Source organism: Nocardioides psychrotolerans, from assembly GCF_900113685.1.
GTDB lineage: Bacteria > Actinomycetota > Actinomycetes > Propionibacteriales > Nocardioidaceae > Nocardioides > Nocardioides psychrotolerans.
Genome location: NZ_FOQG01000004.1, coordinates 1 through 56,832, shown reverse-complemented (window position 1 = coordinate 56,832; position 56,832 = coordinate 1). Strand labels below are relative to the sequence as shown.

Sequence of the window (56,832 nt, the reverse complement as noted above, 5' to 3'; positions counted from 1 at the left end):
TCTGCCTCGACGGTGTCCTCGAAGCTCGGTGGGACAGCAGCCAGCGACACCCACACGTAGCCCATCCAGGAGCGGACGTGCACGGCGCGCAGGCCGTAGTCGACGCGGTCGATGTCGGGCATCTTCGTGAGGTTGGGCGCCGCGATCAGCCTGCCGTCGAAGTCGTAGGTCCAGGCGTGGTAGGGGCACTGGAACGAACGCGCCTTCTCACCGGAGTCCTCGAGACAGATGCGCGCACCCCGGTGCCGGCAGACGTTGTAGAAGGCGCGGAGCTCACCGCGGCGCGAACGGGTGAGCAGGATCGACTCTCGCCCCACCTGCACGGTGCGGAACGCACCCGGCCCGGGCAGGTCGCTCTCGTGCGCCGCGCAGAACCACATGTCCTCGAAGATCCGCTCGCACTCGCGGTCGAAGACCGCCGGATCGACGTAGGCCGCCCCCGGCAGAGTCGGGATCAGGCTGGACTCCCCCGCCGGGGCGGTGGTGGCGTCGGGCGTGGTGGTCACGGGGTCTCCTGGGTCGGCGTCATACGGCAACGGGAAGGGCGACGAGCGAGCGCCGCAGGCGGCCGAAGAGCCGGGGCTGGTTCATGCCGAGCACGGCGGTGGCCTTGCCGCCGCGCCGATAGACCGCGAGCACGTCGCAGGTCTCCGGGCTGCCCGCCTCGATCGTGACGGTCTCGTCGCCGAAGCGGTGGCCGGCGAACTGGATGTGGACGCCATACTGCTCGCTCCAGAAGTACGGCGCGGGCAGCGGCGCCGCCACGCCTGCACCTGCGCCTGCGAGCAGCGCGTCCACCGCCCGGCGGGGCCGCTCGTGGGAGTCGGTCCAGTGCTCGACCCGGTGCTGCGCGCCGCACACGGCGTCGTGCCAGGCGGAGCAGTCGCCGACCCCGTAGACACCGGGCGCACCGGTGAAGCCCACAGCGTCGCAGCCGAGCCCGCCCGTGGGCCCCGCGAGGTCCAGACCGGAGCCCGCCAGCCAGTCGACCGAGGCGACCGAGCCGATCCCGACCACCACGACGTCGGCCGGCAGGTGCCGTCCGTCGGCCAGCTCGACCCCCTCGACCCTCGTGCGGCCGGTGAGTCGCGCGACGGGAGTGCCGCACAGGAGCGGGACGCCGTGGGCCGCGTGCAGGCGCGCGACCATCGCGCCGACCTCCGAGCCCAGCGGTCCCGCCAGGGGGCCGGCGGCCGCCTCCACCAGGGTCACGTCGAGCCCGAGCGTCCGGGCGGTCGCGGCGATCTCGGCGCCCACGAACCCGGCGCCGACGAGCACCAGACGGGCACCGGGCAGCAGCTCGGCGCGCAGGGCGACGGCGTCGTCGAGCGTGCGCAGCGTGTGGACGCCGCGCTGCTCGCCGCCGAGGCCCGGCGGCAGGGTCCGCGCGCGGGAGCCGGTGGCGATCACGACCGCATCGCCAGTGAGCGTGTCTCCGTCCGCCAGGGTCACGGTGCGGGTGCCGGGATCCAGCGCGACGGCGCGGACCCCCAGCCGCCAGTCGAGGCCGAGGTCCCCATCGTGGTCCTCGAGGGAGAGGTCCTCGACGCTGGTGGTGCCGGCGAGGAAGCCCTTGGACAGCGGCGGGCGGTCGTAGGGCCGATGCCGTTCGTCGCCGATCATCACGACGTCGCCGTCGAAACCGGCGCCGCGCAGGGCCCGGGCGGCCGCGTGGCCCGCCAGCGAGGCGCCGACCACCAGGAGCCTGCGAGGGGCGGCCATCACCCGGCCTCCAACGTCACACCCGGCGGGAGGTGCGGCACCTCGCCGGACAGCTCGACCCAGATCCCGCCGTCACGCACCGTGGCAACGTGCACCCGGACGGGTCGCTTGGCCGGCGGCTGGTCGACCAGGCCGGTGCGCAGGTCGAATCGCGACGCGTGCAGTGGGCACTCCACCCAGCAGCCCTCGAGCCAGCCGTCGGCCAGCGAGGCGTCCTGGTGGGTGCACGTGTCGTCGATGGCGTAGACGTCGTCATCCTCGGTCCGGAACACCGCGATCGGCGGCGTCACCGACGTGATCCGCACCCCCTCGCCCACCGGGACGTCGTCGAGGGCACACACGAACTGCATGAGGACTCCAGGGTGCTGGTGGTGATGACCCGAGCCTGCGGCCGAAGGCCGGGCCTGTCAACCCATGATGCACCACAACAGGGGGTCGAGTTCAGGAATTCGCCTGATGGGAGCAGAGGTGGGCAAACCACCTCCCACCTGCACAAACGTTGTTCCCCAAACTGGGCAACAGTTCCATAATATGGAACCTCTGTTCTATAATGCGATTCAACAGTCCCTTCCTCCCAGGAGGCATTCATCGCCGGCACCCAGTCCGTCGACCGCGTGACCGCGCTGGTCGCGTTGGTGGTGCGCGCGCAGCGCCCCCTGACCTACTCCGACCTGGTCGCCGCCACGGGGCTCCCCCGCTCGACCGTGTCGCGGCTGCTGGGCGCGCTCGAGCTCGGCGGCCTGGTCGAACGGGAGAGCGGTGGCGCCTACCGGGGCGGCCGGCTGTTCGCCGACTACGCCGCACGTTTCGACCGGGTCGAGGCGCTGGTCCGCGTCGCCCACACCCACCTGGAGGACCTCGCCACCCAGACCGGGGAGACCGTCAACCTGGCGGTGGCCCGAGGCTCGGACGTCGTCCACGTGGACCAGGTCGATGCCCGGTTCGTGATCGGCTCGGTCAACTGGGTGGACATGGAGGTGCCCAACCACTGCTCCGCGCTCGGCAAGGTGATGCTCGCGTGGGGCGTCGTACGCCCTCCGTCAGGGAGGCTGGAGCGGCGGACGCCGTTCACCGTCGCGACCCACGCTGCCCTGGAGCGAGACCTCGAGGAGACCCTCGAGCGCGGCTACGCCCTCACGCGCGGCGAGCTCGAGGAGGGCCTGGACGGCATCGCGGTGCCCGTCCACAGCGGCGACGGCACGGTCGTCGCGGCGCTCGGGGTCTCCGGGCCGACCTTCCGGATCGGCGACCGGCGCCCGGGGATCGCCGAGAGCCTGCAAACGCACGCCGCGGCCGTCGCCGGCGACCTGGCGAAGCACGCTCGCTCGACCTGAGCGGCAGGCCGGTCGCTGCCCACGGTCAGGGCATCAGCGGCGACCACACCGACTTCGCTTCAGCCCGGCGCTCACGCTTCGCCGCCGCCTGCTTCTGCGTGATGGTGCCGGAGGTGCTCATCTCGACCAGGACCACCCCTGAGTCGGTCCGTCGTACGACCTCGAACCCCGCGTCCTCGAAGACGCGCAGCATGTCGTGGTTCTCCGGGAGCACGTCGGCCTCGAAACGTGCGATGCCCACGCGGCAAGCCGTCGCGGCCAGGTGCTCCAGGAGCAGCGTGCCGAGACCGCGTCCGTGGAAGTCGTCGGCCACCAGGAACGCCACCTCGCTGATGTCGGCGCCCAGCGGCTCGGCCGTGGCCAGGGCCACGAGTCGCCCCTCCACCTCAGCCACCATCGCCAGCGTCCGCGGGTCCCGCAGGACATGGTCCACGTAGTGGTGCGCCGCCACCCGGGCCACGCTGAAGAAGCGCAGCCGCAGGGCCTCGTCGGACACGCTCTCGTGGAGCACGTGCAACGCCGGGCCATCGGTCGGCGACAGCCGCCGTACGACGCCGCGGCTGCCGTCGGAGAGCAACACGTCCACGGGCGCACAGGCAGCGGAGGGCAGAGCTCTGTCAACAGGCACGCTCCGATGGTGGCGGCCCTCCCCTCCGCGCGGCAGGGTCGTTGGTCCCATCGGTCCCGGGCGAGGACACCTCCCAGGCCGTCCGCGCCGTGTTCGTGATCGACCCCGTCGCGAAGCAGACGCTGCCCAGATCAGCTCCGTTTCGCGACCGTCAGCAGGACCGCCGAGTCCTCGACCGCCTCCAGGGAGTGACGGGAGTCGGGGATGGTCATGAGATCGCCGGGCGACCCGTTCCACCTGGTCTCACCCGCGATCAGCGTGACGCGTCCGTGCAGGACCTGGAGGGTCGCTTCGCCCGGGTTCTCGTGCTCGTCCAAGGTCGAGCCCGCACGGAGGGCGATCAACGTCTGGCGAAGGACGTGCTCGTGCCCGCCGTAGATGGTGTGGGCGCTGCGACCGCTGGACGCGGTCGATGCCGTCTCCAGGTGGTGACGCACCAGCGCCGTCAGTGACTCTTTCTGCATCTGCTCTCCTCGTTGCGGGTGGTCGATCGGTGATCGGGCTCAGGACGGGCGCACTGGTGGCGTCGCGTCGTGCAGGAAGCTCGGCGACTCGGCATGGGCGTCGTCCACGATCGCCCAACCGCTCGCCCCCAGGGTCACCACGGAGACCGGGAAGATCCCGAGGTCCTCGCGCTCGACATGGACCTCGAGGTCATCGAGCAGGGCCGTGACCCGCGTGGCGAAGTCAGCGGAGTCGATGTCGAGGGCACCGATGGTCTCGGCGAGGTCCCGGTGCTCGCCCTCCAGCTCGTCGATCTCCTCGACGAACTCCCCGGCCTCTCGCATCGCCCGGAAGATGCCGTCCTCCTCGCGTCGGACGTGTCGGTCGAGATGGGCGATGAGATCCGTGAGCCGTGACATCGCCGCTGCGTGATCGCCGGCGCCCAGGTCGCGTCGGACGTAGTGGCCCGCGTCGACCAGTGCGCTGTGCTCGTCCATGAGCTCACCGATCGGCACGACCTGCCGGCAGCCGCAGTACTCACACATCTCAGCCGACCCGGTCCCAGCCGCGGCGAGGGCGGTGGCTGCCGAGCCTGGTGTCGTCTCGACTGCGGTAGACGATGTAGGGCCGGGTCAGGTAGCCGAGCGGGGCACTGAAGACGTGCACCAGCCGGGTGAAGGGCCACAGCGCGAACAAGGCGAAGGCGACCAGGGCGTGGAGCTGGAAGCCCAGCGGCGCCTCGCCCATCAGGTCGGCATCGGGCTGGAACGCAAGGAAGGAGCGGTACCAGACCGAGACCCCCTCCCGGTAGTTGTACTCCCCGCCGAGGGTGAGGATCGAGCCGGCAATGGTGTTCCACATGCCCAGGACGATCGCGGCGGCCAGGAAGGCGTACATCACCTTGTCCATGACCGTCGTCGCGGAGAAGACCGGTCCCACGGTTCGCCGCCGGTAGATCAGGATCACCATCCCGACCACGGTCATGACGCCGGCCAACAGGCCACCGCCGACCGCCGCCACGTGATACATCTGCTCGCTGATGCCCACCGCGTCGGTCCACGACTGGGGGATCAACAACCCGAAGATGTGGCCCCCGATGACACCGAGCATCCCGAAGTGGAACAGCGGGCTACCGATGCGCAGGAGGCGGTTCTCGTAGAGCTGGGACGAGCGGGTGGTCCACCCGAACTTGTCGTAGCGGTAGCGCCACAGGTGCCCGACCACGAAGACGGTGATGCAGACGTAGGGAAACACCACGAAGAGGAGCAGGTTCATGCGCGGACCCCCGGGAACGACGGCATGGGCAGCAGGGTCGGCTCGGGCGCCGTCCCGGTGGCTGACCCCGGACTGAACTGAGGTGCGGCGAACGGCGCGAGGCCGACCTCCTCCTCGGGAGGACCCTCGGCTGCCAGGCGGCGTACGGCGTCGCGCTCCTCACCGCGCAGCGGCGGTAACGTTGCGGTGACCGCGTCGATCAGGCTCGCCCACGGCGAGTGCATGTCCCGGAGCGAGAGCCGCAGCAGCTCGAGCCCGGCGCGGTGGTCGAGCATCAGGTCCCGGCCGAGGTCGCGGTCGATCGTGGCGGCGAATTCGAGCACGACGCACAGGTGGTCTGGCAGTTCTGCGTCGTCCAGCTCGAAGCCGGCGCCGAGGTAGGTCTGCTTGAAGCGCAGCAACGCCATCCCCCGCTTGCGCGTGTCGCCGTGGGCGAAGTACGTCAGGAAGAGGTTGCAGCGCCGCCTGTTGTCGAACGTCTCGACGTAGTCGGCCTGCAGCTCGGTCAACGGCGTCGACCCGAGGTGCTCGAGGAAGGCGCGGAGCGAGTCCCCGATCGCGGTCGGCAGTCCCAGCGAGGCCGACCTGACGAGCTCGGCGCGCGCCAAGACCTCCTCGTCGGGGTAGTCGAGGAGCAGCGACACCGACTGCCACACGACGGTCAGCTGTTCTGGTGGCAGTGCCGCCTTCGCACGCCGGCCGCTGCTGCGCCTCAAGGTGTGCTCGCTTCGCTCGCTCACGAGTCCGGCCCCTTCGGCGGGAACATTCCGGGCGGGGAGCCCTTGCCGTCCCAGTTCAGCAGGTTCACCCGTGCACCCTTGTTCTCAGGGCCTGCGAGCGAGTCGGAGGTCTGCCGGTCCTGGAGCATCTGGAAGTTCTCGACGGCGATCGGCGTGGGTGTGCCGGACCCCTCGCCGAAGAGGTCCTGCTGACCGCCGCCGTAGTCGGAGACCGAGCACTCGGTGGACAGCTCCTCCAGCGAGTGCGCCTGCTCGGCGTGCGCCGGTGGGATGACGTAGCGCTCGTCGTACTTCGCGATCGCGAGGAGGCGATACATGTCGTACATCTCCTCCTCGGTCATCCCGACCGCGGCCGGGATCGAGGCGTCGGGATCGCGGCCCATGTTGATGTCGCGCATGTAGCAGCGCATCGCGGCCAGCTTCTTGAGCACGGCGTCCACGGGCTCGACCTCGCCTGCGGTGAAGAGCTCGGCGAGATACTCGACCGGGATCCGCAGGGCGTCGATGGCGGCGAAGAGGTTGCCCTTGTCCTCGGCATCCTCTCCCGTGTCACGCACGACATCGATGACCGGCGAGAGCGGCGGGATGTACCAGACCATCGGCATCGTGCGGTACTCCGGGTGCAGCGGCAGCGCCACCTTGTAGGTGTTGATCAACGCATAGATCGGGGAGCGTTGCGCGGCGTCGATCCAGTCGCGGGCGATCCCGGCCTTCTCGGCCTCACGCATCACCTCGGGGTCGAACGGGTCGAGGAAGACCTCGCGCTGGGCCTCGTAGAGACCGTGGTCGTCCTCCGTCGAGGCGGCCTCGAGCACCTTGTCGGCGTCGTAGAGCATCAGGCCGATGTAGCGCAGCCGCCCGACGCACGTCTCGGCGCAGACGGTGGGCAGGCCCACCTCGATGCGCGGGAAGCAGAACGTGCACTTCTCGGCTTTGCCGGTGCGGTGGTTGAAGTAGATCTTCTTGTAGGGACAGCCGGAGACGCACTTGCGCCAGCCACGGCACTTGTCCTGGTCGACCAGGACGATGCCGTCCTCCTCGCGCTTGTAGATCGCACCGCTGGGACACGACGCCGCGCATGAGGGGTTCAGGCAGTGCTCGCAGATCCGTGGCAGGTAGAACATGAAGGTCTGCTCGAACTCGAACTTCACCTTCTCGGCGATCTTCGCGAGCATCGGGTCGCGGTGCGCGGTCTCCGTCGAGCCGCCGAGGTCGTCGTCCCAGTTGGCCGACCATTCGATCTTCATGTTCTTGCCGCTGATCAGCGACTTCGGCCGCGCGACCGGCGTGTGCTCCTGGGCGGGTGCGTCGGTCAGCGTGGAGTAGTCGTAGGTCCACGGCTCGTAGTACTCGCCGATCGAGGGCAGCTTGGGGTTGGAGAAGATGGTCATCAGGTTCTTGAACCGGCCACCACCCTTGAGCTTCATCCGGCCGCGCTTGTTGAGCTCCCAGCCGCCCTTCCACTTCTCCTGGTCCTCATAGGTCCGCGGGTAGCCGAGGCCGGGCCGAGTCTCGACGTTGTTGAACCAGATGTACTCCGTGCCCGAGCGGTTGGTCCATGCCTGCTTGCAGGTCACCGAGCAGGTGTGGCACCCGATGCACTTGTCGAGGTTCATCACCATCGCCATCTGCGCCATGACCCTCATCAGTACGTCACGTCCTGGCTTCGCTTGCGGATGATGGTGACCTCGTCACGTTGATTGCCGGTGGGGCCGAGATAGTTGAAGGCGAAGGTCAGCTGGGCATACCCGCCGATGAGGTGGGAGGGCTTCACCAGCAGCCGCGTCAGCGAGTTGTGGATGCCTCCGCGCTTGCCCGACGTCTCCGCGAGCGGTACGTCGATGAGCCGGTCCTGGGCGTGGTACATGTACACCGTCCCCTCGGGCATCCGGTGCGAGACGATCGCCCGAGCCACCACGACTCCGTTGCGGTTGACCGCCTCGATCCAGTCGTTGTCCTTGATCCCGACCTTGACTGCATCGCGGTCGCTCATCCAGATGTTCTGGCCGCCGCGCGACAGCGAGAGCATGAACAGGTTGTCCTGGTATTCCGAGTGGATCGACCACTTGTTGTGCGGCGTCAGGTAGCGCACGGTCAGCCCCTCGACCTGTCCGTTCGAGCCGTCGGAGAGGTTGCCGAGGGCAGGCTCCGCGAACAGGGCGGCCATGTTGAGCGGAGGTCTGTAGACCGGGAGGCCCTCGCCGAGCTCGGTCATCCAGTCGTGGTCGAGGTAGAAGTGCATCCGCCCCGTCAGCGTGTGCCACGGCTTCTTGCGCTCCACGTTGATGGTGAAGGGCGAGTAGCGCCGACCCCCGGTCTCGGAGCCCGACCACTCCGGTGACGTGATCACCGGAACCGGTGGCCCCTGGGTGTCGGCGAAGGTGATCTGCTTGCCCTCGTGCTCCGCGGCCAGATCGGCCAGTCGCACCCCGGTCCGCTTCTCCAACGTCTTGAAGCCTTGGGTGGCGAGGTGGCCGTTGGTGGTGCCCGACATCGCGAGGATCGCCTCGCAGACGTTGATGTCCTTCTTGAGCGACGGCCGACCATCGGCGACGCCGCCTCGCACGGCGCCGTTCTTCGCTCGCAGGTAGTCGACCTGCTTGCTGAGCTCGAACGTGACGCCCTTGGTGGTCGCGCCGAGCGTGTCGACCAGCGGGCCGAGGGCGTTCATCTTCTCGGCCACGGCGCCGTAGTCGCGTTCGACCTCGACCAGCTTGGGCATCGTCACGCCCGGGATCGGCTCGCACTCACCCTTCTTCCAGTCGCGGACGACGCCGTGCGGGTTCGCCATCGCGTCGGGAGTGTCGTGCGTGAGCGGGACGGCGACGACGTCCTTGCGCACACCCAGGTGCGTGGCCGCGAGCTCGCTGAACTTCTCGGCGATCGTCTGCCAGGCGTCCCAGTCGGTGCGGGTCTGCCAGGGCGGGGCGATCGCCGGGTTGAAGGAGTGCACGAACGGGTGCATGTCGGTGGTGTTGAGGTCGTGCTTCTCATACCAGGTCGCTGCCGGAAGGACGACGTCGGAGAAGATCGTGGTGCTCGTCTGTCGGAAGTCGATCGTCATCAGCAGGTCGAGCTTGCCCTCGGGCGCCTCGTCTCGCCACGTCACGTCGACCGGGCGCTGGTCTTCCGGCGTCTCGGTCGCCCGCACCGACGAGTCGGTGCCGAGCAGGTGCTTGAGGAAGTACTCGTTGCCCTTGCCGGACGAGCCGAGCAGGTTGGCCCGCCAGATCGACAGGATGCGCGGGTAGTTCTGCGGCGCGTCGGGATCCTCGCCGGCGAAGTCGAGCTCGCCCGACTTCAGCTGCTCGACGACGTACTCCCCCACCGGCTTGCCAGCGGCAGCCGCGTCGTCGCTGAGGTCGAGCGGGTTGCGGTCGAAGGTCGGGTAGGACGGCATCCAGCCCATCCGGGCGCTCTGCGCGATCACGTCGGCGGTGGACTTGCCGGCCAGCTGACCGCTGCCGGTCGTGGCGGACAGGGTGTCGGCGCCGAACTGGTCGTAGCGGAACTGGTTGGTGTGCAGGTACCAGTACGCCGTCTGGATCATGTTGCGTGGCGGCCGGTTCCAGTCCAGCGCGTTGGCGATCTGGGTGTAGCCGGTGATCGGCCGCACCTTCTCCTGTCCCACGTAGTGCGCCCAGCCGCCGCCGTTGACGCCCTGGCAGCCGGTGAGGTTGGTCAGGGTGAGGAACGCGCGATAGATCGTGTCGGAGTGGAACCAGTGGTTGGTGCCGGCGCCCATCACGATCATCGAGCGGCCCTTGGACTCCTCGGCGTTCGCGGCGAACTCGCGCCCGATGCGGGCCGCGGTCGAGGCCGGGACCCCGGTGATCGCCTCCTGCCACGCAGGGGTGTACGGCGACTCCGCGTCGTCGTAGCCGCGGGCCCACTCCCCCGGCAACCCGTCCCGGCCGACGCCGTACTGCGCGAGGAGCAGGTCGAACACCGTGGTGACGAGGTGACCGTCGATACGGCGTACGGGGACCCCACGCGGCAGGTCGGCTGCTGCGCCGTCAGGGGTGTCGAAGCGGGGGAACCGGACGAGCACGGTCTCCACGGGAGAGCCGCTACCGTCCCCTTCGAGCAATGACAGCTGGGGGTCGACGTCTCCGAGCTCGAGGTTCCACTTCCCCACACCGGCGTCGCCGAAGCGGTGGCCGAGGGAGCCATTGGGCACGACGGGCTCCCCGGTGCGCGCGTCGATGAGGACGGTCTTGAAGGCGGCGTTCTCCTCGTCCGCATCGGTCGCAGCGAGGTCGGAAGCGGTCAGGAACTTCCCCGCAGTGAGCTGTCCGTCGGCAGCCTCGTCGAGCTTCACCAGGTAGGGCAGGTCGGTGTAGGTCTTCACGTACTCGGTGAAGTAGGGAGTGTCCCGGTCCACGAAGAACTCCTGGAGGACGACGTGCCCCATCGCCATCGCCAGCGCGGCGTCCGTGCCCGGCTTGGCAGGGAGCCACTCATCGGCGAACTTCACGTTGTCGGCGTAGTCGGGCGCGACCGCGACCACCTTCTGGCCGCGGTAGCGCGCCTCGGTCATCCAGTGCGCGTCGGGCGTGCGGGTCACCGGGAGGTTGGAGCCCCACATGATGAGGTAGCCCGCGTTCCACCAGTCGCCCGACTCCGGGACATCGGTCTGGTCGCCGAAGACCTGCGGCGAGGCGACCGGCAGGTCGGCGTACCAGTCGTAGAAGCTCAACATCGAGCCACCGATCAGGTTCACGAACCGCGCACCCGACGCGTGCGACACCATCGACATAGCCGGGATCGGCGAGAAGCCCGCGACCCGGTCGGGGCCGTACCTCTTGATCGTGTGCACGTGCGCCGCCGCGACGATCTCTGCGGCCTCCTCCCACGTGGCCCGCACCAGGCCGCCCTTGCCGCGCGCGGACTTGTAGGCCTTGGCACGCTGCGGGTTCTCGACGATGTGCTCCCACGCCTTGACGGGATCCCCACCGTGCTGGGCCTTCGCCTCGCGGAACATCGTGAGCAGGACACCGCGCACGTAGGGGTAGCGGACCCGGGTCGGCGAGTAGGTGTACCAGGAGAACGCCGCACCACGCGGGCAGCCTCGGGGCTCGTACTCCGGAGAATCGGGTCCCACGGACGGGTAGTCGGTCTGCTGGGTCTCCCAGGTGATGATCCCGTCCTTGACATAGACCTTCCAGGAGCATGACCCGGTGCAGTTGACGCCGTGGGTGGAGCGGACGACCTTGTCGTGGCTCCAGCGATCGCGATAGAAGTCGTCGGCCTCGCGCCCGCCCTTCTTCGACAGGGTCCGCAGGTCGTCGGAGACCGTGCCCTTGGTGAAGAACCGGCGGCTGCGGACGAGCGCATCGCTGATCGGCCCGTCCATGCCGACGTCCTGCGTCTGTTTCGGTTCTGGCTGGACGTCGGTGCTCACGTGGTTCCCTCACTGTCGCCGCAGAGTTTGTGCGCGGGCCTTTACCCATGCAAGCACACGACGCATGCCCTGTCAGCACCGCCCGACGACCAAGCTTTGCCGGGCGCGTCGGCCGGAGAAATGGCGATAGTTGGTCCCGCCCTCCCGGTGACCAAGGTCCCTTCTGAGGCCCCCCTGGGTGGCCCATCCTGTTTGAGGTCACCATTTCTCTGGGGTGGCCCCAAGTCACCGACCGGAGCCTCCATGCCTGCCACTGACCTTGCCGGACAACCGCGCCCCGCGCCGGCGGATCCCGCGTCATCCGCCGTCCCGCCCGGCGCGCGTCGCGTCCTCGCACTCTCCACCGTCGCCTTCACCCTGATGTTCGCGGCCTGGCTGATGTTCGGCGTCCTGGGCCTCCCGATTCGCGACGAGTTCGGCCTGACCGACGTCGAGCTCTCCTGGCTCTCCGCCGTCGCCATCCTCAACGGCGCGCTGTGGCGGCTCCCGGCGGGCATTGCCGCCGACCGGTTCGGTGGCCGGGTGGTCTTCACGGTGCTGCTGCTGGCCACGGCGCTCTTCTCCTACCTCATCTCGCTAGCCGGCAGCTACGGCATGCTCCTGCTGCTGGCCTTCGCCGTGGGTTTCGCGGGCAACGCGTTCACCGCCGGCATCGCCTGGAACTCCGCCTGGTTCCCGCGCCACCACCAGGGCTTCGCGCTCGGCGTCTTCGGCGCCGGCAACGTGGGCGCCTCGGTCACGAAGTTCATCGGGCCCGTGCTGATCACCACCACGGCAGGGGGCACCTACCTGGGCTTCGTCGAAGGTGGGTGGCGACTGATCCCGGTCATCTACGCCGTGCTGCTGATCGTCGTGGCGGTGCTCCTCTGGACCATGACGCCCCGCCAGGACCGCAAGCCGGGCGCGGGTCGGCCGTTGCGTGAACAGCTGGTCCCGCTGCGCCAGGTGCGGGTGTGGCGGTTCAGCGCCTACTACGTCGCCGTCTTCGGGGCGTACGTCGCACTCTCGGCCTGGCTGCCCAAGTACTACGTCGACAACTTCGACGTGTCCCTCAGCACGGCCGCGCTCCTGACGGCAACCTTCATCTTCCCGGCCAGCCTGTTGCGGCCCGTTGGCGGCTGGTTCTCCGACCGCCTCGGTGCCCGCCGGGTGATGTACTGGACGTTCGCCATCATGCTGGTGACGACCTTCATCCTGATGATGCCGAACGGGCACGTGGTGGTGGAGGTCTCGGAGAAGCACACCTCCTCCGGGACCGCCGACGTGCTCCCCTACACGATCGGCCTCTGGCCGTTCGCCATCCTGGTCTTTCTGCTCGGGTGCTCCATGGGCATCGGCAAGGCCGCGGTCTACAAGCACATCCCCGAGTACTTCCCCACCGAGGTCGGCTCCGTCGGCGGGCTGGTGGGCATGCTCGGCGCCCTGGGCGGGTTCTTCCTCCCGCCGCTGTTCGCCTACACGACCGCGTGGACCGGGCTGCCGTCGGCGACGTTCTTCGTCCTGTTCCTGCTGACCCTTGCGTGCGCCGTGTGGATGCACCTCACGGTCGTGCAGATGCTGCACGAGCAGTCGCCGGAGCTGGCCGACCACTTCGAACAACCCACCACCAGAGAGGCCCACGTCTGATGTCAACGTCGTCTACCACCGCCAAGGCGGACAACCGGACCGGGAACGAGTGGCTCCAGGACTGGGACCCGGAGAACGACGAGACCTGGGACCAGGCGCTTGCCTGGCGGACTCTGTCCGTCACGACGTTCACGCTGACCCTGGCCTTCGCGTCCTGGTTCATCGCCAGCGCCCTGGCGCCCAAGCTCACCAACCTGGGCTTCGACCTCACCCAGAACCAGCTCTACTGGCTGGTCGCCCTGCCCGGGCTCTCCGCCGGTCTCCTGCGGCTGGTCTGGATGGTGCTGCCGCCGATCCTCGGCACCCGCAGGCTGGTGTCGCTGACCACCCTGTTGCTTCTCTTCCCACTGGTTGGCTGGGCCGTCGCCGTGCAGGACCCGGACACCTCCTACACCTGGCTGCTGGCCCTGTCGTTCATGTCCGGGATCGGCGGTGGCGCGTTCTCCGGCTTCATGCCGAGCACGTCGTACTTCTTCCCCCGCCGCATGCAGGGGACGGCGCTGGGCGTACAGGCCGGCGTGGGCAACTTCGGTGTGTCCCTGGTCCAGTTCGTGACCCCGTGGATCATCGGCTTCTCGATGATCGGGTTCCTCGGCGCCTCCCAGACCGAGGCGTTCCCGGGGAAGGCGCCCAGGGACGTGTGGTACCAGAACGCCACCTACGTCTACGTTCCGTTCGTCATCATCGGCGCGATCCTTGCCTGGACCATGCTCAAGAGCATCCCGATCAAGGTCAACGTGCGCCAGCAGTTCGACATCTTCAAGAACCAGGACACCTGGTGGATGACGCTGCTCTACATCATGACCTTCGGCACCTTCGCCGGGCTGTCCGGTCAGTTCGGCCTGCTCATCAAGAACATCTACGGCGGCGGCAACGCCGAGATCGCCCGCCTCATGACCGACGGGACGACGCAGGTGCTCGTGGAGGGCTACTCCATCCCCGACCCGGTCAAGTTCGCCTTCCTGGGCCCGCTCATCGGCGCCGGTGCCCGAGTGCTGTTCAGCCCGCTGACCGACAAGATGGGCGGGGCCCGGTGGACCCTGTTCGCCGGCGTCGGCATCCTGGCGTCCGTCCTCTACACGAGCCTGCAGCTGTCCCCCGACGCGGGAGCCGGCGCCAGCGCCCTCGAGGCCGACTTCGACAAGTTCCTCTACGGGATGCTCGCGATCTTCCTGTTCGCCGGCATCGGCAACGCGTCCACGTTCAAGCAGATGCCGATGATCTTCGAGCGGCGACAAGCCGGTGGCGTGATCGGCTGGACGGCAGCACTCGCCGCCTTCGGGCCGTTCTTCTTCGGCGTAGGGCTGACCTTGATGGAGCCGGAGACGTTCTTCTACATCGGGGTCGCGTTCGCCGCGATGTGCGTCGCGATCACGTGGGTCCGCTACGCCCGGCCAGGCGCACCCAAGCCTTCCTGAGCCGGCCGCACCCGCCTGGTGCCGACCCCGGCGAGGTAGCGGTCGACGACGGTGATGAGCTGCTCCTCGGCCGCGAGGCGTGCACGTGTCCGCGGCGCGTAGTCGCTGGTGGGGAGGACTCATCGTTGGCCCTTGACGGACTGCGAGCGGGTTGCGGTCCATCGTGGTGGATGCCGACGTCAGCAGCATGCGCGGCGGCAGCGTCGAGATCGGTCTCATCAAGCACGACGGACGACTTCCCGGCACGCTCGGGTTCGGACCAGATCTGCACGCCGAAGGTGTCGCCGAGGCGCCACTCGATCAGGCCGGGCATGGGCCGGGCGTCGGGCTCGCGAGCGAACAGCCGGGTGTACCACTCTTCTGCACGGTTGAGATCGGTGACGGTGCAGTTGGCGTACACACTGCGGATCACGGCGGCGTCCTTCCTGGGTGATGGTCAATGGCAAGCACCATGAGCGAACCACGACCATCAACCCGCTGGATCGGACCCCTGTCCACGCACGACGCTCGCGCCCATTCGCGGGCCAATCCCTGGTGCACACCCGCAACGAATTCGGTGCTGCTGCGGTGGCCTGGCGGTCGCAGCACAGCCGTCGGCATCCACCCGCCGCAGTTCGTCGACGACAGCAGCGTCGGTCTCGACCGGGACGTGCAGCCGTGCCTGGTCGAACACCCCGACAAGCGTGTCGTGTGCGAGTGCGAGATCCGCGATGCCGGGATCGCCTTCAACCTCCCGGAGCGGGCCGAGCTGATGGGACGTCTCGAGGCCCGTCCAGGTCGGCCGGACCCTGTGAGACTCGAGTGACGGTCAAGTCCAGCGTGCGGCGACCTCGCTCCACAGTGCTTGGAAGGACCGTGCGGCCGGGCTGCTCGGGGCCCAGTCGACGATCGGCGCGCGCCTCACGCCCATCTGCTCCACGGCCGACGCGACTGGCACCGTGGTCGCGGAGACGTCGCTGTGCTGCATGGGCAGCTCGGCGGCCAGCTCGCGATGCATACGGCGGCGCCGGTCCACCATGGAGAGGAACGCCAGCAGCTCCGGCGCCGGCCCGCGGGTCGCGTCGATGAACAAGCGCAGCTGGTCGAGGGTGCGCACCGATAACGGTGCGGGAAGCACCGGCGCGAGCACCAGGTCCGCGGCCCGCACGATGCTCTCCGAAACCAGCGACACGCTCGGAGCGCAGTCCAGGACGACGACGTCGTACTCCTCGGCCAGATCGTCCAGCAGCCGCCCGAGACGCTGGGTCGGCTTCTTCTGGGCGTCGAGGAGCAGGTCGAGGTTGCGATAGGAGAAGTCGGCCGGCAGCACGTCGAGGTGCTCATAGTCGCTGGCCTTGACCGCGTCCCTCAACTCGCGGCGGCCCGTGACCAGCGCCTCGCCGCCGCCCTTGACCCTAGGTCGGATCCGGAGGAGGAACGTCGCCCCGCCCTGCGGGTCGAGGTCCCACAGCAACACCCGGCGCCCCTCGTTCGCGGCGAGCCAGGCTAGGTTGACCGCGGCGGTGGTCTTCCCGACCCCGCCCTTGATGCTGTACGACGCCAGGATCTTCATCGGGCCGCCACCATCTCGGCGTAGAGCCGCTCGTTGTCCCTGCGGTCGAAACGCTCCCAGCGGTCGGCGAACTCACGTCGTGCGGCGTCCTGCCGGGTCTCCAGCTGCTGCTCGAGCCGGCCCAAGCCCATCAGGGTGGCGGCGGCCGTCCTGTTGCGGGCGAGCTCGGCGGCGTGCTCGGCGACCGTGAACCGCTGTGCCTCGCTGTCCTGGAATTCCCCGAGGTTGTCCTGGAGCCGCTTCAGCTCGCGCACCAGCTCGCGGTGCACCTTCGTCTTGTAGAGACTGGAGAACAGCTCCAGCAGATAGCGCAACTCCTTGCACCGTTTGCGCAGGTCGTGCAGCGCCTCGGGCGAAGAGTCGACGGTGATCGCGCGGCCACGCTTGTGCACCCGCTTCCAGGACCGGGACAGTAGTCGATCAGCGACGTCGGCCACCGCCAGCGAGGTAGCCGGGCCGGGGCGCGGCATCGTCAGGTCGCGCTCCCAGCCCTCGAGCAGGTCGGCGAACCGCGGCGAGCGCAGCGCCCGGTTCAGCGCCGCGTGCGCCGTTCGAGCCTCTCGCCTCAGCTGGTCACGGAACGGGTCGAGCACCTCCGGGGCCGGGAGCTGGCCTGCCATCTGGTCGAATCCAAGCAGATGAACGTCGAGGTCGCGGCTCAGCGAGGTGCGGTCGCCGAGCCATCTCAACTCCGCGGCGTACCGGGCGCGGACGTTGTCGTCGAGCACATCTCCGGCGAGCTTCACCAGAGCGCGGCTGCGCCGCACAGTGACGCGAAAGTCGTGGAGGAACTCGCTGTCGAGCTCGCGTCTCGTGCCGTCGAGGTTGTCGCGCAGGATCGCCAGGAGCTGGGCAAAGGTGCTGGCAAACGCCTCGCCGGCCGGCTGCTCCGGGTCGAAGTGAAGGTCGGGCTTCGAGCGGTAGCCGCGAGGGTCGAGTCCTCGGGCGGCGAATACCGCCCCGTAGAACGATTCCGCCGGTGACAACCCGGGGATCGCCGCCAGCCGCTTCTCGACCCGGCGGGCGGCCTTGTCGTAGCCGCGCAACGGCTCGAGGCGCGCCCGCAGGCCGAGAGGGGTCCCGTCCTTCACCGTCGCCGGGCCTTCCAGCACCACCCGGGCCACGGTCTTCTGCTCCCCGTCCAACACCAGGAGCACCTGCGCTGGCCGGGTGACGGAGGCACGCGGCAGCAGCGCGCGGAGGCCGATCAGGTCGCGCACCCGGTGACCGATTGCGCCCTCCTGCAGTGTGTCGGCGGTGACGGTCGCCCGGGCGGCGGCCTGCCGGGCGATCCTGTCTCCGTCGAGACCACGCAGCACCAGCCACGAACCCCCGGCGAGGACCTGGTGCTCCAACAGCAGGCCGGCCCCGAACAGCCGCCAGTCATGAGTGTCGAGCCAGACCGTGCGCTCGCGAAGACTGCGCTCCGCACGCGCGTGCAACGCCTCGCTGAGCACCTCGACGTGGTCGGGCCCGGCCACGTCGTCGATCACGAACTCGATCGCCACCGGCATCTCCATCACCACAGGAACGCATCCCCAACTCAGGGCGATCGCAAGATTACCGCCACCAGGGGTGTGGCCGAGCCGTGCATGCGCTTGTGGCGCCCATGGCTGTCGAGCAACGATGTCGCTTCAGGCCTGTCGGTCAGTGCATGTGCAGGTGACCGCCTGCGCTTCGGGTGGCTGGCATGCACAGGGCGGCCAGCGCGGCGAAGCCTACGGCAACGACGACCGCGGCGACGAAGCCCCGCTCGAACGCAGCCGCAGCCCCGGCTGCGGTGCTCAGCGGACCGGCCGCGGCGGCCACGGCGGACAGCACGGCGACGCCGAGGGCGGCTCCGACCTCGTGGCCGGTCATCAGAAATCCTGCAGCCATGCCTGCGTGCTCGTCCGGGATGCCGCCCATCGCGGCGCCCGAGACCGCGACGAACACCATGCCGGTCCCGATGCCGATGATGAGCAGGCCTGGCAGCAGGTCAACGGCATAGCTGGCAGCTTCATCGGCACGTGAGAGCAGCAACGCGCCGACTGCGGCCACGACGAGGCCGGACGAGGCGACACCCCGAGCCGCGAGGTGGTTGCTGATGATGCCGGCGACGTGGGTGCCCACGACCAGGGCGAGCGCCAGCGGCAGGACCGCGAGCCCTGCTGTGAGGGCCGCGTAGCCCAGCGTGGTCTGGAAGAAGATCGACGTGAGGAAGACGGTGCCCACCACGAGGCCGGTGACGCCGAGCATCACGGCCGTGGAGGAGACCAGCGAGGAGATCTTCCAGGTGTGCGGGTGGACCAGCGGCTGGGCGACCCGGCACTCGATCGCCATGAAGGCCGCGAGCAGAACAGCTGAGACGCCGAGGGTGAGGAGGGTGCGCGTCGAGGTCCAGCCATGGGTCTCGGTGCCGGACAGGGCATACATGAGGGTGGCCAGGCCGGTGACGACGGTGGCGGCTCCGGCGACGTCGAAGCGGCCCAGGCTGACGCGTTCGGCCTTCATCTTGGGCAGGATCCGCATGGCGGTGACGAGGGTGATGATCCCGATGGGGACGTTGACCCAGAAGATGGCCTGCCATCCAGCCCACGTGGTCAGGGCTCCGCCGATGGTGACACCGGCGGCGATGCCGAGGCCACCGATGGCACCCCACAGGGCCAGGCCGCGTGCACGCTGCGCGCCGGCGTAGGTGGTCATGATGATCGCGAGCGCGGCCGGTGTCATCAGTGCCGCGCCGGCGCCTTGCGTCGCCCGGCCGGCGATGAGCTCGCCACCGCTGGAGGCGAAGCCGCTCAGGAGCGAGGCGCCGGTGAACACGGTCATGCCGAGCATGAAGATGCGTCGTTTCGGCAGGAGGTCGGCGATGCGGCCGCCGAGCAGTAGGCCGCCCCCGGAGAAGAGTAGGTAGGCGGTGACCATCCAGGCCAGGTCGGTGCTGGCCAGATGCAGCTCGGTGCCGATGGTGGGCAGGGCGGTGTTGACGACCGAGATGTCGAGAACGACGAGGACCTGGGCGGCCAGGGCCATGGCCAGGACAGACCAGGAGCGACGAGGCGTCTCGGTCGCGTGTTCGTGGGTTGCGGTGAGGTGCGGTGGGTGTGACATGGGAACTCCCAGGGTGGGGTCGGAAATGGTGGTGAGGGCGGGACGCCGGGGTTCGACGACGTGGGTGTGGCGCGGGGTGGGTCAGGAGCTGAAGGGTGCGAAGCGGATCGCGGCGGTGAAGGCGCCGTAGCGGTGGAGGACGTTGGTGCGGCCCTGCGGCACGCGGGCGGCTTCCTGGGCGAACGCGGTGGCGAAGACCCGCTTGAAGTTCTCGCGCGGGTAGGCGTTGACGGCGTCGGTCAGGGTGTCGGCGGGGAGCTCCCAGGACCGGAGACCGACGACGTCGAGGCCAGCCCCTGCGGAGAGCAGGTAGGCGACAGGTCCGGCGCTCAGCGTGACCCCGGGGCTGTGGTGCAGGGTGATGGCGGTCTGAATGGTCGTGCTTGCGGTGGTGGACAGGCCCACCTGTTCGGCGACGTCACGGGCGATGCGGGCGCTGGTGAGGGTGAAGTCGGCGTCTCCGGTCGGCTTGATCAGGCCGGTGTCGTGCAGCATCGCGGCGGCGAACAGGAGCTCGTCGTCGACGTCGACGTCTTCGAGCTCGCCCAGCGCGCGGCCGAACGTGTAGGTGCGGTGGCTGTGGTTGACCAAGGCGGAAGGCATCACGTTGCGGGCCAGGTCCTCGGCGGCCCGGGTGAGCACCGTGTTGGGAGGCACCAGCCGGAGTGCGGGGATGTAGGCGTGTCGTCCGGAGTTGAGGCGCACCGCGGTGGAGAACCGACCGATCGTGTTGCGGGCGTGGGCGCGTGCCAGCGGCCAGAGCAGGGAGCGTCGTTCGGCGGGTGAGAGCCAGCCGGAGGTTTGCTGGACCCAGGTGATCGTTCCCAGGTCGGTGCGTCGGTCGTTCACGGGAGGTCCCCATCGGGAGAGGCGGGACATCGGGTCCGCTTCCGTCCGGCACGTCGTGCCGTCACCACTCACCTTGCTCGGGAAGCGGCGACGTCGCCCCGGTCAAACTGCCGGGATGGGCTCAGCCGAGGTCGAGCTGCGCGAGTTCCCCACGGGAGGTGACGCCGGTCTTGGTGAAGACGTTGCGGAGGTGGAAGGCGACCGTGCGGGGGGAGATCCAGCACTGCGCAGCGACGTCCTTGTTCGACATCCCGTGGCTGACAAGCTGGGCGATGTGAAGCTCGGTAGGCGTGAGCGCGACCAGCGTCGAGGGGTTTCGTTGGCGGGCGGTCGCACCGGAGGCACGCAGCTCGCGGGTGGCCCGCGCCACCAGGGGCTCGGCGCGCAGGTCCCGGAACGTTTCGAGCGCCTTGGTGAGGTGTCTGCGCGCTTCCACGCGACGGCCAGCGCGGCGCAGGTGCTCCCCGTACGCCAGCTGGGTGCAGGCCTCCTCGTAGCGGCGTCCGGCCTGCGCGTGGTGGATGAGCGCACGCTCGTAGAGACCGGGCACATCGTCCGCGCCGGCGAGGAGAGCACGTCCGTGCTCGGCCACGGCCAACGCCCACGGCAGCGCCGTGGCGACGGCGAACGCCTCGATCTCCGAGGTCCAGTCAGAAGCGAGGCTGTGTTCCTTGGCCTGCACGGCGGCGGAGATCCGGGCAGAGGCCGCGAGGCGGGTCAGCACCGGCACTCGCATCTGGTCGAAGTGGTGGGAGGACTCGGACGCGGCACCCGCGTGCTGGGCCCGGGTGCCCTTGGCCCAGTGGAGCAGGTCCGCGACCGGGCGCTCCATGATCCCCAGCCGACGCTGCGCGAGAGCCTCCTCGGTCTCGTTCAACAGGGCGTCGTAGTCCTCCGCCCCTCCGAGGGCGGCCAGCAGGGTGAGCCAGGCCAGCGGAGTGGTGGTCAAGGCCGGTTGCCCGATGCTCCGCGCCAGAGCCATGGCGTCATCTGCCGAACGGCGTACCGCCGACCAGTCGCCCGCCGCGAATTCGCTGAGGCACACACGGTGCAGGGCGTAGAGGACCTCCATCACCGCACCGTCGGCGCGCGCGGCCGACAGCATGGCACTGAAGTAGCGGCGGTGAGCCGCGTCATCGCCGAGGTGGAGGGCGATGTTGGCCAGGTTCGCCCAGACGTCACGGTCCTCCGTGTCCAAGCCGATAGTCAGCGCAGTCCGCAGCACCTTGAGCGCCCCACCCCAGTCCCGCTCGGCGTCCAGCGTGGTGCTCTGGAGCAGCAGCTTCAGGCACTGGATGCGGACCGAGTCCGACGCGGTGACACCCGTCACCACGACCCCGGCCGGAAGGGTCGAACCGCTGTCGGCGCCGTGGCTGCGCAGCACTCCGGCCAGGGCTGCCATCTCGACGGCGCGTTCCTGATCCTGCTCGGCGACGCCACGAGCGGCCCGGATGAACATGCTGTGGGCGTCCGCAGCGGAGCCGAGCACGACCTGGATCCGGCCACGCAGCCGGTCGATGTCGGCACGCACCAGAGGGTCGTCTGCGATCAGCCTCACCTCGTCGAGCAGCGCGCCCGCTCGGTCGATCGTTCCCGCGGCGTAAGAGGTGCGCGCCGCGGAGAACAGGCGCCTGGCGCGCAGCTCGTCGCGCGAGGTGAGCCGGGCGGCCCGCTGGTAGGCCTCCGAAGCCGAGTAGTGCCCTCCACGTCGTTCGGCGCGGCTACCTGCAGCCTCGAGCTCCGCGGCAACGCCCTCGTCGGGTCCGTCGCACGCGGCTGCCCGGTGCCACGTACGCCGGTCACGATCCACGGAGGCGGTCAGCGCGTCAGCCAGCGCAGCGTGCACGTGGCGCCGTTCCGAGCCGGTCGCCGCCTGGTAGACCGCCGACCTAACCAGGGGGTGCCGCACGCGAACCGAGTCGCCGTCCACTTCCAGGAGTTGGGTCGGCTCGACCTCGTGGACAGTCGCGGGGGGCACGCCCAGCGCCTCGCCCGCGCGCAGGAGCACCGACAGCCGTCCGGTGTCGTCGGCTGCCGCCAGGAGCATCAGGGTCTGTCCCGTTTCCGAGAGCCGGCGGCACCGGTCCAGGAAGGCACGTTCGACGCGGTCCGAGAGGGGTAGCTCGTCGGGCAGTGCAGCTGTTCCTTCCAGCTGCGCGGTGTTGAGCCGACCGGGTAGCTCCATCAGGGCCAGCGGGTTGCCGCCGGTGCGGGCAGCGAGTTGGTGGACGACCTGGTCCGACAGGTCGTGGTCCGCTCGTTCGCGAAGGAGCGCACCAGACGCTGGGCCGGACAATCCCTGGAGACGCATCAGGGGCACATCGGTCGGGGCGAAGCTGCGGGGGTCGTCGTCGCGAGCGGCGAAGACGATCACCACGGGTTCCGCGAGCAGGCGTCGCGCGGCGAACAGCAGGGCCTCGCTCGAGGCGACGTCGAGCCAGTGCGCGTCGTCGATCAGGCACAGCACGGGACCTGCCTCGGCCACCTCTGTCAGGAGCGACAGCGTCGCCAGTGCGACCAGGAACGGGTCGATCCGGTCTCCGTCGTCCTGACCGAAGGCGACGTGGAGGGCACGAGCCTGCGGCTCAGGCAGTGACGTCGCCCGGTCCATGACCGGACGCAGCAGCCGGTGCAGGGCTGCGAACGCCAGGGGCGACTCGGACTCCAGGCCGGCCGTGCGCAGGACCGTCGCGCCGTGAGCCTGCGCCGCCATCGCCTCCAGGAGTGCGGACTTGCCGACGCCGGCGCCTGCGCTGATGAGCATGCGTGAGGCCAGTCCGGCGCGTGCCGCATCGAGCATCGCCACCAGCTCTGCTGTCTCGCGGTCCCGGCCATGCAGCACGACCTCACGGTACGACGCGCGGGAGCGTGTGACGGCGATCCGGCAGAACTGGGTGGAGATTCTCCATGCGGCCCGCCACGGATCACTGCGTCAGTGGCACTGCGTCCCGGACCGATGAGACGACGTCGAGGATTGCTCGGGTGGTGGCACGGGCGTCGTCCTCGTCATGGATCAGCATCGAGTGGGTGGCGCCGTCGATGGTGCGGTGATCGCTGTTGGACGACAACCCGGCCAGGTCATCGTGCGCCGCGATCCAGTACGCATCACTGCCGCTTCCGGCGGTCAGGACGACCAACGGCTTGTCGCCGAAGTCATCGAGGGCGGCGGCTTGGCCCATCGAGGCCGTCGCGGTGAGGTACTCCTCGACCGTGGCGCGGACGTGGTCATCGGTGGCCGTGGTGGCGCGCAGCTCGTCGCGTGACCGGGGCGGGAGGCTGCCGAAGTCGGCGAGGCCGATGAGCCGCCCCAGTCCGAGTCGGGCGGTGGTTGCGACCAGCGCAGACACACGGGCCACGCCGTCGTAGGAGGCCTCGTCGTCGGGTGTGGCCGTCGGGTCCGCAGCAGATTTCGGTAGGGTGGAGTCCACCAGCACCATGCCGGCGACGTCGTCGGGATAGCGGTCGGCGAAGGCGAGCACGTAGAGGCCGCCGAAGGAATGGCCCGCGATCACGTAGGGCCTCGGAACCTGTGCGCGATCCAGCAGGATGTGGAGGTCGGTCGCCACCTGCGCGCCGTCCTGGGGCGTGTCGGCGGGCTCGCTCCAGCCGTGACCTGCGCGGTCGTAGACGCAGACCCGGGTGGCGCGGGACACGTCCGGTGCTATCCACCCGAAGGACGACGACATCTCGCCACCACCCGCTTCGAGCACGACTGTGGGGCTACCTGAGCCGGTGCAGTTCAGGTGCAGGCTGTGTCCGCCGACGTCGACCAGCTCACCCGGCATCGGGTAGTCCTGTGCATCCGCCGCTCCACTCACGGTCTCGTAGCCGCCGCCAACGGAAGAAAGTGCCAACACCGCGAAGACGGGGTAGATGAGGCAGCGTGCGCTTCGGCTACGAAGCTGCCGCCGGGAGCGGATGATCATCCAGATCACCAACGCAAGCAAGGCGGGGGGCCAAGCCCCATCGAACACCTGGGGCAACGAGGAGGCGAACCCCACCAGCAGAAGACCACCGAACGCCATGAAAGCTGCGGGAGCCAAGGCCCATCGCTGGGGCTGATCGGTGAGCCGCGTCGAGAGCACGGCCAGCATCGCCCAGCCCAGGGCGAATCCGCACATGACGGCACCCGTCACGGTGTCGACCTCAGCCCGGACGAACGGGGCGGCGACGAGGAGCAGGGCCGTGACGAGCCCGGTTGCCATCGAGCCGGCGGCAACCCGACCAAGGTGTCCGCTCGGCCTTCGACTGAGCAGCGACTGCCGGTCCTCGGCCCGCTCGTAGGGGGCCGGAGCAAGCTTCGTGATGGATCCGTCTGAGGTCGAGTTCTTCATGACATTGTCCTTCGGTGAGTGAGGGCGGTGACTGAGACCCGTCGGGACACTCACGCTAGGAATCACCGGGCTGCAGCGCGCCGGTCAAATGGCCGGGATCGTAGACCTGCGCAGGTTCGATCGCAGTACGGTCCGGGGATGAGAGCGATCGTTCAGGACCGCTATGGCAACGTCGACGACCTCCGACTCGGTGAGGTCCCACGCCCGGAGCCCGCTGAGGACGAGGTGTTGGTTCGGGTCCGGGCAGCGTCAGTGCATCCCGACGTGTGGCACGTCGTGACCGGCCAGCCAGCGGTGCTCCGCCTGATGGGCTCCGGGGTACGGCGACCCAAGGACCGAGTGCCCGGCACCGACGTCGCCGGGGTGGTGGAGTCGGTGGGCCGTGCGGTGACCCGGTTCCGACCCGGGGACGAAGTTTTCGGTGAGACCATCCGGGGCGTCCAGTGGCGCAACGGCGGCGCGTTCGCCGAGTACGCCACGGTGCCCGAGGAGGGAGCCGCACTCAAGCCACCTACGGTCAGCTTCGAGGAAGCAGCGGCGGTGCCCACCGCCGGCCTGATCGCGCTCAACAACCTCCCGCAGGCCCGAGTACCGACCGGTTCTCGGGTGCTGATCAACGGTGCCGCCGGCGGCGTAGGTGCGTTCGCAGTGCAACTCGCCAAGGCCTACGGCGCGGAGGTCACCGGGGTCGACCACCGGCGCAAGCTTGCACTCGTCCGCTCGCTGGGAGCGGACCGGATCATCGACTACACGTGCGAGGACTTCACCCGCGGCGGCGAGCAGTGGGACCTCATCGTCGACGTGCCCGGCAACCACTCCTTCCAGGAGATACGACGGTCACTGGACCCGCACGGTCGCTACGTCCTGATCGGGCACGACGCATTCGGCGCCACCGGGCACCACTGGCTCGGCAGCATCCCGCGAATGTTGGGGTTGGTGACGCGATCGGCAGTGACCCCCGAGCTGCGGGGTGGCTCGTTCGCGTCACCGGACAAGCGTCGACTGATGACCACACTGACCCAGTTCCTGGAGACCGGCCAGCTCCGAGTGGCGATCGATCGAACCTTCCCTCTGGCCGAGGCGCCCGAGGCGCTGCGGTATCTGGCCTCGGGGCAACCGGTGGGACGGGTGGTGATCCTCGTTGGCGGCTGACCCTGAGGGCACCCGCCCCGGCCGCGTCTCGCGGTGGACAGGCGGAACGGATCAGGCGGTGGCGCGGCGCATGAGGATGTGAGCCCGAAACTTGTGCAGGCGCGGCATCAGGCCGTAGATCACGATCGGAACCGCGACGGTGGCCAGGACGAACGTGCGGAGCACGCTCGGCAGGTCGGCAAGAGAGTCGCCGAGCAGCAGGTTGAGCACCGTCAGGGTCGGGAAGACGGCGACCCAGATCATCAGCGCGAGCTGGTGCTTGGTGGGCGGCGGGACCGGACTGGCGCGGTGGTGAGTCTGTGGGGTGGACATGGCGATGCTCCTCGTTTGGTGTGATGTGGGCGCGACCGGAAGGCCGCTCGGGCGGTAGTGGGGCGGCCCGGTGTGCCGCCGCAGGTGCGGTGGTGAGTGGGTGGCGGCTGCTAGGTCGCTGAGGGTGAGAGCGGGAGGCCGAGGCGGAAGTTCACCACCGCGATCGGCAGGTCCTCCTCGACCAGGTCGTTGTTGATCGCGATCGCTGCTCCGGAGCCTTCACCGGCGGCAGTGATGACCTGGGCGCGCGGGTTGACGGCATTCCCGGCAGCCCAGACGCCGGGCACACTCGTACGTCCGACGGCGTCGACGGCTACCCAGCCGGTGTCGTGGTTGGCGCACCCCAGGCGCGCCAGCAGGTCGTCGTTGGGGACGAAGTGGGGTCGCACGAACACGGCGGCTCGCCGTACGACGCGGCCGGAGTCGAGCTCGACCCCGCTCAGCTCGTCGTTCTCGACCACCAACCGGGTGACGCGTTCGTCGACGACCCCGATGGCGCGGGCGACGAGCTGCTCGCGCTGGCTGGCGGTCAAGGCGGCGCCGTTGGTGAAGAACACGACGTCGTCGGACCACTGACGGATCAGGTGCGCGTGCGCGATGGCCACATGGATCTCGTCGGGGGCACCGCCGAGGACGCCGAGAGGCTGATCGCGGACCTCGTAGCCGTGGCAGTACGGGCAGTGGAGCAGGTCGCGGCCCCACCGCTCACGGACGCCGGGGAGGTCCGGGACCTCGTCGCGCAGCCCGGTCGTCACCAGGACGCGACGAGTGCGCAACGTGGAGCCGTCCTCGAGGGCGACGTCGAATCCTTGCCGGGCATGTGCGCCGGTCTGAGTGCATCGGGTGATGCTGGCGACGGTCCCGGACAGAAGATGACCTCCGTATCCGGCGACCTCCGAGCGTCCAGCAGCCAGCAGCTCGGTGGGCGGGAGGCCGTCGGAACCGAGGAACCCCTGCATGTGTGCCGCAGGGGCGTTGCGCGGCTGACCGGAGTCGACCACGGCGACGTGGCGGCGGGCGCGGGTGAGGACCAGGGCAGCTGAGAGGCCGGCGGCGCCTCCGCCGACCACCACCACGTCGTATTCGTTCATACGAAGAGAGTGACCCCGCAAGACGTTCGCGACAACGGTTGTTGCTGAACCTGGGAACCGCACGGTGCAATAGAGACATGGCCGCGCTTCCCAGCACCCCGAGCACCCCGAGCGCCGACGTTCCTGCCGCCGCGGACCCAGGCAACCCGATTGCGGCGGCCCTCGACCTGGTCGGTCCGCGACTGCGGCGGGTGCGCGAGCAGCGCGGCGTCACCCTCACCGAGGTCGCGCGCCTGACGGGCATCTCCAAGAGCACGTTGTCGCGGCTGGAGAACGGGCAGCGGCGACCGGGCCTGGAGCTGCTCCTGCCGCTCGCGCAGACGTACCGGGTGCCCATCGACGACCTCGTCGGTGCGCCGGAGGTCGGCGACCCACGTATCCGCTTGAAGCCGCGGCGGGTCAACGGGCGCACCGTGTTGCCCTTGACTCGGCCCGGTGGCATCCAGGCGTGGAAGATCGTGATCCCGACGTCCCAGTCGGAACCGAATCCGCGCGCACACGACGGGTTCGAGTGGCTTTACGTGCTGTCGGGTCGGATGCGGCTCGTGATCGGGGACCAGGACGTTGTCCTGGGCATCGGTGAAGCAGCCGAGTTCGACACCATGGTTCCGCACTGGTTCGGCAGCACCGGTGAAGGTCCCGCCGAGGTGCTCAGCATCTTCGGCCGCCCCGGGGAGCGGATGCACACCAACGAACAGCCTGGGACTTCCGAGTCGGTGCACTGATGGTCGACCCTGTGGTGGAGACCAAGCTTCTCCTGCCCAGACCGCGTCGCGACGTCGTGCCGCGCCCTCGGCTGGCCGAGCTGTTGCTCCGCGGCTCGCAAGGCCCCGTCACGCTGGTATCGGCGCCCGCGGGGTTCGGCAAGACGACTTTGCTGGCCTCATGGTTCGCCACTGCCCCGGCCGCCCATGACGACCGTCTCGTCGCCTGGGTGTCCCTGGATGAGCGTGACCGCGAGGCGACGTCGTTCTGGACCTACGTCCTCATGGCCCTCGACCGGGCCGTTCCGGGTTCCGGCGCTGGAGCGCTCACCCTCCTCCAGTCCGGACAGGCGACGGTGGAGACCGTGCTCGCCGGCGTGGTGAACGAGCTGAGCGTGCATCCGGGTGAGGTCACGGTCGTCCTCGACGACTACCACCTCGCTGATGGTGTCGAGGTCGCGACCGGGATGGCGTTCCTCATCGACCACCTGCCGCCACAGCTCCGGCTCGTCCTCGGCACCCGGGCCGATCCTGCGCTGCCACTCTCGCGACTGAGGGCTCGTGGCGAACTCGTCGAGATCCGCGCGAGCGACCTTCGCTTCACCCGCGAGGAGGTGTCCAGCTACCTCAACGACCTCAACGGCCTCGACCTCACGACCGCCGACCTCGCAGCACTCGAGGCCCATACGGAGGGGTGGGTCGCCGCCCTCCAGCTGGCGGCGCTATCGCTACGCGACCGCGACCGCGAAGACCGCACCAGCTTCATCGCCGGGTTCGCTGGCGACGACCGATTCGTCGTCGACTACCTCGTCGAGGAGGTCCTCAGTCGGCAGCCCGACGGCGTACGCCGCTTCCTGCTCGACACCTCGATCCTCGATCGGCTCACCGGGTCGCTATGCGACGCGGTCAGCCCCCTGCCCGAGCGCGCTGGCGGCCAGAGTGGCAGAGCGATGCTCGAGGCTCTGGACAGAGCGAACCTGTTCCTGGTTCCGCTCGACGACCACCGGAGCTGGTACCGCTACCACCACCTCTTCGGAGACGTCCTGCACGCCCACCTGCTCGACGAACGACCGGATGATGTCTCAGGCCTCCATCGGCGAGCCGCCGGCTGGTATGCCGAGGCAGGGCAGACCGAAGCCGCGGTCCGGCATGCGCTGGCCGCCGGGGACACGGAGCGGGCAGCTGACCTCGTCGAGCTGAACTTCCGGGCGCTGGGTCGTGAGCGCCGCGAGGACCTCCTCCGTCGATGGGCCCACGAGCTGCCCGACGATGTTGTCCGCGACCGCCCCGTGCTTGGGATCGCGCTCATCGGCGGCCTGATGGCCAGCAATGAGGTCGACGGCGTGGACCTGCGCCTCGATCACGTCGAGCAGCTGTTGGCGAGGTCGGCGGCGGACCTGGTGGTCGCGGACCGCGACGAGCTCTCACGCGTACCCGCGACCGTCAACATGTACCGGGCCGCACTCGCGCTCCTCGGCGGCGACCCTGCCGGTGCCATCACGCGCGCACAGCATGCCGTCGAGGCAGCCGTGGCCGGCGGCGACGACCTGGTCATCGGTGGCTCGGCAGCGCTGTCCGGTCTGGCGTCCTGGACCACCGGAAATATTGTCTCGGCTCACGCCAGCTACAACACCGCCATCACCGCGCTGACTCGCGCTGGGCACATCGCGGATGTGCTGGGCTGCTCGATCGCAATGGCCGACATGGAGCTCCGACTGGGCCGTCTGCGCGAGGCCGACCGCACCGTCGCCCGTGCCCTGGAGCTGGCGGCGGCGAGCACCCCGACCGGGTCGGAGGTCACGCGAGGCACCGCCGACATGCTCGTCGGGCTGAGCCGCATGGCCTGGTGCCGCAACGACCTGGCGGCAGCGGCCGACTACCTGCGCCGCTCCGATGAGCTCGGGGAGGCCGCTTCACTGGCGCAGAACCCGTACCGTTGGCGGGTCGGGATGGCACGGCTACGGGCCGCCGAGGGCGACCTGTCCACTGCACTGGAGCTTCTCGATGAAGCCGAGCGGTTGTACGTGGGCGACTTCTCGCCGAACGTCCAACCAGTCCACGCGACCCGCGCACGCGTGCTGGCCGCTCACGGCGACATCGCCGAGGCACGCGCCTGGGCCCGCCACCACCAGGTCACACCAGACGACGAGCTCTCCTACATGCGCGAGTACGAGCACATCACCCTCGCCAGGATCCTGCTCGCGGAGCACGCGGCCACGGGGACCTCGCAGTCGCTGCATGACGCCGCTCGACTGCTGGATCGTCTGCTGGCGGCAGCCCAGAACGGTGAGCGCATCGGCTCGGTGATCGAGCTGGAGGTGCTCCGGGCCGTCGCCCTCGCGGGTGGCGCAAGGGACGAGGCGCTCGAGGCGCTGGGGCACGCTGTCGAGCTCGCACAAACGGAGGGCTGGGTCCGGATCTTTGTCGACGCGGCCCCCGCCTTGACCGACCTGCTGGCTGAGCTCGCGCCGAGCCAGCCACCGTCGGGCTACCTCTGGGAACTGCTCACGGCGGTGACCGCGACCGGCAGCGCCGCCACCGAGGCAGCCGACGAGGTCGGCCCGGGACCGGCACCGGGGTCGAGGCGGGGGTTGGGGCTGGTGGACCCGTTGAGCGAACGCGAGCTGGATGTGCTGCGGCTCCTCGGCTCAGATCTTGACGGTCCTGCCATCGCGCGCACGCTGTTCGTGTCCCTCAACACGGTCCGGACCCACACCAAGCACATCTACACCAAGCTCGGCGTGAACAGCCGGCGCGCGGCCATCAGCAAGGCACACCAGCTCGGCCTGCTGTCCGGCTCTGGGAACCGCTGAGCATCAGGCCCACCTTCTCGGGCGTGCTCGCGGCGGTGATCAAGGATCGATCAGGCTCCGCCGTCACCACGTCAGTCACATCATGTGGTGAGGCCAGGTCACCCTCTCGGCTCCTAGGTTCCAGTCATCCCCGCGGCGCTCGTCACAGGGCAACCAGGACAGGAACCAGACATGACCATCACGCCCACCACCCTCACCCGGGCGGCCGGCGTCGCCGCCGCTGCCGCCGGGCTCATCTTCATCGGCGTCCAGATCAACCACCCGCACCTCGACGCCAGTTCCATCACCACGACCGAAGTGGCCATCCGCAGCTCCCTGAAGGTGCTCATGGCCGTCCTTGCCCTGGTCGGCATCACCGGCATGTACCTGCACCAGGTGAAGCAGTCCGGCGTGCTGGGACTGGTCGGGTACCTGCTGCTCAGCACCTGCTACCTCATCATCATGGGCACCTCCTTCGTCGCGGCGTCCGTCCTGCCCTCCATCGCCGGGACAGACCCCTCCTACGTCAACGATGTCCTCGTCTCGGCCACCGAAGGCAAGGTCATCGGCGACATCGGGCGGCTGCAGTACGTCCTCCCGGTCTCCGGCATCACCTACCTGGCCGGCGGCCTCATCTTCGGCATCGCGCTCTACCGGGCACGCGTCCTCGCCCGCTGGGCGTCCGTGCTCCTCGCCGTCGGTGGCCTCGTCAGTGCCGCGCTGACCCTGATGCCGGACGCCTTCTACCGGTTGCTGGCCTTCCCCAACGGCATCGCCATGGTTGCCCTCGGCTACTCGCTCTGGCTCACCACGCGCACCACGCGCACCGACACCACGGCACAGCCGACCGCTGTCGACGCCCCGCATCTCACCGCGGCAGGTGCCGAATGACCCGGCGCACCGGCCGGTGGGTGCCGGTCGGCCTGGTCGCGCTGGCCGCGATCCCCGTCCTGGCCGGCACCGCCCGGCTCGTCGAGATCCGTGGCGGGCCCGAGCTCATCCCGACCGATGCCCGCTTCGCAGCCTCACCGGCCCCGGTCGTCGTACACGTCGCAGCAGCCATCGGCTACGCCCTCCTCGGCGCGTTCCAGTTCTCCGCCGGCATCCGCCGACGTCACCCCGGGTGGCACCGCCGGACCGGACGACTCCTCGTCGTGCTCGGACTCGCGGTGGCGCTCTCGGCCCTGTGGATGACACTGATCTTCCCCCGCAAAGAAGGCACCGGCGACCTCCTGCACGTGTTCCGGCTGCTCTTCGGGTCCGGGATGGCCCTCAGCATCATTCTCGGCCTCGCCGCCATCCGGCGACGCGACATCGACCGGCACCGCACCTGGATGACCCGCGCCTACGCCCTGGCACTCGGCGCCGGCACCCAGGCACTCACCGTCGGGTTCGGCGAAGCCCTCTTCGGTGCCGGCGTCGTCCGCACCGACCTCATGATGGGAGCCGGCTGGGCGATCAACCTCGCCGTCGCGGAATGGTTCATCCGCCGCCCCTCCACCCGGCGGACCCGCAGCACTCGCACCCGCGCAGCCCTGGCCGGCTTGCGATGAACGCACGACCCGCACCACAGCCAACCGGCCACTACGAACTCCGCATCGACGGGCATCTCGACGAGCACTGGTCGACCTGGTTCGGCGGCCTGAGCCTCACCCACGCCGACGACGGCACCACCATCCTGCGCGGCCCCGTGACCGACCAGGCCGAGCTGCACGGCCTGCTCGCCAAGGTGCGCGACCTCGGCGCCACCCTCCTCTCGGTCAACGCCATCGACGCCGACCCTCCACGCTGCTAGGCCCACCAGGGCCCGACCGCCTCCGCATCACCCGATCCCAAGGACCTCAGCTCATGATCACCATCGAATCCGTGTCCAGGACCTACGGCGACTTCACCGCCGTCGACGACGTCAGCTTCACCGCCCAGCCTGGTCGCGTGACCGGGTTCCTCGGCCCCAACGGCGCCGGGAAGTCCACCACCATGCGGATCATCGTCGGGCTCACCCAGCCCACGTCGGGAACCGCCACCGTTGCCGGCCGCAGGTACGTCGACCTACCCAACCCGGGACTCGTGGTCGGCGTCCTGCTCGACGCGTCAGCCCAGCACACCGGTCGCACCGGGCGTGAGATCCTGACCATCGCCCGGCGGTTCATGGGTCTTCCGCGCAGCCGCGTCGAGGAGATGCTCGCTCTGGTCAGCCTCACGCCGCAGGAGGCGTCCCGGCGGGTCCGCGACTACTCCCTGGGGATGCGACAACGCCTCGGCATCGCGACCGCGCTGATCGGCGAACCGGGAGTGCTGATCCTCGACGAACCGGCCAACGGGCTCGACCCGGCCGGGATCCGCTGGATGCGGGGACTACTGCGCGACTTCGCCGACCGCGGTGGCACCGTCCTGCTCTCCTCCCACCTGCTCCATGAGATCGAGGTCATCGCTGACGACCTCGTGGTCATCGACAACGGCCGCATCGTGGCCCAAGGAGCCAAGAGCGACCTGCTTCGCTCCGCAGGGTCCATGCTCCGTGCCCTCGACCGCGACGTCGTCGCCCAGGCACTGCTCGACTCAGGCGTCACCTCTACGCCCGTCGGCACAGATGGGCTTCTCGCCCACGCCGACACCGCGAAGGTTGGGAAGATCGCCTTCGCCGCCGGCGCGCCTCTGCTCGAGCTCAGGCCGGCCGACGGCACCGGCCTGGAGGAGATGTTCCTCGAGCTCACCGCCCAGACCCAACGCGACACCACCAGCGACAGCCAGCCTGAAGGAGCAGTGGCATGACCACCCTCGACACCACCCCCGCACCCGTTGCCAGGGGGACTACAGGTTCGGTGACCACCCACCGAGCCATCCCCATGAGCCGCATCATCACCACCGAGCTGCGCAAGATGTTCGACACCCGGTCCGGGTTCTGGCTGATGGCGAGCATCGGCATCCTGGCGCTGCTCGCCAGCGCGGCAGTCATCGCGTTCTCCTCCGACGCCGGCATGACCTACAGCGCGTTCGCGACCGCGATCGGCTATCCGATCACCGTCGTCCTCCCGATCATCGCGATCTTGTCGGTGACCAGCGAGTGGAGCCAGCGCAGCGGGCTCACCACGTTCACCCTCGTGCCAGACCGCTCCCGCGTCATCGCAGCCAAGGCGGTTGCGTGCGTCGGCGTCGCGATCGCCACCATCCTGCTCGCCTTCGCGGTCGGGGCACTCGGCAATGTGGTGGGAACGACCATCGCGGGGATCGAGCCTGTCTGGGACCTGACGGTGTCGAACATGGCCACCATCGTGTTGGCCAATGTTCTCGGTCTGCTGGTGGGGTTCATGCTCGGCGTCGTGATCCGGAGCTCGGCCGGAGCCATCGTCGGCTACTTCGTCTACTCGTTCCTGCTTCCCACACTCTCAGTGCTGCTTGCCAGCTCGCAGGCCTGGTTCCGCGACCTCCAGCCCTGGATGGACTTCAAGTACGCCCAAGGCACCCTGATCGACGGGACAGTGACGATCCAACAATGGGAACACCTGGGAGTCGCCAGCGTGATCTGGCTGCTCTTCCCGCTGACCGTCGGCCTCGCCGTCGTGGTGCGAGCGGAGGTCAAGTAGCGATGCCATCCACCTGCTTGCCACGACGGTTCGCCGTGTCTCGTCCCCCCCGAGCCGGTGGGGGCCTACCTGACGCTTACCCCGAGCATCCCGTGCTTGGTGGTGATGCCTCACTCATCGAGGTCCCGCGCTGACTGCTGAGGCTGCGACCAGAGAACGTTCTGATGTCCACTTCCGCATTGGTCCAGATCGCCGCCGTGGCGGCCGTCTGTCTGATTGCCTTGGTGGTCGCCTTTCAGCTGGCGCTGGCAACGGGCGCTCGCTGGGGGGCGGCGGCGTTACGGCGGCCGGTTCGTGGAGGGCGAAGGCCGATTGCCCACCCGATACCGGGCGACCAGCGCCGTAGCGGCGCTCGCTCTTTCGGGTGTCGCCTGGCTGGTCCTCGCAGCAGGTTCGGTGATCGGCCGCGGGCCAACGGCCGAGGGCGTCCTGACCGCGGCGATGTGGGCCGCCGCCACGCTCTTCGCCCTGAACACCCTGAGGAACCTGTCCGGAAAACACCCGGTCGAGCGCATCGGCGCGACTGCGCTCACCGCTGTACTCACGGCCCTGTGCCTCGTCATCGCAGTCGGGCGGTGACAGGCCTCGACATCTCGCATGTCAGTGGTTCGAGAAGCCGGATGTCCACCCTCCATCCGCCCGCCCACCCTCCTCATGCCCTTCGAGCCGACGACCACCGGCGGCCACCGAATCGGTCCGGACATCTCGGACCGCAGGCTGTCCGCACGCGCGACGCGGATCCATCACCACGTCAGGTGTCCGCAGATCGGGCATTAGCTGCCCGGCAACGCCGTCGTCGTTATCGACAGCGGAGCGGAATTGCTCGGCCACCTCAGCCAGGACAACCTCGCGTCCTTCGACATCAAGGAAGAGATGGGCGTTCGTGGGCCGCCACGTCGCTTCAGCTCGTCGCGGACCCCGATGCTCTCGATGGCGACCGAGGTGCTGTCAGCGAGTGCCAGCAGGGGCTCGCGCTCTGCGGGCGTCGCAACGCGTTCGCAGGCCCAGTAGGGCCCGATGGACCCAGGCGTTTCGCCGTGCGGATGGGGGTCATCACCAGGCTCTCGACGAGGATCGGACGGTAGGCGACGCGCGGATCCGGTCGCCGAGGTAGATGTCGGGGATAGCGTCCTCGTTGACGTGGTGGCACTGCCCTCGTCGCGAAGCACGAAGGTCGCCCCGTCGGCGTCGACGAGCTCCCGGGCGGTGTGTCGGATGAGGCGAGCACGGGTGCGTTCCCGGTGGCCTTCTCTGTGGGGTTCTCTCCTCATCCGATGCGGGTCCGTTGCATGGTCGTGAGGCCAGAGCGCCACGCTCAGGTCGGGCCGTCGCACACCACGTCCCTGGATGCTTGGACCGCCCCTGCGCAACCCGACGACTCCTCAGGTGGCGGGCGGGCAGCCCGCATCCGCCAGCACATCCACGGATCTCACTCCGAGTCTCCGCGAAGCCGCCCGAAGAGACGGTCAGTAGGAGAGACTGCAGATGTGGACGTGGACCAACGCGTGACAGCCGAGGCGCCCGAGGCCGGGGTGCCTCGCGTCCTCAGCGGCCAGGAGAAGGTGCCCACCGGGGTCACCATCGCCTTCGAGGAATCTCGGGGCAACCTTGCACTGAACGAGGCCTCCCTCGGGTTCGACCTCCCGATCCACCCCGCGCTGGCCAGCGGCGACGAGATTCTTGCCGTTCCCAAACTCGTCCGCATGCTCCCCGCGCCACTGCGCACGATCATCGGCGACCTGTTCGACACCCGACCGCGTGCTCGTCGGTCTCCAACTGCGTCCCCAGGCCAAGAGCCCATGGCCTGCAGGTTGGACCTCAAGGTGATCCATGCAGCCGAGCATCCGCCGCCGGTGACGGAGGACCACATTCTGTCCCTGCCGACGCTGGTCAAGCGCTCACCCGGACCACTCCGGCGCCTGATGGGCAACCTCACTGATACAGCGCGCGTCCGCGCTGCCCTCGACCTGGGTGCCATCCAGATCGACCTCGATGGATCACCTCTGATCGCTGAGGGGGGGACGTGACGGATATAGAGGAGTCGTCCGAGACTTCGGAGCAGGAGCTTGGCGAGCTGGTTCGACAGATCGCCTACCTCCAGGAGGCGCTGACCGCGCTCAGCAGCGGCGGTGTCGACGCGGTCGTGCTGGGCGCACCGGAGAACGAGCAGGTCTACACCCTCACGAACGCAGACCGTCCCTATCGGGTGATCGTGGAGAGGATGGGAGAAGGCGCTGTGACCGTCTCCGAGAGTGGGGTGATCCTGTTCGCCAACCCACGGCTGGCCGACTTCATCGGCATGGAGCGCGACCGCATGATCGGGCGCGACATCACCGAGTACGTCGACGATGACCAGCAGGTCGCTCTCCGCGGCCTCCTCGAGACCGTGGCCACGGAGACGAGGCGGGCCGAGCTCACGATCGCGGCGACCGACGGCAGTCATGTGCCTGCGCTCGTCGCCGCCACCGCCCTCGACCTGGACGGCGTGCTGGTGCGGTGCCTGGTCTTCACCGATCTGACGCTGCAGAAACAGGTCGAGCGACAGTTCGCCGAGGAAGCGGCACAGGCCGAGCGACAGCGCGTCGCCCGCGAGGTGAACGACACCATTGTGCAGGGCCTGGTGACCGCGGAGATGGCTTTCGATCTGGAGCGCTACGCCGAGGCCCGCAGCGCGATCGCCAGCACCTCCGCCAGGGCGCGACGTTGGATCGGCGAGCTCGCCGTGGACCACCAGGTCCAGCCCGGCACGGCCGTGCGCGACGCCCCTCCCGGATGCGAAGCTGACGCGCCATGACCAAGAACCTCAACGTGCTGGTGGTCGACGACTCCGATGATCTGCGGGATCTGATCTGCATGGTCATCGACAGGCATCCCGGCGGCTGGAAGGTCGTCGCCACGGCCGCTGACGGACGCCAGGCCATCGACGTCGCCAGGGCCAGTCAGCCTGACGTCGTGCTGCTCGACATCTCGATGCCGGTCATGGACGGCATGCAGGCACTACCCCTGATCCGCGAAGCTGCGCCGGAGGCATTAGTCGTGATGCTCTCCGGTTACCCGGTCGCAACCGCCGGACAGGGCGCGCTCAACGCCGGCGCGCACGGCTACCTGGAGAAGTCGGACCTGGTCAAGACCCTGATCCCCCGCCTCGAGCGCATCCTGAACGCGCCATCGCTCGTGAGGCGCTAGTGGGCACCGACGAAGTCCTTCGGGGTTCAGGCCGCGGGGCGCAGTGCCTCGTGGGTGGCCAGTCGATGCAGCAGACCCACATCAGGGAACCAAACCTCGCCGACCGATACCCGGACACGCACGCTTCCGGTAAACAAAGCGCGAATCGGCGTACCTCGAGGCCCACCCCGGCGGGGCCAGGCAGGCCGCCAGCGTTCGATAGCCCGTGGGAGTATCCCCGTGCCGCATACTGAGCGCACGCGATCAAGGTGGGCGGTCGCGCCCGGAGCCGACGGGGCCATGACGCCTTTTGACGGTTTCCTGGCCGACAGTGACGCGGTCGCAGCCGCGATGGTGGCGCGCGACGGCACGATCCTCGAAGCCAACAGAGCCCTCGAGCGCCTGCTGGGGTCGACCGCGTCGATCCACGAAATCGTCGTGCCCGCCCATGGTCCGGTGGTGACCGACCTCCTCGCGGAGGCCGGGCCGTCGTGGCACTCCGTGCAGGCGGGGCTCGTACGCCGGAGCGGGGACATGGTCGACTGCAAAGTCTGGGCCCTTGCCCAGGACAAGGGCGTTCTCATGCTGGCGGAGCCGTTGCGTGCTCCAGGAGAGAAGTTGAATGCACTGCTGCTCGAACTCAATAGCGATCTGCTCGGAGCGAGGCGCGAACTCGCTGCCAAGAACCGACGGCTGCGTGAGCTCGACGAGCTGAAGAGCATGTTCCTCGCCTCGGCGACCCATGACCTCAAGACACCGCTGACCTCGATCCTCGGCTTTGCAGAACTGCTGGGCGAGGAGGGGCTCTCGCCTGAGGCACGAAGGATGGCCCTGACGATTGAGAACAGTGCACACCGCGTGCTGACGATGATCAACGACCTCCTCGGCGCCGCCCAGATCATGACCGGTGAACTGAGGCTCGAGCGGAGTCAGACCGATCTCGTGGCCTCGGTCCGAGGCGCTCTGGAGGCGATCCAGCCAGCAGCATGGGCGAGTCGGGTCACGATCTCACGGCACGGACCCGACTCCGCGGTAGCTTTCGTCGACGAGCGCCGCGTGCTGCAAACCCTCGACAACCTCCTGTCGAACGCCGTCAAATACAGTCGCCACGGTGGACACGTGGACGTGACGTGCGAGGTCCGCGGCCCTAATATCGCGATCGCCGTCGAGGACACGGGCATCGGAATTCCGATCGAGGAGCACCAGCAGCTCTTCGGCAGGTACTTCCGCGCGTCCACAGCCATCGAGCTCGGCATCGTGGGCACTGGCCTCGGCCTCGCCAACGCCCGTTCCTTCGCCGAGGCGCACGGGGGCAGCCTCGAATGCATCAGTGAGCCCGGAGTCGGCTCCACGTTCACGCTCGTGCTTCCCCAGGGGTCGGTGGACTCGTGAGTGCCGAAACTGCGGCGGAACTGGGACGCCTCCGCGACGCGGTGGCCCACGAGGTGACGAAAGACTGTCTGTCCCGTCATCCCGACTGGATCGAACACTACGGCGAGCCGGCGCTGGCCCACGGCGTGGCGGACCCCCGCCAGCACATCGACTTTCTGCAGGCGGCGGTGGACCTCGACGATCCCAGCACGTTTGCCGACTATGCGCTCTGGTGCCGCGATCTCCTCGGCTCCCGCGGGATCGCTGTCGAGTTTCTCGTCAAGAACCTGGAGGCGATCCGCAACGAGCTGGCGGGTCGGCTCTCGCCGCCGGCGGCAGAAGCGGTGGCGATCGCACTGCGTGTGGGCCTCGAGGCACTTACCGCGCCACGAGACCTCACCTCGGCTGATGGGGTTTGGCTCTCACCCGCGTGCCGGCTCTACCTGGCAGCGGCGGTCAGCGGCCGTCGTACGGACGCGCTCGCCGTCGTGCGGGCGGCACTATCCGGTGGAGCGTCACCCCCTGATGTCTACGTCGACATCCTCCAGAGCGCGCTCTACGAAGTCGGCCGCCGCTGGCAGACCACTGAGCTCACCATCGCCGAGGAACACATGGCCACCGCCACGACGCAGTTCATTCTCAGCGTGATCCACGAAGACCTCACCCACAGCGGCAGTCACCGCAGGGTCGCCGTCGTCACCGGCGTCGTCGACGAGCTGCACGTCGTGGGTGCCAGCATCATCGCCAACGCCCTGGAGGCAGACGGGTGGGACGTGCGATTCATGGGAACGAACACGCCGCACGACGCAATAGTCTCGGCGCTCGAACACCACCGGGCGACCCTCGTCGCCATCTCGGTGACCATGAGCGGATGCGTCGCGGGGGCCCGCGACCTGATCACCCAGATCCGAGGGAGCTGCGCGGCCACTCCTCGCATCATCGTCGGCGGCGCCGCCTTCCGTCACGATCCGCAGTTGTGGCGCACCATCGGAGCCGACGGGTTCGCGGCCGACGTCCGCAGTGTCGTCGAGCTCGCCCGCGCCTGATCCCACCGTGCCTCGCCGAACCCGAACTCGGTGGCGCACCGGAACCTGGTCGGGTCAGCGAGGAATGAGGCGGCTCCTGCGAGCACTACGGCGTCGTCATTCGCGATGGCAAGCCGGAAGGCCGGCTTCTGTGGGCCCATGCCCGTACCCCTCACGTGGCAGGGCGAGACGGCGCATCCGTCCAACAGGCACCTCGTCGAGCGTGGACCCTCGAGAAGAACAGCCGGTCGGGTTCTGACCACGAGCTTCTCTCAGGCTCCTGATCCGTCGGTCCGTGCAAGCAACCTTGAGTCGAACTTGCACTGGTCACCGGCACCCGCCATCGACCGCCTGCCCGCAACAGGACGAGAGCAGCGGCGCAAGCGGCCCCAACGACCAGCGTCAGACTCCTGGCGTGTCGCGTGGCAATAGCCCAGCGAGAATGTGACGGAGCTCGTCAACGGCTCGAGGGACCACGGTGGCGCGACGGACGAAGGACGTCCTGCGAAGGCCGAGATCCTGGATCGCGGGACGAACCTCGACTGCGAACCTGGTGTCCAGCGCAGCCTGCGTGGTGAGCGTGCAGCCGAGACCCTCAGCGACCAGGCCGTGGATCATGCTGAGGTCGTCGGTGCGCATGAGGACGCGTGGCTTGATCCCCACCGCGTGGCAGGCGCGGCGCAAGACCCGGTCGGAGGTCTCGTTCTCGTCGCGGCTGCAGATCCAGTCGGCGTCCGCGAGTGCCCTCAGGTCGATCTCCGAGCCCACTGCGAAGGGGCTGTCGCGAGCCATCAGCACCTGATAGGGCTCCTCCAGCAGCACGGCGACCTCGAGCTCTGGGGTTGCGAAGGCCGGATCATCGGCGGAGTCGTAGATCAGCCCGGCATTCAGCTCCCCAGCGCGCAGGAGCTGGACGACCTCCGTGGGTTCGGCCTCGACGACCTCGACCTGCACCTGGACCCGCTCCCGGAGCAGCCGTATGGCGCGCGGCAGCAGCTGGGACCCGATGGACGCAAACGTCCCGACCCGGATGGTCGACAGGCCGCGGTCACGCTGCGTAGTCACCACCCGCTCGGCCTGGTCCAGCCGCACGAGGATCTCCTCCGCCTCGGCGACCAGGACGGCACCCAACGGGGTGAGCCGGGCGCCGCGCCGGTCACGCTCCACGAGCTGCACCTTGAAGTGCCGCTCGAGCGAAGCGAGGTGGTGAGCGATGGTGGGGACGCCGTACCCCAACTCGTGCGCGGCTCCCGTCAGCGACCCGCGGTCCCGGATCGCGACCAAGACACGCAGCTGCTGCGGATGCATCACGTCATAGAATCTATGTTACAAACCCACATTTCGTGCTATTCCTTGGCAGCCACTCCCTGGCTACGGTCAGCGCCGTGGCCCTCACCCCGACGACCCGTCCCCAGCTCTCCCGCGCGGAGCTGCGCGTCCTGGACGCCATCGACGAACACGCGCTCGTCGAGGATCTGGTGTCGATGATCCAAGTGCCGAGCGTGACGGGCACCGACGCGGAGTCCGACCTCCAGCACCGGCACGCCGGGCGCCTGGCAACACTCGGTTTCGACGTGGATACCTGGAAGCTCGACCTCGACGCGCTAGCCGCTCACCCAGATCATCCGGGCACCGAGGCACCCCGGACCGAGGGCTACGGGGTCGTCGGCGTCCTCGGACCGACGGGGATGCCGGCCCTGATCCTGCAGGGGCATGTCGACGTCGTCCCCACCGGCGACCTGGCCCGATGGGCCGACCAGAACCCGTGGAGCGGCCAGGTCCGCCACGGCGCCGTCCACGGCCGTGGTGCCTGCGACATGAAGGCAGGCCTCGCCGCAAACCTGGCCGTCGCAGGCGCCATGGTCGACTCCGGAGTAGCCCTGGAACGTCCCTTCGCCCTGCACGCGGTCATCAGCGAAGAAGATGGTGGCCTGGGCGCCTTCGCCACCATGCTCCGAGGCCACCGCGGTGACGCGGCGATCATCACGGAGCCGACCAGCGGCAAGGTGGTGGTCGCCAATGCCGGCGCACTGACCTTCCAGCTGCGGGTCGAGGGCCGCGCCACCCACGGCAGCACCCGACTGTCCGGACACAGTGCTCTCGACGCCTTCTGGCCTGTCCACGCCGCCCTCGTCGAACTCGAACGGCGCCGCAACACCCGCCCGGACCCGCTCTATGCCGACAACCCACTCCCCTACCCCATCTCGATCGGGACGGTCCGGGCGGGTGACTGGGCCAGCAGCGTCCCCGATCTCCTGGTTGCCGCAGGACGACTCGGCGTCCACCTGGGCGAGCCGCCAGCAGTGGCCCGCCGAGCCCTGGAGCGCGCGGTGACCGAGGCATGCGACAGGGACCCGTGGCTGCGTGAGCACCCCGTCGAGGTCACCTGGCCCGGCGGCCAGTTCGCCAGCGGCCGCATCGACACCGACCACCGGCTGGTGGCCGAGGTCGTCTCGGCAATCGGCGCCGCCGAGGGGCGGAAGGCTCCCCTTGGCGCTGCGCCCTACGGGAGCGACCTGCGCCTGTACGCCGGGATCGGCGACATCCCCACCCTTCACTACGGCCCCGGCGACGTAGGTCTCGCCCATGGCCCTCGCGAACACGTCGACATCGACGAGCTCCTCCGCACCACGCGCACGCTCGCCGTGCTGGCCGCGCGTCGATGCGACGCGCACCTCTGAACCCACCCCGCGCCGCTGCGCCCAACGTCTCCCCTGCGGTCGCCAGCTTGAGGTCGAGTGGCCATCCACGCCTGCCGCCGGAGATCACCCGTCGGAGGTCGTGGTCGATCGGTGGGCGTCGTGCTCGAGCTGTCCGGTCGGGTCGCCGTCGACCAGCTGGGGTGGGCGGACCAGTGTCCAGTCAAGATCGCTGGCGGCATAGACGGCGTGCTCGGCGGGCTTGTCCTTGACCACCTCGCCACCCTGGGTCTGGATGGCTCTGGAGATGAGCCTGACCGACAGCGACTTTTGGTCACCGGGAACGTCCATCCCGGCACCGCTGACGCCGACGGACCGAGTCACGCCGGCCGCGCCCATCGCCTCCACCCGGACCGTGGCCGTGTCGGTGTGCAGGCTGCCCTCCTTGGCCATGGGCCCGAGCGCGGAAACGACAGCGTCCGTGTCGGCCAGGACCCGGTCGAGGTCGGCCCGGGTGCGGCTGTCCGTCCGATGACGGCGACCTTCATGACGTCTTCTCGTTGACGGGACGGGCGCTCCGGGCAAAGCGCTCCAACAACTGGGTAAAGGTCGTGACCTCATCTGCCGTCCAGTCCGTCAGCAGCTCCTGCAGGCGACCGGTCCGGAAGGCGATGGCGTCACGTTGCAGCTGCCATCCTGCGGTCGACAGCGTGAGGACCGTACGCCGCGGATCGGTGCTCGATCGGGTCCGCCGAACCATGCCCACCCGGACCGCGCGGTCGATGAGCCGGCTGGCCGTCGAGTGGGCGACGCGCAGCTCCTCGGCGACCGTGCTGATGCTGCACTCCTCGCCGGCGCCACGGCGGGCCACGGCGTCGACGACCAGCACGGTCGAGACCTCGACCCGCTCGCTGCCGTGGACCAGGGTCGAGCCGCCACTGGACGCGGGGGCATCGGCGAACCGGCGCAGCGCGAGCAACGCCACATCGAGTCGCTTCAGGTCGCCGCCGCGCATGGATGTACCGTACATGCATGAGTGTCGCACCGATCCTGGTCACCGGCGCGACCGGCAACGTGGGCGCCCACCTGCTCGAGGCCCTGGTGGCGGCGGGTGTCCCTGTCCGGGCCAGTGCCGGCTCGGACGCCGGCCTGGCCCAGCTCCGCGGCAAGGCGACCGGCCCGGGGCTGCCGATCGACCCGGTGCTGTTGGACTTCACCGACCCAGCCACCTGGTCGGCGGCGTACGAGGGCGTGGAGCGGATGTTCCTGCTCCGCCCGCCGCACCTGGGCAAACCCAAGACCCAGATGCTGCCCTCACTGGAGGCAGCCAAGGCCGCAGGCGTTCGACACGTCGTGCTGCTGTCGCTGCAGGGAGCAGAACACAACACGCTCTTCCCCCACGCCGCCCTCGAGACCTGGCTGCGCGCCTCCGGTCTCACCTGGACCTTCGTCCGCGCATCGTTCTTCATGCAGAACCTCACCGGCACCCACCTCAGCGACATCCGCGACCGAGACGAGATTGTGGTGCCCGCCGGCCACGGCGCCACCTCCTTCGTCGATGCCGCCGACGTCGCCGCCGTCGCCGCCGCAGCTCTCCTCGACCCCGATCAGCACCGCAACCGGGCCTGGACCCCGACCGGCCCCGAAGCGCTCACTTACACCGAGGTCGCCCGCACCCTCAGCACCACGCTGGGACGCCCCATCCACTACACCAACCCCGGGATCCTGCGCTACGCACGCCACGCCCGCCACACCCTCGGCATGCCGTGGGGCATGGTCGCGGTGACCACCGCGATCTACACCATCGCCCGGCTAGGCAGGGCCGACGGCCTCACCGACGACGTCGCACTCGTCACCAGTCGCCTGCCGGTCTCGTTCGAGACCTTTGCCGCCGCCCACGCCCACGACTGGCTGCGTCCGTCATGTCGGTAACGACGACCCTGACGAGCTCCTGGAGGAGCTCCTTCCTCGAGTTGAAGCAGTAGTGAAAGACGCTCTGCCGGACCCCGGCCTCAGCGCAGATCGCTCGGGTGGTCGCTTTGAGCGATCCCGGTCTGTGCCGTGACACCGAACGCGGCCTCCACCAGGTCGTTGCGACGTTGATCGACTGGAACTCGCGCCACGGCGCTCCCCGCTAGGTGATTCCTGTACGTCGAACGGCGGACTGGTCGAGTGACCAAGTCCAATGACTCACGTGAGGTCTACATCCCGTTCAGCACGGCATAGGCCGCAGACCCGAGGCTGACCCACATCAAGGTCAGGGCGACCTGCAGGCCCACGAACCTCCACGCGCGCTGCCGACGGAAAGCCACGAGGCCCAGGAAGATCACCCCCGCCACGCCGGCGATCGACCAGTACACGGGACTGTCGTGTCAGCGACGACCGTCAACCCGTAGAAGGCATCGGTGAGCGCGACCCCAGCAATAAGTGATGACCCCGTGGCGCTGAGGAACGGCCCGGCATCGAAGGCGGCCGAGGTCGACCAGCCGATTGCCGGACCGGCAATCAGGCCGACCGCACCCCAGAACAACGGGTCGTAGCTCAGACCGCGGAGCTCGGAAGCAGCGGTGTAGCCCAGGTCCAGGCACACGAAGCTCACGGCGCCCAGGCAGGCAGCGGGCCAGAGACTCGGACGCCGAACGGCGATCATGATGACCGTGAGCAGCGTCCACCCCGAGGGTCAGTTCCCTGTGCGAAGGATCGCAGCGAGTCCGGCAACACACCTTGAGCAAGGGACGTGAGACCACCGAGGAGCAGGCTGCCGATGATGACCCAGGCCGCGTCGATCCAGAAGGACGGTGGCGAGGGATTGTTCAACGGGCTGGGCGACGGGTGACTCTTCGATGCAGTGAACATGTCGAGGAGACTGGCATGCGTACGTCGTACCACCGGGCTGCGTCGCTGATGGCACGGTCGAGGTCGCCTGGTTGGTAGTCGAGCTCTCGGGCAGTCTTGCCCCAATCCGATGGCGTTCGCCCTCGGCCTTGGTGTCGGCGTAGTCCTACCCGATCCCGGTCAGGGGTCCGCTCACCCCGGGCCTCGGCCAACGGCGACCCGTCCTGGTGGTAGCCGTGGACGTCGAGTGTGCTGGTGTGCAGCGCCAGTTCAGCCTCACCACGGGCGCCCTTCCTGGGGGAGGGAGAGTGTCACGACGAGGCCGGTGGGGTCGTTGTCCCGCATGGTGAGGGTCCCTCCGTGCGCAGCCGCGATGGTCTGGGCGATGGCGAGGCCCAGCCCCTTGCTGTTGGTCTTCTGCCCGGGGTGGCTGCCCCGCTCGAACGGTTGCAGCAGCCGATCGCGGTCTCGGGCGGGGATCCCGCACCCTTGGTCGATAACACTCACCTCTAGCGACGGCGGCGTCACCTGGAGTCCGAGCCTCACCCGGGAGCCTGGTGGCGCGAACTGCCCAGCGTTGGCGAGCAACTCCACGACCGCCTGGGTGATCTCGCCAGGGTCCAGGGTGGCCGTGACCCGATCGGAGAGGTCGGCGTCGAGGCCAACGGCGCGGGCGGCGAGGACCGGGGCGAACTGGTGGGCGACATCACGCAGGAGCCCGGCCAGGTTGCAGTCGGTCAGATTCAGCTTTGCGTGGGAGCCGAGATCGGCCAACCCGGAGACCCGCAGAACCAGATCGCTCAGCTCGGTCGCGGCCTCCTGCGCCACCCCGACCGACCACTGGGCATCTACCGGCAACTCATCGGATGAGTCGTCGAGGATCTCCAGGTGGCCCATGAGCTTGGTCAGGGGGGTGCGGAACTCGTGGTTCACGGTGTCGATCAGCCGGTGCCGCAGCTCTTCTTGCTCGACTCGACCGGCGGTCTCCAGGGTGATGTTCTGCACCCAGAGCACGGCACCGCGGTTGGTTCCGCCCTCGTCCCGCAACGGGGCGGCGTTGCAACGCAGGTGGATGCGGCGTCCATCGGCGGTGTCTGCGGCCACCACCGCGTCGGAGACGACCTCGCCGTGTCGGGCGCGAGTCAGAGGACGGTCCTCCGGCGGTAGGGGCGTCTTGCCGTCGGCGGTGAGGAGTGGGATGGCGTCGAAGAGCTGACTCTCGGTCAACTCCGTGAACGACCAGCCGAAAATCCGTTCCAGTGCTGGGCTGAACATGACGAGGCTTCCGGAGGCGTCGCAGGCGGCCACCGCAAGTCGCGCTTGCGCGACGAGTGCGCGCAACTCGAAAGATCCCGGCTCGTTGTCCGGCACAACCTGGCCCCATCCCAGTAGTGAACCTGACCCGCAAGGTATCCCATGACCTACTCGGCGGGTCCTGCATCGACATTGACGGTCACCGGAACACCGAACGCACGACACCTGACGAAAGAGGCGTGCTGGTGACCGCGCTCTTCTCGGCGCAGTGAAGGCGGCGATAACTGGAGTTGGCGCTCTCGGCGTCGCCTGTCCCACCCTTATCGTTGCTGCACAAGCAATGGGCTCCGCGGGTTTTCGCGCGGAGGCCGGACAGACTTGGACCTCCGACGTCGGCGTCTGCAATCGCCCTGCGGGTGGACGGCGTCAAGGCACTGATCGCCGACCTGGTCCCCCAACGCCGACTCGCCACCGCCTACGGCGTCTTCGTGGCCTTCCAGGGCGTCGCAGCGCCCACACGCCGTGCTTACCACGACCGCACAGCTCGCAGCACGCGCGGCGCTCTCCCCCGCGTGGCGCGACGTCAGCCGGTCGCGCCACCCTCGCTGGCGTGCGGCGACCGGACTCCCGGGGACTGCAACGGGGGCCCGCCGACGGGGCCGGAGTCCGCGGTCATGTTTCCTTAATGTTGGGCTCCTACCGTCCACGACATGAACGACATACTGGCCGTGGACGCTCAGGGTGTGACCAAGACCTACGGGTCCCTACGTGCCGTCGACGACATCTCGGTTCGCGTGGCGGCGGGCGAGGTGTACGGCGTCCTCGGCCCGAACGGTGCCGGCAAGACGACGTTCCTGCGGATGCTCTTCGGGCTGATCCGTCCTGATGCGGGCACTATACGGGTGTTCGGCAAGACGTGGGAGGACTCCGGGGTCCGGGTGTTGGATGGGGTCGCGGGCTTTATCGAGAGCCCGCGGTTCTACCCCTACCTCACCGGTCGACAGAACCTGGAGGGCCTCGCGCTGCTGGACGGCGGTACGCCGACCGGCCTGCTCGAGGAGGTGCTGGACGTCGTGGAGATGTCCGAACGCGCCGACCAGAAGGTGGGCGGCTATTCCTACGGCATGCGCCAACGCCTGGGTGTCGCGGCCAGCCTGCTGCGCGAGCCACGGCTGCTCGTCCTCGACGAGCCCGCCAACGGACTCGACCCTGCGGGCATCCGTGACATGCGCGCGTTGGTGAAGCGGCTCGCCGGACGCGGTCTGACGGTGCTCCTCAGCTCCCACGACATGGAGGAGGTCGAGGAGATCTGCGACAACGTGACGATCATGACGCGCGGCACGGTCGCCTTCCACGGCACCATCGCTCAGCTCCGGACGATGGCCCCTGATCCGGGTCACGTGCTGGCGACCACCGACGACGTACGCGCGCTGAAGCTGGCCGAGAACCGGTTCGCGATCACGGTGGCGCGCGACCCGGGAGCGGCGCTCATCGTGACCGGCCCGCCAACCGAGGTGTCGTCGTACGTCGGATCCCTCGTGTCCGCCGACATCGGCCTGCTCGCCCTCACCCCGACCCGGACCCCGCTGGAGGCTCTGTTCTTCATGCTTACCGACGACCCCACTCACCAGTCTTTGGACCGCCCCGCGCAATTACAGGACACACTCCGATGACCCAGCCGATCACCCAGCCGATGACGACCGGGCAGTCGGCTCCCGTCCGCACGGTCGGGCCTGACCACGTCGCCCGCCGCCTTCCCGGTCCTCTCACAGCTTTGCGGTGGGAGGTCCGCAAGCTGCGGGCGCAGTATCGGGCCCGCGCCGTCCTGCTGGTCGCCGTCCTGGCCCCCGTCGCGATCGTGGTGGTCATCCACGGGCAGTCCCGCCCGCCGAAGGACACCCTGTTCGGACGGTTCGCCATCGACAACGGGTTCGCCCTGTCGCTGCTCGTTCTCGGGTTCGCCTCGCAGTGGGTCCTGCCTCTGCTCACAGCCATCGTCGCCGGCGACGTCTTCGCCAGCGAGGACCAGCACGGCACCTGGAAGACCGTGCTGACCCGCTCGACCAGTCGAAGCCGTCTGTTCTGGGCCAAGACCATCACCGCGGGCGCCTTCGCCACCCTCGTGCTTGTCCTGCTCGCGGTCTCCACGATCGCGTCGAGCTGGATGATTGTCGGGCACCAGCCGCTGATCGGGCTCTCCGGCCAGACAATCCCCGCCGGCACTGCCCTGCAGCTAGTGGCCGCGAGCTGGGCGATGATGCTCCCGCCCATGCTCGCGTTCACCTGCCTGGCGATCTTGCTGTCGGTCTGGTCGCGCAACCCCGCCGTCGGCATCGCGGCCCCCGTGGTCCTCGCGATGGTGATGCAGCTGGTCGGTGCCCTCGGAGGCGTCGAGGCGATCCGCCCGTTCCTGGTGACCACGTCGTTCGAGGCATGGCACGGCCTCCTCACCGAACCCCGCTTCTCCGGGCCCCTCATCGAGGGCCTGCTCGTCAGCGGAGGCTGGTGCGTCGCCTCGCTCGCAACCGCCTTCGTCCTGCTCCGCCGTCGCGACATCACCGGAGGCTGAACACCATGCGCCGCATCATCCTAGGCACCCTCATCGCCCTGATCGCCGCGGTCGCCTTCGGCTCAGCCGTCGCCGCCGGCGGCCATGGGAGCAGCGTCACCCAGGCCCGCCTCGAACGGTCGCTCCCGGTTGCTTTCGCCAACCTCTATGTTGAGAAGGCACGCCTCCTGGGCCGCGACGACCTCACCCCTGAGTCGCTCCACGCCGAGGCCATGTGCGACAAGCACGGGCCAGACGTGGCCGACGTCGGACCCGGCGGCGACTGGGTCTGCCTGATCGGTTGGACCGACCCGAAGATGCCGCTGCCGCCCGAGGGGTACGGCAAGTTCGAGCTCAACGTGCACAGCAACGACTGCTACACCGTCACGGGGCCCAGCAAGATCATCGGCTTCCTCACCATGACCGACACCCGCGGGCGTGAGGTCCCCAACCCGGTCTTCGAGTTCGATGGGTGCTTTGACCCGAACGGCGACAACACCGCCACGGACGTCTCCTTCCCCTCACTGCTCACCGTCACGAGCACCTCTGTGACACCCGACGACCAAGGCCGGGTCGGGTTGCAGGTGAGCTGCGGGGCCGGGAGTGACGGGTGCTCCGGCACGTTGACCGCGACGGCCGGAGGTCGAAACCTCGGCGCCTTTCCATACAGCCTGCGGGAGCAGTCCACTGGCACGCTGACCCTTCCCACATCGGTGCCTGACGGCGCCGACGAGGTGGCGTTCCAGCTGCGGCCTGCGACCGGCGTCGGACCGACCTCGCCTGCCTCCTTGCCGGTGCAGCGGCCCTAGACCTGGCTTGCCCGCAGCAGACGCGATGCCACGCACCTACGCTGACTGCATGCACGTGGTGGTGGTCGACGACGAACATCGGATGGTCGAGCTCATCGCCAGTTACCTCGCCGACCAGCGCGTCACTACCGTCGGATGCTTCGACGGGCCCAGTGGCCTCGCCGCAGCCCGCGCGCTCGACGTCGACGCGGTGGTGCTCGACCTGATGTTGCCGGGACTGAGCGGCATCGAGGTGTGCAAGCAGCTGCGCCGCGAGGGCAACGACATCCCCATCCTGATGCTGACTGCCCGCGGCGCCGTCCCCGAACGCGTCGCCGGTCTCGAGGCGGGGGCCGATGACTACCTTGTCAAACCGTTCGCGCTCGAGGAACTTCATGCGCGTCTGCGGGCCATTCGTCGCCGTCTCGATCCCGACGCGGACCATCGACTCGTGGTCGGCGACATCACCCTGGACCCGCTCGAGCAACGTGCCTATGTCGCCGGCACTGAAGTCACGCTGTCTCGCCGCGAGTTCGCGCTGCTCACCTCACTGATGGAGAGCCGCGGCCACGTCGTGAGCCGGGCCCGGCTCTACGACGACGTATGGGTCGGTGAGGTCGACATCCGCAGCAATGCCCTCGACGTGCACATGTCGCGGCTCCGCAACCGGCTCGGATCGTCCGATCTGGTCACGATCCGCACCCTGCGAGGCGTCGGATACCGGATGGAAAAGACCCGAGGATGACGCAGGAATGATCACGCTGTGGCGCCGCGTTATCGGCGACCGACCCATCGTCACCCGCCTGGTGCTGGCCGTCGCCGTGACCATGACCGCCGTGCTGCTGATCGCCGGAGCCTTCGTGTTCTGGCGCGTCGGATACGCCCTGAACCGACAACTTGACCAGGACCTCGACGCCTACCAGCAAGTCGTCCGACGCGCGATCGCCGCCGGTGCCACGCCACCGACCGGCACACCCGGGCAGAGCTACCAGGTCTACGACCCGCAAGGGCGCGTAATCGCCGGAAATGCGAGGACCCGGCTCGCCGCTCCGGACGCGATCGCGCGGGCGGTGGCCGGCACCGAGGTTCGCGAGGACGTCGGCAACCTCATCCCTCCCACCGACCACCCCTACGAGGTGGTCGTTGCACGGGTCGACGCCCCGGACGGCACCGTCGTGGTCGCCTCAGCCATCAGCAAGAACAAGCACGACGAAGCACTCCGTGAGCTGCTGCTCCAGCTCGCCATCGCCGACCTGGCCACCCTGATCGTCGCGTCGCTCGTCGGCTACGGAACCGCCCGGGCAGCCCTCAACCCGGTCGAGAGATACCGCCTCGCCGCCGAGAAGGCCGACGGGGCGCCGCTGCTCCCCGTCGCTACAGGTAAGGATGATGAGGTCACTCGCCTGGGACACACCTTCAACGCGCTGCTCGAACGCATCCGGCAGGCCAACGAGCGCGAACGACAGTTCCTTGCCGACGCCTCTCACGAGCTGCGGTCACCGCTTGCGCTGATGCGCACCGAGCTCGAGGTGGCCCTGCTGCGGCCCCGTGGCGACGCCGAGACCGCGACCGCGTTCGAGTCCCTGCGCAGCCAGGTCGAGCGGCTCATCACGCTCTCCAACGCCCTCCTAGACCTCGAAGAGCTGCGCGTCTCCGGCGAGGCCTCGCACGACCCTGTCGATGTCGACCTGCTCCTCATCGACGTCGCCAGCCGCTTCGCCGGGCAAGCGAACGCGGAGGGGCGACGCCTCACAGTGCCCACCACGACTGGCCTGACCATCGCGGGGAACCAGCACTGGCTCGAGCTCGCCCTGGCGAACCTCGTCTCCAACGCTCTGCGATACGGCGAAGGCACCATCCGCATGACCGCCACTGCCACCGCCACCGCCACCGCCACCGCCGCCGCCACCACCAACGGAACCCACGAACGGATCCGGCTCGCTGTCAGCGACGACGGCCCTGGGTTCCCCGCCCAGTTCGTCGACCAGGCGTTCGACCGATTCACCCGCGCCGACACCAGCCGAACCACCCGCGGCACAGGGCTCGGCCTCGCCCTGGTCCAGGCCGTAGCCGAGGCCCACGGCGGCACAGCCACCATCACCGGACCGCAGGTTGCCCTCGATCTCCCGACCCCCGCACCCTCGTCGATATGACCCGCCCCGCTGTGGAGTCGGTTGGAGCCTGCTTACCCCGGTCGATGAGAACAGGACGGTCTGGCTCCGGCCCCTGGGCAGCTTGGCCATGGTGCAAGCGACCCCGAGGTCGTGGCCGATGCGCCACCGAAACGACGTCCACGCAAGGCTCCACTCGTGCCCAGATGTCCCGGCGCAGATTCGTGTGCCGGGACCGCCGCGATGCCCAGTCATGGATCCCCCAACGGAGGCTTGCTCGAACGACGTCGACGACTGATCGCCGACAAGGGCCGCCGCTGGTGTTCCTGGGTGTCGGGCTTTCCTCTGGTGCAGCCCGACTCAACGACCGGGCACGTCCGGTTCAGGTCTCATGCGCAGCGGACGTGCCTCGGTCAGGCGGTGACGCCCCTGGACGAGGTCTCCAGTCTGCCAGTCACACGGCGACGGAAGGTCGCGTCTTCGGCGGCGACGACCTCAACGTCGTACCAGCCGCGGTCGGTGGCCCACGCGATCTCCCGGCTTCCCCCGGGCGCGAGCTTCACCTTCACGGTGGCGCCGGCGTAGGCCAGCGGACGCACCGTGAGGATGACTCGCGCGCTGCCCTCGTTGGTGAGCGTCAACTCGACGCTGGAGCGGCGGGCGCGGGTGGACTGCCGGACGTCGACACCTGCGGCCGCCCCGGAGAGGCTGCCGGCCAGCTCGTACCAGTACTGGTTCGGGCCCTGGACCGCGAGGTCCCAGCGCCCGATCGCCGGCCTTACGGCCAGCTCCTGCTGCTCCCCCGCGGGCACGAGGAGGTGCTCGGGCCGCTGCAGCTCGCCGGCAAAGCCGTAGACGTGGGCGGCCAGGTCCTCTGACCCGGTGTTGCCGAGCCGGAGCCGCAGGACCCCGCCTGTCAGCCCGGCGGACATCGTCGGGGAGTAGGCCAGCCGACGCGAACCGCTGCGGCCGGTCTCCTGCTCGGGCAGCTCCTGGTCGGCGGGCGGGACCGGCCGCCATCGGGAGACCGGGGCGGGTACGGAGTCGGGCTGGCTGAGGGAGGGCGGGCTGCCGGTCCGGGTGAAGTCGAAGGCGGAGGTGAGGTCCGAGCACACGGCGCGACGCCACGCCGAGATGTTCGGCTCGGCGACGCCGGTCCACTTCTCCAGGAACCGTAGCGTCGAGGTGTGGTCGGCAACGGAGGAGTCGACGTGCCCGCCGATCGTCCACGGCGACACGATCGTCATCGGCACCCGCGGCCCGAGGCCGATCGGCTGGCCGAGGTACCAGTCGTTGCCGTTGCCCGAGGCCGGCCGCGGCGCCACGGGCGGCGGCACGTGGTCGAAGAAGCCGTCGTTCTCGTCGAAGTTGATCATGGTCGCCGTCTTGGACCAGGTGTCGAGGTCAGAGGCGACGATGTCGAGGAGGTCGTAGATCAGGTTGGCCGAGCCGACCGGGGTCGAGGCGCCTGGGTGCTCGGACAGCGCCGCGGTGGGGACTAGCCAGGTGACCTTGGGCAGGGTGCCAGCGGCGAGGTCGTCACGCACGCGCGTCAGCAGGGTGCCGGGCCGGCTGCGGTACATCGCCTTGTCGAACAGGGACCGCTCCTCGGCGGAGAGCGCGGCGCGGCCCTCCTCGAGCTGCGCCAGCAGCCGGTCCTGTTCGGCAGCCGGCTTCACGTGCAGCGAGTCGTAGAACTCCTCGGTCGTGCGGTAGCTGCCGTCGACGTGGGCCAGCATCTTGGTGCCGATCCGCTTGAACGGGAGGAAGTACTCCACGGCGTTATCCGTGAAATTGTCCCACTCCTGGTAGATCTGCCACGACACGTCGGCCTGCTCGAGGCGCTCGGGGTAAGTCGTCCAGTCATATCCCCCGTGGGAGTAGCTATACGCGGCGTTGGTCACAGCGCGACGCACGCCGTCGGGCTCGTAGCCCGTCGTACCGCTCCAGAAGTAGTTGCGGTTGGGGTTGGTCGATCCGAACGCCGAGCAGTGGTAGGCGTCGAAGGTGGTGAACGTCTCGGCGAGCTCGTACTGCAGCGGCACGTCGTCCCGGTCGTAGTAGGTCATCGTGGCCGCGCCCTTCGCCGGCACCCAGCCGTCCCACCAGCCGTCCGCCCATGCCAGGGTCGCGTCGCTGAATCCGTGCGGGAGGTCGCCGAGGTACTGGATGTCGGTGGCCGGCCGTCCTGCGGCGACCGCTGCCTCTCGCACCGAGAACGGGAGCACCTGGCCAGCGGGGCCAACCGGCTGGTGCATCACGTCACTGCCGACACGGCGCCGCAGCCGCGTGCGGTCGCCGTACCCACGGACACCGCGCAGATTGCCGTAGTAGTGGTCGAAGGACCGGTTCTCCTGCATCAGCAGGATGACGTGCTCGATCGCGCCGAGGCCGCCCGCCCGCATCGGCGCCGCCATCGCGCGGTGCATGGACGGGGGAAGCAGCGAGCCCGCGACCGCGAGCCCGGCGGCCGCGCCGCCCGTCTTGATCACCTGTCGCCGGCTTGCCTCAGGACGCCTCGAGTCAGTCATGCGCAACATCTCAGCAGCGGCGGTTGAACGAGCAGCGCCCAGATGGCGAACGCCGGGTGGAACGGACGAGTACTGGCAGCTGCTACTCGATGGGGACCTGCACAAAGACCAGATCGTCGACGGTGACGTCGGTCCGGGAGAGCACGTTGGGCTTCCAGCCCCCGTACAGGCCCATGAGGTCCAGCACGACCGCGCCCTGGCGCAGCGCCTGCCCGATCGGTTGCGCCGAGGCAACCACGGCGTAAAACCTGGCGGCGAAGGCGCTAGCGGCCAGATCACTGACCTCGGTTGCCTTGGCGATGATCACAGGAGGTGGTCTCAAACAGCACCTTTGCTCTGTCAAGTGTGTCGCAGCCGTTCAGGGGACCGGCGGCGGCAAGCGCGACGAGGCTCTGGCGCAGGCAATTCTCACGACCGCCGTGCACCGTGTGCGCACTCCGTCCGCTGGACGCTCTTCAAGCGCGTTCGAGGTGCTCGTAGCTCGTAGACCAGGTCGGTCAACGACTCTGCCTTCATGGGCCCTTCCACTGCTTGTAGCAATCGGCACCAGCGGTGATTCATGAGCGTGGCGCTGCGTCGATCTCGGTGGGGTGGACTCTGCGAAAAGCATGACGACTGATCTCGGGTACGTCGTTGGGCCGGCTGGCGCTGCCGGGCTGCGGTTCTCCGGGTCGTGATGTCGTGGGCGGACGGGCGTGGTCAGGCTGGTGGTGGGATCGCTGCGATGTTCGCGAAGACCGCTGCGATCGCGGCCGCCCACGGCCAGGACTCCGGCACCCGTAGTCGTCGCCGGCGGGCACCGTGGGTGAGTCGGGCCGGGACGTGGAGGAACCGGTAGCGCAGCGCTTTGGGCTCACAGCCAGCGAGGACCTCGGCAGCACCGGTCAACGCGAGCAACCTGGTCCACGCGCTCAGGTCAGCGGCGATGGTCGTGGCCATCAGCCAGGCCTGGGTGATCTTGAACTCCCTCGACGGAACCTGCCCGAGGCCGGCGTCTCTGGCGTGCCGGATGCGGTCTTCGACGCGGGCGTGGGCGCGGTGTCGGGCTTCCAAGAAGGCCAACTGGACGCCGGGCTGCTCGGGGGTGTTGGTGGCGATCGCTTGGTAGCGCCAGCCGTCACATTCTTCGAACAAGGAGAGCTGGGCGCCGGGGTGGGGTCGTTCGCGGCGCACGATGATCCGCATCCCTTCCGGCCAGCCGGACAGGTCCAGCAGCCCGGTCAGTTCCGCGACGTCGCCACCCTCACGGATCCCGCCGTCGGCATCGGACGCGGGCGTCCAGATCTGCTTGGGCACCAGCTTGATCGCGTCGCGGACCTTCTCGGTGACCGCAAACCCGACGCGGTACTCCACCCGGCGGCCACGGACCTTGTTCTGTACGGCGCACGCTCATTCTCACAGTCACACCACACGCCGAGCGGGTGGAACCCGACGGTCTTCTTGAACGTTGGCGAAGCGTTCTCTTTCTCACTGTGCGCGATCACGATGGTGGCGTCGACATCGAGCACCACCGTGGAGCCAAGGTCGGTCCCTGCGGCCTTGGACGCGGGCAGCCCGCCGAGGAGCTGTGCCAGACATGGCGGCGGACCCGGGCCCGCGCCGTGGCTATTTTCTGCAACCGGCCCGGGATGACTTCGTCCGGGGTGCGCCACACCGTCGGTGGCGACGCGACCGGGCCGAGAACACTGGACTGATGCCGCAGCACGTCGATGTCGGTGATCGCCTCACCACCATCAGCGATCATCACCGCGACGTCGACCAGCTCCCGGCCACGGTCGTGGACGGGAGCGAACGAGCAACGCGTCTTCGCCTTGGACAGCTCGTTGGTCAGGCCGGTGCGGTCGGCCAGGAGACGGAGTCCGAGACTGCCCGCGTGGGCCACCACGCCGACACCATCAGCGGTTACGGACAAGCCAGCACACCGCGACGTACGCTTGACCTACGGAGTGCCTTCCACGTTGGAGATCTTGCGTCGTCGTGAACCCAAGGTTCCCCTGCTGGGTAGGCACTTGCGTGTTTCTACACGCCGATCACGCCGCAGGCCCGTGAACGATCCGGGCTAGCCTGAAAAAAGTCAGGTCGATTGGTCAACCGACGCCTGCACGGAACCCTGGGAAACGTCCCGCCCATCGAGTACGAGCAAGTCCACGACGCTGCCCTCAACGAGAGCCGTACCCCGTATAGGAACGGCCGAGAACCTGGGATGCTTCTATGTGCTGTCAAGCGGCCGAAGCAGGTCGGTCGGGAGCAGCCGCGGCGTTGAGGGTCCGGTAGATCTGGCGGGTGGTGTAGCGCTTGAGACAGCGTCGGATCTCTCGGCCGGTTTTGCCCTCCGCGGTGCGCCGGGCGACGTAGTCGCGGGTGGCTGGGTCGGTGCGCATGCGAGTGAGCACGACGGTGTTCAGGGCCCAGTTCAGGCGCCGGTCGCCGCCGCGGTTGAGCCGGTGGCGCACGGTGTTGCCTGAGGACGCTGGGATGGGGCAGGTGCCGGCGATCTGGGCCAGGGCAGCC

Annotated in this window: 55 protein-coding genes and 1 pseudogene (1 of these 56 only partly in view); 26 read left to right on the top strand and 30 right to left on the bottom strand. The window is 68.9% G+C overall.

What is annotated here, in order from left to right; all coding sequences use genetic code 11:
* The 3 genes in view from BM204_RS06275 to BM204_RS06265 are tightly spaced (at most 19 nt apart) and all read right to left on the bottom strand, a layout consistent with a single transcriptional unit that may run on beyond the window.
* Positions 1-506, bottom strand: partial view of an aromatic ring-hydroxylating oxygenase subunit alpha gene (locus BM204_RS06275; protein ID WP_218031277.1) — the beginning only. It extends 664 nt beyond the left edge of the window; the window shows 506 of its 1,170 coding nt (coding positions 1-506); its start codon is at positions 504-506; its stop codon lies beyond the left edge, outside the window.
* 19 nt (positions 507-525) lie between these two features.
* Entirely contained in the window at positions 526-1,722 is a 1,197-nt protein-coding gene (locus tag BM204_RS06270; RefSeq protein WP_091111694.1) for an NAD(P)/FAD-dependent oxidoreductase, read from the bottom strand.
* Complete coding sequence (locus tag BM204_RS06265) at positions 1,722-2,072, bottom strand: bifunctional 3-phenylpropionate/cinnamic acid dioxygenase ferredoxin subunit (protein WP_091111344.1); 351 nt, start codon at positions 2,070-2,072, stop codon at positions 1,722-1,724. The genes BM204_RS06270 and BM204_RS06265 overlap by 1 nt, the downstream gene beginning before the upstream one ends.
* A 264-nt stretch (positions 2,073-2,336) precedes the next feature.
* On the opposite strand from BM204_RS06265, the gene BM204_RS06260 reads away from it, so the two are divergent.
* Positions 2,337-3,056 (top strand): IclR family transcriptional regulator, encoded by a 720-nt coding sequence (locus BM204_RS06260; RefSeq protein ID WP_091111342.1) that lies wholly within the window; start codon positions 2,337-2,339, stop codon positions 3,054-3,056.
* 25 nt (positions 3,057-3,081) lie between these two features.
* Here BM204_RS06260 and BM204_RS06255 read toward each other — a convergent pair whose 3' ends face one another.
* The 7 genes from BM204_RS06255 to BM204_RS06225 all read right to left on the bottom strand — a co-directional run bounded on the left by BM204_RS06255 (position 3,082) and on the right by BM204_RS06225 (position 11,499).
* Positions 3,082-3,684, bottom strand: a complete 603-nt coding sequence (locus BM204_RS06255) for a GNAT family N-acetyltransferase (RefSeq protein ID WP_170259216.1) — start codon at positions 3,682-3,684, stop codon at positions 3,082-3,084.
* A 131-nt stretch (positions 3,685-3,815) separates the two neighbouring features.
* Positions 3,816-4,148 carry a cupin domain-containing protein gene (locus BM204_RS06250; protein ID WP_091111339.1) on the bottom strand — a complete coding sequence of 111 codons (333 nt, stop codon included), beginning with the start codon at positions 4,146-4,148 and terminating at the stop codon, positions 3,816-3,818.
* A gap of 39 nt (positions 4,149-4,187) precedes the next feature.
* Entirely contained in the window at positions 4,188-4,673 is a 486-nt protein-coding gene (locus BM204_RS06245) for a hemerythrin domain-containing protein (protein WP_091111338.1), read from the bottom strand.
* A gap of 1 nt (position 4,674) precedes the next feature.
* Positions 4,675-5,403 (bottom strand): respiratory nitrate reductase subunit gamma, encoded by a 729-nt coding sequence (gene narI / locus BM204_RS06240; RefSeq protein ID WP_091111336.1) that lies wholly within the window; start codon positions 5,401-5,403, stop codon positions 4,675-4,677.
* Entirely contained in the window at positions 5,400-6,143 is a 744-nt protein-coding gene (narJ, locus tag BM204_RS06235) for a nitrate reductase molybdenum cofactor assembly chaperone (RefSeq protein WP_246166368.1), read from the bottom strand. The genes narI and narJ overlap by 4 nt, the downstream gene beginning before the upstream one ends.
* Positions 6,140-7,789 (bottom strand): nitrate reductase subunit beta, encoded by a 1,650-nt coding sequence (gene narH / locus BM204_RS06230; RefSeq protein WP_091111335.1) that lies wholly within the window; start codon positions 7,787-7,789, stop codon positions 6,140-6,142. Before narH ends, narJ begins: the two co-directional genes overlap by 4 nt.
* Entirely contained in the window at positions 7,789-11,499 is a 3,711-nt protein-coding gene (locus BM204_RS06225) for a nitrate reductase subunit alpha (protein WP_091111333.1), read from the bottom strand. Before BM204_RS06225 ends, narH begins: the two co-directional genes overlap by 1 nt.
* A 291-nt stretch (positions 11,500-11,790) precedes the next feature.
* On the opposite strand from BM204_RS06225, the gene BM204_RS06220 reads away from it, so the two are divergent.
* The 4 genes from BM204_RS06220 (at position 11,791) to BM204_RS06205 (ending at position 15,396) form a co-directional block, all read left to right on the top strand.
* Positions 11,791-13,173, top strand: coding sequence for an MFS transporter (locus tag BM204_RS06220; protein WP_091111331.1), 1,383 nt, complete (start codon positions 11,791-11,793; stop codon positions 13,171-13,173).
* The gene (locus BM204_RS06215; protein ID WP_091111329.1) at positions 13,173-14,591 is read left to right on the top strand and encodes an MFS transporter; all 1,419 of its coding nucleotides are present in this window, start codon (positions 13,173-13,175) and stop codon (positions 14,589-14,591) included. Before BM204_RS06220 ends, BM204_RS06215 begins: the two co-directional genes overlap by 1 nt.
* A gap of 166 nt (positions 14,592-14,757) precedes the next feature.
* Complete coding sequence (locus tag BM204_RS22540) at positions 14,758-15,024, top strand: hypothetical protein (RefSeq protein ID WP_170259217.1); 267 nt, start codon at positions 14,758-14,760, stop codon at positions 15,022-15,024.
* Between the two features lie 123 nt (positions 15,025-15,147).
* Entirely contained in the window at positions 15,148-15,396 is a 249-nt protein-coding gene (locus tag BM204_RS06205; RefSeq protein ID WP_091111328.1) for a hypothetical protein, read from the top strand.
* Positions 15,397-15,399: 3 nt separating this feature from the next.
* Here the strand turns inward: BM204_RS06205 and BM204_RS06200 are convergent, their stop codons facing one another.
* The 6 genes from BM204_RS06200 to BM204_RS06175 form a co-directional block, all read right to left on the bottom strand.
* Positions 15,400-16,143: a ParA family protein gene (locus BM204_RS06200; RefSeq protein WP_091111326.1), complete on the bottom strand. Its 744-nt coding sequence runs from the start codon at positions 16,141-16,143 to the stop codon at positions 15,400-15,402.
* Complete coding sequence (locus BM204_RS06195) at positions 16,140-17,651, bottom strand: CHAD domain-containing protein (protein WP_170259218.1); 1,512 nt, start codon at positions 17,649-17,651, stop codon at positions 16,140-16,142. Before BM204_RS06195 ends, BM204_RS06200 begins: the two co-directional genes overlap by 4 nt.
* 139 nt (positions 17,652-17,790) lie before the next feature.
* Positions 17,791-19,236: an MFS transporter gene (locus BM204_RS06190; RefSeq protein ID WP_091111323.1), complete on the bottom strand. Its 1,446-nt coding sequence runs from the start codon at positions 19,234-19,236 to the stop codon at positions 17,791-17,793.
* Positions 19,237-19,317: 81 nt separating this feature from the next.
* Positions 19,318-20,085, bottom strand: coding sequence for an HD domain-containing protein (locus tag BM204_RS06185; RefSeq protein ID WP_170259219.1), 768 nt, complete (start codon positions 20,083-20,085; stop codon positions 19,318-19,320).
* A gap of 121 nt (positions 20,086-20,206) precedes the next feature.
* Positions 20,207-22,927, bottom strand: a complete 2,721-nt coding sequence (locus BM204_RS06180) for a helix-turn-helix transcriptional regulator (RefSeq protein WP_091111320.1) — start codon at positions 22,925-22,927, stop codon at positions 20,207-20,209.
* A gap of 82 nt (positions 22,928-23,009) precedes the next feature.
* Positions 23,010-24,179, bottom strand: coding sequence for an alpha/beta fold hydrolase (locus BM204_RS06175; RefSeq protein ID WP_218031278.1), 1,170 nt, complete (start codon positions 24,177-24,179; stop codon positions 23,010-23,012).
* A gap of 378 nt (positions 24,180-24,557) precedes the next feature.
* On the opposite strand from BM204_RS06175, the gene BM204_RS06170 reads away from it, so the two are divergent.
* The gene (locus BM204_RS06170; RefSeq protein WP_091111317.1) at positions 24,558-25,571 is read left to right on the top strand and encodes an NAD(P)-dependent alcohol dehydrogenase; all 1,014 of its coding nucleotides are present in this window, start codon (positions 24,558-24,560) and stop codon (positions 25,569-25,571) included.
* A gap of 51 nt (positions 25,572-25,622) precedes the next feature.
* Here the strand turns inward: BM204_RS06170 and BM204_RS06165 are convergent, their stop codons facing one another.
* Together BM204_RS06165 and BM204_RS06160 are read right to left on the bottom strand one after the other, a co-directional pair.
* A complete protein-coding gene (locus BM204_RS06165; protein WP_091111315.1) occupies positions 25,623-25,883 on the bottom strand; it encodes a putative antibiotic biosynthesis monooxygenase in 261 nt (86 codons plus the stop codon).
* A 110-nt stretch (positions 25,884-25,993) separates the two neighbouring features.
* Positions 25,994-26,974, bottom strand: a complete 981-nt coding sequence (locus BM204_RS06160; RefSeq protein WP_091111314.1) for an NAD(P)/FAD-dependent oxidoreductase — start codon at positions 26,972-26,974, stop codon at positions 25,994-25,996.
* 77 nt (positions 26,975-27,051) lie between these two features.
* Between BM204_RS06160 and BM204_RS06155 the strand changes: the two genes are divergently transcribed.
* The 13 genes from BM204_RS06155 to BM204_RS06085 all read left to right on the top strand — a co-directional run bounded on the left by BM204_RS06155 (position 27,052) and on the right by BM204_RS06085 (position 39,636).
* Complete coding sequence (locus BM204_RS06155; protein ID WP_091111312.1) at positions 27,052-27,699, top strand: helix-turn-helix domain-containing protein; 648 nt, start codon at positions 27,052-27,054, stop codon at positions 27,697-27,699.
* Positions 27,699-30,491, top strand: a complete 2,793-nt coding sequence (locus BM204_RS06150; RefSeq protein ID WP_091111311.1) for a winged helix-turn-helix domain-containing protein — start codon at positions 27,699-27,701, stop codon at positions 30,489-30,491. The genes BM204_RS06155 and BM204_RS06150 overlap by 1 nt, the downstream gene beginning before the upstream one ends.
* Positions 30,492-30,662: 171 nt before the next feature.
* Complete coding sequence (locus tag BM204_RS06145) at positions 30,663-31,361, top strand: hypothetical protein (RefSeq protein ID WP_091111309.1); 699 nt, start codon at positions 30,663-30,665, stop codon at positions 31,359-31,361.
* A complete protein-coding gene (locus BM204_RS06140; RefSeq protein WP_091111308.1) occupies positions 31,358-32,023 on the top strand; it encodes a DUF2306 domain-containing protein in 666 nt (221 codons plus the stop codon). The genes BM204_RS06145 and BM204_RS06140 overlap by 4 nt, the downstream gene beginning before the upstream one ends.
* The gene (locus BM204_RS06135; protein ID WP_091111306.1) at positions 32,020-32,265 is read left to right on the top strand and encodes a DUF8691 family protein; all 246 of its coding nucleotides are present in this window, start codon (positions 32,020-32,022) and stop codon (positions 32,263-32,265) included. Before BM204_RS06140 ends, BM204_RS06135 begins: the two co-directional genes overlap by 4 nt.
* A gap of 53 nt (positions 32,266-32,318) precedes the next feature.
* Positions 32,319-33,242, top strand: a complete 924-nt coding sequence (locus BM204_RS06130) for an ABC transporter ATP-binding protein (protein WP_091111304.1) — start codon at positions 32,319-32,321, stop codon at positions 33,240-33,242.
* Complete coding sequence (locus tag BM204_RS06125) at positions 33,239-34,054, top strand: ABC transporter permease (RefSeq protein WP_091111303.1); 816 nt, start codon at positions 33,239-33,241, stop codon at positions 34,052-34,054. The genes BM204_RS06130 and BM204_RS06125 overlap by 4 nt, the downstream gene beginning before the upstream one ends.
* Before the next feature lie 294 nt (positions 34,055-34,348).
* Entirely contained in the window at positions 34,349-34,633 is a 285-nt protein-coding gene (locus BM204_RS22160) for a hypothetical protein (RefSeq protein ID WP_143099668.1), read from the top strand.
* Positions 34,634-35,559: 926 nt separating this feature from the next.
* Positions 35,560-36,081 carry a circadian clock KaiB family protein gene (locus BM204_RS22925; RefSeq protein ID WP_218153742.1) on the top strand — a complete coding sequence of 174 codons (522 nt, stop codon included), beginning with the start codon at positions 35,560-35,562 and terminating at the stop codon, positions 36,079-36,081.
* Complete coding sequence (locus BM204_RS06100; RefSeq protein WP_091111295.1) at positions 36,078-36,848, top strand: PAS domain S-box protein; 771 nt, start codon at positions 36,078-36,080, stop codon at positions 36,846-36,848. Before BM204_RS22925 ends, BM204_RS06100 begins: the two co-directional genes overlap by 4 nt.
* On the top strand, positions 36,845-37,240 hold the full coding sequence (locus BM204_RS06095) for a response regulator transcription factor (protein WP_091111294.1): 396 nt from the start codon (positions 36,845-36,847) through the stop codon (positions 37,238-37,240). The genes BM204_RS06100 and BM204_RS06095 overlap by 4 nt, the downstream gene beginning before the upstream one ends.
* A 279-nt stretch (positions 37,241-37,519) precedes the next feature.
* Positions 37,520-38,611: a sensor histidine kinase gene (locus BM204_RS06090; protein ID WP_091111292.1), complete on the top strand. Its 1,092-nt coding sequence runs from the start codon at positions 37,520-37,522 to the stop codon at positions 38,609-38,611.
* 41 nt (positions 38,612-38,652) lie between these two features.
* Complete coding sequence (locus BM204_RS06085) at positions 38,653-39,636, top strand: cobalamin B12-binding domain-containing protein (RefSeq protein ID WP_170259221.1); 984 nt, start codon at positions 38,653-38,655, stop codon at positions 39,634-39,636.
* Between the two features lie 381 nt (positions 39,637-40,017).
* On the opposite strand, the gene BM204_RS06080 is transcribed toward BM204_RS06085, so the two are convergent.
* Positions 40,018-40,923: a LysR family transcriptional regulator gene (locus BM204_RS06080; RefSeq protein ID WP_091111691.1), complete on the bottom strand. Its 906-nt coding sequence runs from the start codon at positions 40,921-40,923 to the stop codon at positions 40,018-40,020.
* A 77-nt stretch (positions 40,924-41,000) separates the two neighbouring features.
* On the opposite strand from BM204_RS06080, the gene BM204_RS06075 reads away from it, so the two are divergent.
* Positions 41,001-42,296: an ArgE/DapE family deacylase gene (locus BM204_RS06075; protein ID WP_246166371.1), complete on the top strand. Its 1,296-nt coding sequence runs from the start codon at positions 41,001-41,003 to the stop codon at positions 42,294-42,296.
* An 84-nt stretch (positions 42,297-42,380) separates the two neighbouring features.
* Here the strand turns inward: BM204_RS06075 and BM204_RS06070 are convergent, their stop codons facing one another.
* Both BM204_RS06070 and BM204_RS06065 read right to left on the bottom strand, forming a co-directional pair.
* The gene (locus BM204_RS06070) at positions 42,381-42,875 is read right to left on the bottom strand and encodes an NAD(P)-dependent oxidoreductase (RefSeq protein WP_091111289.1); all 495 of its coding nucleotides are present in this window, start codon (positions 42,873-42,875) and stop codon (positions 42,381-42,383) included.
* Positions 42,799-43,269 carry a MarR family winged helix-turn-helix transcriptional regulator gene (locus tag BM204_RS06065; protein WP_170259223.1) on the bottom strand — a complete coding sequence of 157 codons (471 nt, stop codon included), beginning with the start codon at positions 43,267-43,269 and terminating at the stop codon, positions 42,799-42,801. The genes BM204_RS06070 and BM204_RS06065 overlap by 77 nt, the downstream gene beginning before the upstream one ends.
* 17 nt (positions 43,270-43,286) lie before the next feature.
* Between BM204_RS06065 and BM204_RS06060 the strand changes: the two genes are divergently transcribed.
* The gene (locus BM204_RS06060) at positions 43,287-44,186 is read left to right on the top strand and encodes an NmrA family NAD(P)-binding protein (protein WP_170259224.1); all 900 of its coding nucleotides are present in this window, start codon (positions 43,287-43,289) and stop codon (positions 44,184-44,186) included.
* Between the two features lie 269 nt (positions 44,187-44,455).
* Here the strand turns inward: BM204_RS06060 and BM204_RS22535 are convergent, their stop codons facing one another.
* The 4 genes from BM204_RS22535 to BM204_RS06050 form a co-directional block, all read right to left on the bottom strand.
* Positions 44,456-44,614 carry a hypothetical protein gene (locus BM204_RS22535; RefSeq protein ID WP_170259225.1) on the bottom strand — a complete coding sequence of 53 codons (159 nt, stop codon included), beginning with the start codon at positions 44,612-44,614 and terminating at the stop codon, positions 44,456-44,458.
* Positions 44,581-44,904 carry a DUF6518 family protein gene (locus tag BM204_RS23510; RefSeq protein WP_091111285.1) on the bottom strand — a complete coding sequence of 108 codons (324 nt, stop codon included), beginning with the start codon at positions 44,902-44,904 and terminating at the stop codon, positions 44,581-44,583. The genes BM204_RS22535 and BM204_RS23510 overlap by 34 nt, the downstream gene beginning before the upstream one ends.
* Complete coding sequence (locus tag BM204_RS23505; protein ID WP_369675152.1) at positions 44,901-45,011, bottom strand: hypothetical protein; 111 nt, start codon at positions 45,009-45,011, stop codon at positions 44,901-44,903. Before BM204_RS23505 ends, BM204_RS23510 begins: the two co-directional genes overlap by 4 nt.
* Positions 45,012-45,365: 354 nt before the next feature.
* Entirely contained in the window at positions 45,366-46,460 is a 1,095-nt protein-coding gene (locus BM204_RS06050; protein ID WP_170259226.1) for a PAS domain-containing sensor histidine kinase, read from the bottom strand.
* A 593-nt stretch (positions 46,461-47,053) separates the two neighbouring features.
* Here BM204_RS06050 and BM204_RS06040 point away from each other — a divergent pair.
* Genes BM204_RS06040 through BM204_RS06020 form a run of 5 tightly spaced genes read left to right on the top strand, consistent with a single transcriptional unit; the run spans position 47,054 to position 51,832 of the window.
* Positions 47,054-48,016, top strand: a complete 963-nt coding sequence (locus BM204_RS06040) for an ABC transporter ATP-binding protein (protein WP_091111281.1) — start codon at positions 47,054-47,056, stop codon at positions 48,014-48,016.
* Positions 48,013-48,912: a DUF2705 family protein gene (locus BM204_RS06035; RefSeq protein ID WP_091111279.1), complete on the top strand. Its 900-nt coding sequence runs from the start codon at positions 48,013-48,015 to the stop codon at positions 48,910-48,912. The genes BM204_RS06040 and BM204_RS06035 overlap by 4 nt, the downstream gene beginning before the upstream one ends.
* 5 nt (positions 48,913-48,917) lie before the next feature.
* The gene (locus BM204_RS06030; RefSeq protein ID WP_091111277.1) at positions 48,918-49,700 is read left to right on the top strand and encodes a hypothetical protein; all 783 of its coding nucleotides are present in this window, start codon (positions 48,918-48,920) and stop codon (positions 49,698-49,700) included.
* A gap of 49 nt (positions 49,701-49,749) precedes the next feature.
* Positions 49,750-50,424 (top strand): response regulator transcription factor, encoded by a 675-nt coding sequence (locus tag BM204_RS06025; RefSeq protein ID WP_091111686.1) that lies wholly within the window; start codon positions 49,750-49,752, stop codon positions 50,422-50,424.
* 7 nt (positions 50,425-50,431) lie between these two features.
* Positions 50,432-51,832 carry a sensor histidine kinase gene (locus BM204_RS06020; protein ID WP_170259227.1) on the top strand — a complete coding sequence of 467 codons (1,401 nt, stop codon included), beginning with the start codon at positions 50,432-50,434 and terminating at the stop codon, positions 51,830-51,832.
* Positions 51,833-52,203: 371 nt separating this feature from the next.
* On the opposite strand, the gene BM204_RS06015 is transcribed toward BM204_RS06020, so the two are convergent.
* The 5 genes and pseudogenes from BM204_RS06015 to BM204_RS06000 all read right to left on the bottom strand — a co-directional run.
* Complete coding sequence (locus BM204_RS06015; RefSeq protein ID WP_174813028.1) at positions 52,204-54,321, bottom strand: phosphocholine-specific phospholipase C; 2,118 nt, start codon at positions 54,319-54,321, stop codon at positions 52,204-52,206.
* Between the two features lie 82 nt (positions 54,322-54,403).
* Complete coding sequence (locus BM204_RS06010) at positions 54,404-54,628, bottom strand: hypothetical protein (RefSeq protein WP_091111272.1); 225 nt, start codon at positions 54,626-54,628, stop codon at positions 54,404-54,406.
* A 392-nt stretch (positions 54,629-55,020) separates the two neighbouring features.
* Positions 55,021-55,677: pseudogene (locus BM204_RS23630) on the bottom strand (transposase); the annotation flags it as partial.
* Positions 55,678-55,801: 124 nt separating this feature from the next.
* Positions 55,802-56,206: a hypothetical protein gene (locus BM204_RS23625; protein ID WP_256215540.1), complete on the bottom strand. Its 405-nt coding sequence runs from the start codon at positions 56,204-56,206 to the stop codon at positions 55,802-55,804.
* A gap of 334 nt (positions 56,207-56,540) precedes the next feature.
* A partial coding sequence (locus tag BM204_RS06000; RefSeq protein WP_143099667.1) for a transposase occupies positions 56,541-56,832 on the bottom strand: 292 nt, incomplete at its 5' end.

Excerpts from the sequence above, each read along its gene's own strand:
- BM204_RS06270 (WP_091111694.1), bottom strand. The coding sequence starts at position 1,722 with ATGGCCGCCCCTCGCAGGCTCCTGGTGGTCGGCGCCTCGCTGGCGGGC.
- BM204_RS06265 (WP_091111344.1), bottom strand. The coding sequence starts at position 2,072 with ATGCAGTTCGTGTGTGCCCTCGACGACGTCCCGGTGGGCGAGGGGGTG.
- BM204_RS06250 (WP_091111339.1), bottom strand. The coding sequence starts at position 4,148 with ATGCAGAAAGAGTCACTGACGGCGCTGGTGCGTCACCACCTGGAGACG.
- BM204_RS06245 (WP_091111338.1), bottom strand. The coding sequence starts at position 4,673 with ATGTGTGAGTACTGCGGCTGCCGGCAGGTCGTGCCGATCGGTGAGCTC.
- narI (WP_091111336.1), bottom strand. The coding sequence starts at position 5,403 with ATGAACCTGCTCCTCTTCGTGGTGTTTCCCTACGTCTGCATCACCGTC.
- narH (WP_091111335.1), bottom strand. The coding sequence starts at position 7,789 with ATGAGGGTCATGGCGCAGATGGCGATGGTGATGAACCTCGACAAGTGC.
- BM204_RS06225 (WP_091111333.1), bottom strand. The coding sequence starts at position 11,499 with ATGGACGGGCCGATCAGCGATGCGCTCGTCCGCAGCCGCCGGTTCTTC.
- BM204_RS06220 (WP_091111331.1), top strand. The coding sequence starts at position 11,791 with ATGCCTGCCACTGACCTTGCCGGACAACCGCGCCCCGCGCCGGCGGAT.
- BM204_RS06215 (WP_091111329.1), top strand. The coding sequence starts at position 13,173 with ATGTCAACGTCGTCTACCACCGCCAAGGCGGACAACCGGACCGGGAAC.
- BM204_RS06200 (WP_091111326.1), bottom strand. The coding sequence starts at position 16,143 with ATGAAGATCCTGGCGTCGTACAGCATCAAGGGCGGGGTCGGGAAGACC.
- BM204_RS06190 (WP_091111323.1), bottom strand. The coding sequence starts at position 19,236 with ATGTCACACCCACCGCACCTCACCGCAACCCACGAACACGCGACCGAG.
- BM204_RS06175 (WP_218031278.1), bottom strand. The coding sequence starts at position 24,179 with ATGCTGGCCGTGCTCTCGACGCGGCTCACCGATCAGCCCCAGCGATGG.
- BM204_RS06170 (WP_091111317.1), top strand. The coding sequence starts at position 24,558 with ATGAGAGCGATCGTTCAGGACCGCTATGGCAACGTCGACGACCTCCGA.
- BM204_RS06165 (WP_091111315.1), bottom strand. The coding sequence starts at position 25,883 with ATGTCCACCCCACAGACTCACCACCGCGCCAGTCCGGTCCCGCCGCCC.
- BM204_RS06160 (WP_091111314.1), bottom strand. The coding sequence starts at position 26,974 with ATGAACGAATACGACGTGGTGGTGGTCGGCGGAGGCGCCGCCGGCCTC.
- BM204_RS06155 (WP_091111312.1), top strand. The coding sequence starts at position 27,052 with ATGGCCGCGCTTCCCAGCACCCCGAGCACCCCGAGCGCCGACGTTCCT.
- BM204_RS06150 (WP_091111311.1), top strand. The coding sequence starts at position 27,699 with ATGGTCGACCCTGTGGTGGAGACCAAGCTTCTCCTGCCCAGACCGCGT.
- BM204_RS06145 (WP_091111309.1), top strand. The coding sequence starts at position 30,663 with ATGACCATCACGCCCACCACCCTCACCCGGGCGGCCGGCGTCGCCGCC.
- BM204_RS06140 (WP_091111308.1), top strand. The coding sequence starts at position 31,358 with ATGACCCGGCGCACCGGCCGGTGGGTGCCGGTCGGCCTGGTCGCGCTG.
- BM204_RS06135 (WP_091111306.1), top strand. The coding sequence starts at position 32,020 with ATGAACGCACGACCCGCACCACAGCCAACCGGCCACTACGAACTCCGC.
- BM204_RS06130 (WP_091111304.1), top strand. The coding sequence starts at position 32,319 with ATGATCACCATCGAATCCGTGTCCAGGACCTACGGCGACTTCACCGCC.
- BM204_RS06125 (WP_091111303.1), top strand. The coding sequence starts at position 33,239 with ATGACCACCCTCGACACCACCCCCGCACCCGTTGCCAGGGGGACTACA.
- BM204_RS06095 (WP_091111294.1), top strand. The coding sequence starts at position 36,845 with ATGACCAAGAACCTCAACGTGCTGGTGGTCGACGACTCCGATGATCTG.
- BM204_RS06090 (WP_091111292.1), top strand. The coding sequence starts at position 37,520 with ATGACGCCTTTTGACGGTTTCCTGGCCGACAGTGACGCGGTCGCAGCC.
- BM204_RS06080 (WP_091111691.1), bottom strand. The coding sequence starts at position 40,923 with ATGCATCCGCAGCAGCTGCGTGTCTTGGTCGCGATCCGGGACCGCGGG.
- BM204_RS06070 (WP_091111289.1), bottom strand. The coding sequence starts at position 42,875 with ATGAGGTCACGACCTTTACCCAGTTGTTGGAGCGCTTTGCCCGGAGCG.
- BM204_RS06065 (WP_170259223.1), bottom strand. The coding sequence starts at position 43,269 with ATGCGCGGCGGCGACCTGAAGCGACTCGATGTGGCGTTGCTCGCGCTG.
- BM204_RS06060 (WP_170259224.1), top strand. The coding sequence starts at position 43,287 with ATGAGTGTCGCACCGATCCTGGTCACCGGCGCGACCGGCAACGTGGGC.
- BM204_RS23510 (WP_091111285.1), bottom strand. The coding sequence starts at position 44,904 with ATGATCGCCGTTCGGCGTCCGAGTCTCTGGCCCGCTGCCTGCCTGGGC.
- BM204_RS06040 (WP_091111281.1), top strand. The coding sequence starts at position 47,054 with ATGAACGACATACTGGCCGTGGACGCTCAGGGTGTGACCAAGACCTAC.
- BM204_RS06035 (WP_091111279.1), top strand. The coding sequence starts at position 48,013 with ATGACCCAGCCGATCACCCAGCCGATGACGACCGGGCAGTCGGCTCCC.
- BM204_RS06030 (WP_091111277.1), top strand. The coding sequence starts at position 48,918 with ATGCGCCGCATCATCCTAGGCACCCTCATCGCCCTGATCGCCGCGGTC.
- BM204_RS06025 (WP_091111686.1), top strand. The coding sequence starts at position 49,750 with ATGCACGTGGTGGTGGTCGACGACGAACATCGGATGGTCGAGCTCATC.
- BM204_RS06020 (WP_170259227.1), top strand. The coding sequence starts at position 50,432 with ATGATCACGCTGTGGCGCCGCGTTATCGGCGACCGACCCATCGTCACC.
- BM204_RS06015 (WP_174813028.1), bottom strand. The coding sequence starts at position 54,321 with ATGACTGACTCGAGGCGTCCTGAGGCAAGCCGGCGACAGGTGATCAAG.